Below are 57,671 nucleotides of genomic sequence, written 5' to 3'. Positions count from 1 at the left end.
GGTGTTTAATCCTGTTATTTTCTGCCGTATCCCTCCGTTTTGTTATTCTTGCGCAAGACTGTCTTTTATTCAGGGCATTGCCTTTCTGCCGGTCTGATAACGCTGCTGCCTGCCGGATTCTGAATTATCTTAGAGGGTTGGTACTCGCATTCGGTACCGTATCTGTGCTTTTATGGTTCCGGAAAAAACAGAACAGGGGATACAGGGGACAGGGATATGGCACAGACAGCATTGTTGTCAGGGATTGTGCAGGCCTTAATGAAGCACCAGGGACGGGCACAGCGGGATATACATTATCCCGGCTGGCATACAGCGCCGGTGTGCGGCCTGATGAATGATCCGGCCGGGTTTATTTATCACAAGGGGCTCTGGCACCTGTTCTATCAGTGGGATCCGTTTGGCTGTGAACATAAATATCCGTGCTGGGGGCACTGGTCTTCAGCGGATCTGGTCAGCTGGATACATGAGCCGGTCGCGCTGCTGCCGTCCGGCAATTATGATACCGGCGGTTGTTTTTCCGGCAGTGCGGTGGTGAATGATGACTCGCTGACTCTCTGTTATACCGGTAGTCTGGTGTATCGTGACGGGTCACGGACATTGTGGCAGTGTCTGGCCCGGGAAAAGCCTGATGGCGGCTTTGAAAAATACGGTTCTGCGCTGGGGCTGCCGCAAGGATACAGCACTGATGTGATCAATCCGAAGGTCTGGCAGCACCGCAGTCAGTGGTACATGGTGCTGGGTGCCCGTGATGAGAATGACAGAGGCTGTGTGCTGTTGTATGACGCGGCGGAGTTAGGTGAATGGGTATTGCGTGGCGTACTGGCCGGCAGCCGTCGCGGCGGGTTACGGGATGCCGGGTATTTATGGGAAAACCCCGATTTTTTCCGGCTCGGTAATGAATGGGTGCTGCTGTGCTGCCCCCGTGGTATACCGCGTGAGCCTACCCGTTTTCTGAATAGTTCCCCCGGCGCGTATCTGGTCGGGCAGTTTGATTATGAAAGCAAAACCTTCCGCCATAAACCACAGTTGTATGAAGCCGATGCCGGATTTGAATTTTATGCCCCGCAGACCACTCTCGCCCCTGACGGACGACGCATTATGGTGGCGCTGATGGGGGGACCCGGCGGCGAAGAGATGCAGCAGCCGACCGTTAAAAACGGCTGGCTTCACCAGATGACCTGCCCCCGTGAGCTGACACTGCAGAACGGACAGCTGTACCAGCGGCCGGTGAAAGAGCTGGAGGCGTTGCGCGGTACCGGCGGGCAGTGGTCAGGTGAAGCGGATAATGCACTGGAGCTGAGTGCCGGGCGGCTGGAAGTGATTATCCGGCTCTCCGGCCCGCTTATTCTGAATTTCAGCAAACAGCTGATTTTTTCCTATGACGGGCATGAGATCCGTCTGTCGCGCCGCAGTCTGATCAGCGGTGACTGGCAGCACCGCTACTGGCAGGGAGAAGTAACACAACTGCATATTTTTACCGATCACTCGAGCGCGGAGATTTTTATCAATGACGGTGAGGCGGTGATGAGCAGCCGTTATTTCCCGCAGCAGACAGCGACACTGGTATTTCGTGGTCTTTCTCCGGTACAGCTCAGCTATTGGCAGCTTAATCGTGCGGAAGTGGCCTGACGGCAGATAAAAAAAGACCGGCTCATTTCAGGAACCGGTCTTTTTATGACAGACAATGATTACAGCGTGATTACACCAATCACGGCCATCACACTGAGGATAGTCGCCAGGCCGTAAAAGACCCAGCGTCCCGCAGGTACATGAATTTTCAGGTCATGCATGCAGTGGTGGATACGGTGAAGCGCACACCACAGCGGCAGGATGATCATCAGCAGCAGGAAAACCTTGCCGATAAAGCCCTGGCAGAAGGCCAGAATACGGCTGTAACTGAGCATATCCGGTGCAACAGCAAACGGAACCAGGAAAGCCAGCAGCACAATAACGGCCGGTGAAACAATGGCACTCCACATGCCGCCTGCGCCAAACAATCCCCAGAAAACCGGTTCCTGTGAGCGTTTCGGATTCGGATTAATCATATCAGTTTCCTTCCTTATCACAGTAACGCAACGGCCAGAATGACGGCGTTAACAATGAGGGTTACCACCCAGAGCAGACGGACAATCGGCTCCGGTCCCATTTTTTCGTCTTTGATAACGATATTGACGGCTTTCGGTGCCAGCTGGAACCAGGTCACCGTGTGCAGCAGCGTACCGGCCAGTGTCAGGATATTAACCAGTATCACCAGCGGATTCTGCAGGAAGTGGACATACCCTGCCCAGTCTGCCGGGCCGCCCTTAAGACAGTAAACGCCGTACATCACCAGCAGGCTGAACCAGAGCTGGACCACTGCGGTGCCTTCCCGCAGCATATAAAAACGGTAAAAACCGAGTTTATTCCACCATGTCGGTGTCATTTCACGCACATAAGGCTTACGTTTGGTCGTCATTTCTCTCTTCCTTATTGTGGTTTCAGACGGGCAATAATGTAATCTTCCGCGCTGGCGGCTTTACCCTGCTGAATAGCGGCTGCCGGATCCACATGTTTCGGACAGACTTCCGAGCAGTAACCCACGAAGGTACAGGTCCATACGCCGTTATCGCCGTTAATTTGTTTCATCCGCTCTTTTTTGCCGTGATCGCGGCTGTCGGTGTTATAGCGCTGCGCCAGTGTCAGCACACCCGGGCCGAGGAATTCCGGATTCAGGCCGAACTGCGGACAGGCCGCGTAGCACAGACCGCAGTTAATGCAGCCGGAGAACTGATGGTATTTCGCCATCTGTCCCGGGGTCTGGTTATTCGGGCCTTTGGACGGTTTGCGGTCATTGCCGATGATATAAGGCTTGATCGCTTCCAGGCTCTCGATAAAGTGCGTCATATCCACAACCAGGTCACGTTCGATCGGGAAGTTGCCGAGCGCTTCAACCTCCATACCCTGCGGGTATTCGCGCAGGAAGGTTTTACAGGCGAGTTTCGGCACCTTATTGACCATCATGCCGCAGGAGCCGCAGATAGCCATCCGGCAGGACCAGCGGTAGGAGAGATCCGGTGCCAGGTTGTCTTTGATATAGCCCAGCGCATCCAGCAGTGACGTCTGCTCATCGTAAGGCACCTGATACGTGACAGCGTGCGGCTCATTATCCGTTTCCGGGTTATAGCGCATCACTGACATTTTCAGCATTTTCATCTCAGCCATTGACGTTTTCCTTCTCTTTTGCCGCCTGTTCAGCCGCCGCCGCTTCACCACCGTAGACACGTTTTGCCGGGGCGGATTTGGTTATCTTCACATCACTGTATTCCAGATGCGGCGAACCGTCCGGATTGTGGAAAGCGAGGGTGTGTTTCAGGAAATTGACATCGTCGCGCTCAGTACAGCCTTCATCCAGACGCTGGTGTGCGCCGCGTGATTCTTTACGGTTAAAGGCGGAGTGCGCCATACATTCCGCGACATCCAGACCAAAGCCCAGCTCAATGGTGTAGAGCAGGTCGGTATTGAAGACAGAGGAGCGGTCAGTGATTTCCACCCGTTTGAAACGCTCTTTCAGTTCGGCCAGTTTATCGATGGTTTTCTGCATCAGCTCCGGTGTGCGGTAAATACCGCAGCCTTCTTCCATTGCCTCACCCATCTCATCACGCAGTCTGGACCAGCTTTCGGTGCCTTTCTGATTCATCAGCGCTTTCAGGTTGTTTTCAATGTCAGCGGTGCGGGCATCGATAGCATTACTGCTGGCGGCGTGGGTTTCCTGTGCGTGCTTAACCGCTTCTTCCCCGGCCAGGCGACCGAAGACCACCAGTTCCGCCAGGGAATTGGAGCCGAGGCGGTTAGCGCCGTGCAGACCGACGGAGGAACACTCGCCGACCGCAAACAGCCCTTTGATGCGGGTTTCACAGCGCTGGTCGGTTTCGATACCGCCCATGGTGTAGTGCGCGGTCGGACGGACGGGGATCGGCTCTTTGACCGGATCCACGCCGACATACGCTTTTGCCAGCTCGCAGATAAACGGCAGGCGCTCCAGCAGTTTTTTCTCGCCGAGATGACGCAGATCCAGATAAACCACATCACCGCGGCTGGTTTTGATAGTCCGGCCTTTGCGCCACTCGTGCCAGAACGCCTGGGAGACTTTATCGCGCGGGCCGAGTTCCATGTATTTATTTTCCGGATGGCCGAGCGGGGTTTCCGGCCCCATGCCGTAATCCTGCAGATAGCGGTAGCCGTCTTTATTGACCAGAATACCGCCTTCACCGCGGCAGCCTTCTGTCATCAGAATACCGGAACCCGGCAGACCGGTCGGGTGATACTGAACGAATTCCATATCCCGCAGCGGTACGCCGTGACGGAAGGCCATGCCCATCCCGTCACCGGTGACAATCCCGCCGTTGGTGTTATAGCGGTAGACACGACCGGCGCCGCCGGTGGCCATAATCACCGAATTAGCGCGGATCTGAACTTTTGTCCCTTCCATCATATTGATCGCCACCAGACCGCGCACATGGCCTTCATCCACAATAATATCGAGGACAAAATGCTCATCAAAACGCTGAATCTGCGGGTATTTCAGAGAGGTCTGGAACAGGGTGTGCAGCATATGAAAGCCGGTTTTATCGGCAGCGAACCAGGTCCGCTCGATTTTCATACCACCAAAACGGCGCACGTTGACGGAACCGTCTTCTTTACGGCTCCAGGGGCAGCCCCACAGTTCCAGCTGGGTCATTTCTGTCGGACAGTGTTCGACAAAATACTCCACCACATCCTGCTCACATAACCAGTCGCCCCCGGACACCGTATCACCGAAATGATAGTCATAGGAATCATGGGATTGTGTCACAGCCGCAGAGCCACCTTCTGCGGCCACGGTGTGGCTGCGCATCGGGTAAACTTTTGAGATCAGAGCAATTTTCAGGTTCGGGTTAGCTTCTGCAGCGGCAATCGCCGCCCGCAGCCCTGCACCGCCTGCTCCGATAATTGCGATATCGGCATTAAAGGTTTGCACTGTGCTTCTCCATTGTTCAGGTAAATCGAAAGTTAAAATGTAAAAACGAAATCTGACACAGGTACTTAAAATTGTTATCAGTAACCGAATCCTTTCAGTTGATAAAAACGCTAATCAATTCCGGTTACTGACTGGTTATAAAAATCACATTCTGCTTAAAGTATAGCGAATAGTTGATCGTTTAAATTTGATATAACCAAGGGTTTTAAGCGCTAATTTTTCATTTTTGCGGATGAATAACCGGATATTTCAGGTAATCACCTAAGTAATTACTTTGCTGTATCTGTTTTGTTTGTTTTTCGTTAAATGAAATATGCAAGGTAAACATATAATTAGCGCTAAAAGCATAGCGCATATCAACAGCGGTACAATCATTAAATAGCAGAGGTGTGAATCAGACAGAAAACCGGCGGAAAATCAGGTGGTTTTCTGGTGGTTTTTGCGGAAAACTCCGGATGTTGCGGATGTGTGATATTCATCACGACTATGGATTATTTCGCTCTGATTTTTAGTGTTTTGTTTTCGTTTTTGCTCATTATCAATCATAAAGGAAGAAAAAACGGCTACGCTATCACCATAATAAAGGAACATGACTGAGAGGAACCCCATGTCTGATTCACCTGTCAATGAAGCGGATGTCATTATCATCGGCGGTGGCGCAACCGGTGCCGGGATGGCACGGGACTGCGCCCGGCGGGGGCTGCGCACGCTGTTGCTGGAGCGGTTTGATATCGCGACCGGCGCGACCGGCCGTAACCACGGCCTGCTGCACAGCGGTGCCCGTTATGCGGTGACGGATCCGGAATCCGCCCGTGAGTGTATTTCGGAAAACCGGATTTTGCGGCGCATTGCCCGGCATTGTGTCGAGGAAACCAGCGGCCTGTTTATCACACTGCCCGAAGATGAGATGGCGTATCAGGCCACGTTTATTGAAGCCTGCCGCGCGGCAGGCATTGAAACTCAGGTGATGTCCCCGCAGGAGGCGCTGCGTTTTGAGCCGTCGGTAAACCCGGCGCTGCTGGGTGCGGTGAAAGTGCCGGACGGCACGGTGGATCCGTTCCGCCTGACTGCCGCCAATATGCTGGATGCAAGGGAGCACGGTGCGCAGGTGCTGACTTATCACGAGGTCACGGATGTGCTGCGTCAGGGCGATCAGGTAACCGGCGTGCAGGTTTATGACCATCAGAATCACCGCCGCTATCCGCTGTATGCCCCGGTGGTGGTCAATGCGGCCGGGATCTGGAGTCAGCGTATCGCCGGTTTTGCCGGGGTACAGATCAGTATGCTGCCTGCCAAAGGATCACTGCTGATCCTCGGGCACCGCCTCAACCAGCGTGTTATTAACCGCTGCCGCAAGCCGGGTGATGCGGATATTCTGGTGCCGGGGGATACCATTTCCCTGATTGGCACCACGTCAGTTCATATTCCTTATGATGATATCGACAACATGATTGTCACGGCGGATGAGGTCGATACCCTGATCCGCGAGGGTTCGCGGCTGGCACCGGCAATGGCGCAGGCGCGTATTCTGCGGGCATATGCGGGGGTCCGTCCGCTGGTGGCGGCGGATGACGATCCGACCGGGCGCAGTATCAGCCGGGGGATTGTGCTGCTGGATCATGAGAAACGTGACGGACTGCGCGGCTTCCTTACTATCACCGGCGGCAAGCTGATGACTTACCGGCTGATGGCGGAGTGGGCGACAGACGCGGTGTGCGCGAAGCTCGGTATCACCGCGCACTGTTCCACGGCGGAGGAACCGCTGCCGGGCTCGGCACATTCGGCGGAACAGACATTGCGTAAAGTGATCTCCCTTCCTGCTCCGTTACGCGGATCGGCGGTGTACCGTCACGGCGATCGCGCGGCAGAACTGCCGCACACTACGCGGCTGGATAAAAGTCTGGTCTGTGAGTGTGAAGCGGTCACTGCCGGTGAGGTGCGCTATGCCACGGAAAGCCTGACGGTGAATAACCTGCTGGATCTGCGCCGCCGCACCCGTGTCGGTATGGGGACCTGCCAGGGCGAGCTGTGCGCCTGCCGGGCGGCGGAGCTGCTGACTCAGCTGAAAGTCACCACCGCTGAAAAATCCGAAACCGAACTGATGCATTTTCTGAATGAACGCTGGAAAGGTGTGCGCCCGGTGGCGTGGGGGAATGCGCTGCGGGAGAGTGAGTTCACCTGCTGGGTGTATCAGGGATTATGCGGGCTGGAAAACAGCGGGGCAGAAGAACAGGGAGAGCAGCATGAAATATGATGTGGTTATCGCGGGCGGTGGTCTTGCCGGTCTCTCCTGCGGCGTGAAGCTGGCAGAGAGCGGACTGAGCTGCGCCATTATCAGCGCCGGACAGAGCGCGCTGCATTTCTCATCGGCATCACTGGATCTGCTCTCGGCACTGCCGGACGGGCAGCCGGTCACGGAACCGCTTTCCGCCCTGGCAGCGCTGGCACATCAGGCGCCTGCCCATCCTTACAGTGTGATAGGGGAAAGCGCGGTGCGCCGCGGCGTGTCACAGGCAATGGCGCTGTTACAGCAGGATGCCTTACCGTTGCGGGGATCGGCGGAACGTAATCACTGGCGTCTGACCCCGGCCGGACAATGGCGGATGAGCTGGCTGACACCGGATGTGGTGCCGGTTCTGAGCGAAAAAATGACGGCAGACTGGCAGCAGGCTGCGGTTATCAGTATTACCGGTTTTCTTGATTTTCAGGCGGAAATGGCCGCCGCCGCACTGACCCGTCAGGAATATCCGGCACAGGCGTATACCCTGCATCTGCCGTGCCTGGATAAGTTACGCAATAACCCGAGTGAGTTCCGCTCTGTCAATATTGCCCGTGTGCTGGATTTGCCGCAAAACCGGCAGGAACTGGCTGATGAACTGGCACAGTGCGGGATCACGGAACAAACCCTGATTTTACCGGCCTGTTTCGGGGCGGAAAACAGTGACGGAGTGGCTTTTTTACAGCAGCAGCTGAATAAAACGGTTTATCAGTTGCCGACCCTTCCGCCATCACTGTTGGGAATGCGCCTGCATCAGGCATTATTGCGCCGTTTCCGCCGGGCGGGGGGATTTGTGATGCCGGGGGACAGTGTCATTTCTGTCCGCCGTGACGGTGAGCGGATCACGCAGCTGTTTACCCGTAATCATGGTGATATTCCGGTACAGGCTGAGCAGTTTGTGCTGGCGACCGGCAGTTTCTTCAGTAACGGGCTGGCGAGTGATATTAACCATATTTATGAGCCGCTGCTGAATCTGAATCTGACCGAAACTCTGCCGCGCCGGGAATGGACATCAGCAGATCTGTTTGCCCGTCAGCGCTATCTGGAAGCCGGAGTGGCAACAGATGCACATCTGCATCCGGCGGATGCGAATGGCACTATCACCAACCTGTATGCCGCCGGGGCGGTGCTGGGCGGGTATAACCCTCTGCAGGAGGGCTGCGGTGCGGGTGTTTCTCTTGTCACTGCGATGTACGCAGCAGAACAGATTCTGGCGCAGATTGGCGCGGCGGTAACGGAGGAACAGGTATGAGTACGGGACAAATACAGTTTGAGAACTGCATCAAATGCACCGTCTGTACAACGTACTGCCCGGTGGCGAAAGTGAATCCGGATTATCCAGGCCCGAAACAGGCGGGACCGGACGGTGAGCGGCTGCGCCTGAAAGATGCCATGCTGTATGATGATGCGCTCACCCTCTGCACCAACTGCAAACGCTGCGAAGTGGCGTGCCCGTCAGATGTCCGTATCGGGGATATTATTGCCCGTGCCAAACTGACATATTCCCCGTCACGGCCGAAAATCCGCGACGCGATTCTGAGCCACACTGATCTGATGGGATCACTCTCCTCGCCGTTTGCGCCGGTGGTCAATACCATCACCGGGATGAAACCGGTGCGCAAACTGCTCGATACCGCTCTGAAAATTGATCACCGCCGTGAGCTGCCGAAATATTCGTTCGGTACTTTCCGCCGCTGGTACAAAAAACAGCAGGAAAAGCAGACAAAATTCGGCGAACAGGTCGCGTACTTCCACGGTTGTTATGTGAATTATAACCATCCGCAGCTTGGTAAAGATGTGATTAAGGTGTTTAACAGCATGGGGATCGGCGTGCAGCTGCTGGAGCGGGAAAAATGCTGTGGTGTGGCGCTGATCGCCAACGGGTTTGCAAAGCAGGCGAAAAAACAGGCGGCGGTGAATGTGGAGTCCCTCACCAAAGCCATTGTTGAACAGAAAATGCCGGTGATTGCGACATCTTCCACCTGTGCTTTTACCCTGCGGGATGAATATCCGCATATCCTGGATGCGGATACCGCACCGCTGCGCGATAACATAGAGCTGGTGACCCGTTATCTTTACCGGCTGATGCAGGACGGGCGCAAACCGGCGCTGAAGCATACGCCGCTGAAAGTCGGCTATCATACGCCGTGCCATATGGAAAAAATGGGCTGGACAGCCTATTCCCTTGAGCTTATCCGCTCAATCCCCGGGGTGGAACTGATCGTGCTGGATTCACAGTGCTGTGGTATCGCCGGAACTTACGGGTTTAAAAAGGAAAACTACGAAACATCACAGGCGATTGGTTCCCCGCTGTTCCGCCAGATAGAGGAAAGCGGTATTGACCTGGTGATCAGTGACTGTGAAACCTGCAAATGGCAGATTGAGATGTCGACCAGCAAAAAATGCGAACACCCGATATCCCTGCTGGCGCGGGCGCTGGCATAAATAATGGATGACAGAAACCGCCAAACCGGGTGTGCTGCGTTATGAGGTCTTACCGGTGATGCGGATTGCCGCCGGAACACAGCCGGCAATCGGCAACCGTGATACGGACATATTCATCTGTTTTAAACGGAAAATAACAGATTCAGTATCGAAAAAACCGTATCCTGAAGCGATCCGGTAAAATAAAGATAACAGATTCAGTATCGAAAAAACCGTATCCTGAAGCGATCCGGTAAAATAAAGGTGAGCAGATGAGGAGTAAAGACCAAATACGCCCGGTTATCCCGGGCGTTACGGAACAGTATAATAAGCAGATTAATACAGCCAGTCGCGACCCATGCGGTCAGCAGCCATAATCGCGGCATAGACCTGGTCGGAATCGACTTCAAACGGCATGTTGTAGATGGTTTCGTTGTCCGCGCAGCTCAGTTCGGCAACCGCCATCACTTTTTCTTCCAGCTCGGTACCGATGCTGTCCACACCCAGTTCTTCCAGGGTGATTGGCAGACCGACCTGGGCACAGAACTCCAGCACGGTTTCCAGCTCTTCCGCCGGGGCATTTTCCAGCACTAACTGCACGAGAGTACCGAACGCCACTTTTTCACCGTGGTACATGTGGTGGCACTCTTCCAGCGCGGTAAAGCCGTTGTGGATAGCATGTGCCGCCGCAAGACCTGCGCTTTCAAAGCCCAGTCCGCTGAGCAGGGTATTGGCTTCAATGATGTTTTCCACCGCCTTGGTGCTGACCCCGGCTTCCACTGCCAGTTTGGCTTTGATGCCGTCGCTGAGCAGGGTATCAAAGCAGAGATTTGCCAGTGCCAGAGCCGCCAGTGTGGTGCCGCCGCCGGCCATAGTGGCTTTTCCGGCAGCGCTGCACGCACGTGCCTCAAAGTAAGTGGCCAGAGCATCACCCATACCGGCCACCAGCAGGCGTGCCGGTGCGCGGGCAATGATATTGGTATCCATCACCACCACATTCGGGTTCTGCGGATAGAACAGGTAGCTGTCGAACGCACCGAGTTCATTATAAATAACGGACAGTGCGCTGGTCGGCGCATCCGTTGATGCAATAGTCGGGGCAATGATCACCGGCAGTTTGGCAAAATGCGCCACGGCTTTGGCGGTATCCAGTGTTTTACCGCCGCCCACACCCAGTACCGCCTGGCATTTGTGGTTTTTCGCCAGTTTGGTCAGACGGTCGATCTCCTCGTGCGTACACTCGCCGCCGAAGGTTTCAAAGACACCGCTGACGTCGTATTCGCTCAGGCTGTCATTCACAATATCGCCCACCAGCTCGCGGACAAATTTATCAGCAATCACCAACGTTTTTTCCGCTAATGGTCTGATGTATTTACCCACATGGTAAAGCGCGTCCGGACCCTGAATGTATTTGGCCGGGGATTGGATCACTTTTAACATACTCAAACTCCTGAATGCATTCGCGTTATGGTGTCAGTGAGGGATAGTATTCCGTCTGAATCAGACTAACAGTTACAGTAACGGATATGTGAGAGCTGACGCACTGTACGGGCCGTGAACACGGAGGCAGATCGGGAAAATGTGATACAGACGACAGCACAGAGGCAGGATAGCGCCTCTGCGTGTCAGAAAAATGAACAATCAGTGATGCGCGGGCAGGGAACCGTCAGCGCGTTGCGCAAAAAAAGAGCGCAGGATCAGATTAAGCAGCACGCCGTAAGCAGGCAGGAAGAACAGCATGCAGATGGTGACTTTGAAACTGTAATCCACCAGGGCGATTTCCACCCAGTTTGCCGCCATAAACGGATCGGTACTGCGCCAGAAGGCGATAAAGAAGAAAGCCAGGGTATCGATCAGGTTACCGACAAACATCGCGGCAGCCGGTGCCACATACCAGCGGCGGTTCTGACGCAGGCGGTTAAAGACATTCACATCCAGAATCTGCCCGAGGGCATACGCCATAAAGCTGGCGGCGGCAATCCGCGCCACAAACAGGTTGAAGTGCGACAGTGCCTCAAAACCGGCCCATTCCCCCTGGAAAAACAGGGCGGAGACCACATAGGAAATCGCCAGTGCCGGGATCATCACCGAGGTAATAATCCGCCGTGCCAGCGGTGCGCCGTAGATACGGACGGTCAGGTCGGTCGCCAGGAAAATAAACGGAAACGTGAAAGCCCCCCAGGTGGTATGGAAGCCGAAAATGGTGATCGGCAACTGCACCAGGTAGTTACTGGAGGTAATGATCAGAACATGAAAAAGTGATAACCAGATAAGCGCTGTGCGCCGCTGGCGGGCAGATAAATCAAACATATTGTACCTTTTTGGTGGTTGGGGTGAGGGAACCCAATAATCTCAGCGCGCAATAATACGCCGTTTGCGCAACAAAAGCAAAGGGCTCTCCCTGCCGGGAGCGGCTGAAGGATTAACGACACAGAAGCGGCGCAGGACGTTTATTTCCGGTATAATTCGCGGATTCGTTACTTAACAGGACAATCATGATGTCTGATACTTTTTCCTGTGCCGATAAAACACTCGACACACTCGGGCTGCGCTGCCCGGAGCCGGTGATGCTGGTGCGTAAAACCATTCGCGGGATGAATGCCGGTGACATTTTGCTGGTGGTGGCGGATGATCCGGCGACCACGCGGGACATTCCCGGGTTCTGCCGTTTTATGGAGCATGAGCTGGTGGCTCAGGACGCTGAAACTGCGCCGTACCGCTATCTGATCCGCAAAAAAGAGAGCGCGCTGTAATCCTTCTTTCAGGGACTGAACCATGCTTGACCGCTTTGATACCTTTCTGCTGGCACAGAAACACTCATCTCTGACCGGCTGGCGCCGGTTTATCCTTGAATTCTGGTTTTTCGGTCTGAAAGAGGCGCGGGCATGCCTGTTTGCCGCCTTCTTTTTTCTCGCCCTGTTTCTGGTACCGGCTGCCGGTGTCGCGGGGATCCCCCGTTATGATTTTCTGCTGATCCCGGCAGTTCTGTTTCAGGCCGCGATGGTGTGGAAAAAGCTGGAAACCACGGATGAACTGAAAGCTATCTGTATTTTCCATGTGGTCGGTTTTGTCATGGAGCTGTTTAAAACCTCCTCCGCCATCGGATCGTGGAGCTACCCTGATGCGGCGTATACCAAATTATGGAATGTGCCGTTATTCACCGGGTTTATGTATGCGGCGGTCGGCAGTTATGTGATTCAGGCGTGGCGTTTCCTGAATGTCAGAATTGAAAACTTCCCGCCGTACTGGCTGGCGACCTTGATTGCGCTGGCGATTTATGTGAATTTCTTTGCCCATCACTTTATCGGCGATTACCGCTGGTATCTCACCGCGTTTATTCTCGGGCTGTATGCACGAACCATGGTTTATTACACGCCGTATGATAAAGAGCGCAAAATGCCGCTGTTGCTGAGTTTTGTGCTGATCGGCTTTTTTATCTGGCTGGCGGAAAACTTCGGCACCTTTTTCGGCGTCTGGCAGTACCCGAACCAGATCGGGGCGTGGGCGACGGTGCATGCCGGGAAATGGGCGTCCTGGTCGCTGCTGGTGATTGTCACCTTCACGATTGTGGCCTATCTCAAACATATTAAAGCCACGATCCTGGTGGTGAGATAAAAAAGCCCCCGGTAACCGGTTGTCCGGCTGCCGGGGGCGTTTCAGTTTGCGGTTACGGCGCGCTTATCAGAAATTATATTTCACACCGAGCATAACGGCGGTATCACTGTAACCTTTATCCCCGACCTGCTGTGTCACGTTCCCCCACATATTCAGTTGCGGAGAGGCGTTACCTTCCATACCCAGTTTCACTTCTGCAATATTCGCGGCACCCCCTTGTTTCACCGTATAACTGCCGGTGGTTTCATGGGTCAGTGTTGTACCGAAATCTTTGCTGTTATGAACCCAGGTCAGTTCAGCATACGGTTTGAACAGTTGATCGTTCTCTGCGCCTTCCTGCGGTGATGATGTCATAAAGGCTTTGACACCCAGCCGGGTCTGGATATTACCGTCACCGTTACCGGAGATACGGGTATTCGACGCTTCGGTATGATCATCGGCTTTGACGCCCATCCAGACAGCCTGTGCTTTTGGCTGAACCCAGAACTGGTGATTCTGACTTTCGCCCGCTTTCAGGATATAACCCCCTTCAAGCGAGGCGGTGAAGCCTTTGGAATCATACTTCTCGGTATCCAGTCCTTCACCGTTCACTTCGTTACGGAACCAGCTGTACTGTATCCAGCTATCCGCGTAAGCGCCGGTGCGGGTCTGACTGTCCGCAAACCAGGTGCCGTACAGGCCGATATTATAGCCGTCACTGGTCCCTTTTGAGCGGGCGTTGCTGCCGGAAGTCACCGACGAGTTATGGCTGCGGGCATAACCGGCCATCAGGCCGGTACGCCACAGATCACTGCCATTACCGCTCCACCGGGCCACATCGCCGCCAAACTGTGTCACAAAGCGGTTATCCTGTGTTTTCAGCGTACCGCTGTTATCACGGGAACGATTATGGCTGCCGGCGGTACGTAACCACATGGAGGTTGATTTTTTCTCTCCGGTCATGATGTCGGTATACAGGGTTTCGCCGCTGCGGTCAGCCATACTGCTGACAAACATCGTATTTGCCGCCGCCAGGTTTGCGGTGTAGCTTCCGGCTTCCGGACGATCCGGATTTTCAGTGCGTAAATACCAGTTGCCGTCACCCGGTGCTGAAGTACTACCCTGATACAGATGATATTCATAAGCACCGGCAACCACCCGTCCTTCCAGCTCAAAGTTCGCGCCGGACTGCCCGGCAATATCAATAATCTTAATACCGTCAGCCGTATCACCACCGTGACCGCCGATATTATGAACAGTGACTTTACTGCTGCCGTCCGCATTGCCGGTGATCACCAGGCGGTCTGTCGCGGCATTATCACCGGCCAGCACCGTATCAAAAATCAGCATGCTGCCGTCTTTGCCGCTGTAGTTACCGTTAATGGTGAAATCAGCAAAACTGCTTCCGGTCAGTGCATGTGGCATGATGATGCGCCCGGCGTTACTGACATTACCGTTGACACGTCCGTAACCGCCGATAGTTCCCTGACTGCTGACAGCAACGTTACTGGTCAGACTGACAACATTATTTACCACCGTGACGACCGGATTACGATAACCATCCATATCGCCGACAGTGACTGATGTGACCGGCTTATCACCGCCTAACTGTAATAATCCGTTTTCGACCAGTGTGTTACCCGCAGACACATGGCTGTCAGTCAGTTGCAGCGTGCCTTTACCCTCTTTGATAATGTCGCCGCTGCCGCTGACCTGATTGGTAAAGGCCCAGGTGGTATCCGTATTCAGATGCAATACCCCGTCATTCTGCACGCTGCTGTTTCCGAGCTGATCGGCATGCGAAGCGGTAAGCGATGATCCTTCGGCGGTCGAGAACAGGCCGCTGTACTGACGGTTATCACCACTCAGATAAACAGCACTGTTATTGGTTAAATCCACCCGGCCGGTCTGTCCGCTGAGATTATTGGCGAAATTTCCCTGTGTATTACTGAGAACCAGTTTGCCGTCATTGCGGATATCGCCGGTTCCCAGTCCGTTCACTGAGTTCAGATTAGCCTGTGCGGCAGCGGCAATGTTCACAGCGGCATTGAGACCCGTGTTTGCCTGAGCAAGGGTCAGTTCACCGCCATCCAGATTCAGTTCACCTTTGCCGCTGAGCTGTCCGGCTGCCGTTCCGCCGTTGCGGATCGTCAGGTGGCCGTTATTCAGCAGCAGTGTACTGCCTTCCTCTGTATTTAATGCGTCGATGGTCTGGCGTGTCTGATTCATATCCGCAGATGTTCCGTCTGCCAGTGCCAGTTCTGATGTTTGTCCCAGCGCACCGTCCGCATCGGCACGAAGATGCCCTTTACGGACAATGGTCGCACCGGTGTAGCTGTTTTTGCTGTTCGACAGAGAGGCTACCGCGTTGTCATCAACCGCTGCAAATACCAGGTCTCCGCTGCCGGATACCAGTGCGGAAAGTCCGTTGGACTGTGTGCCGTTTTTGGCTGCGGTGGCTTCCAGCTTCAGTGCATCATCGCCGGTGGCCAGCAGCTCCAGGGCTTTCAGACCGTAGTTGATATAAAGGCCGTCATACTTCGCACCGGTTGTCAGTCCGTAATTAAATGTGCCTTTTGCCGATGTGACTGTTGAGCCGGTATTTGACACATTCGCATAGACATCCTGACTCAGTGGCTGACCATTTTCATCGGTCAGCGTCAGCTCACTGCCCGAACCTTTCGCCTGCCCGGAGGCCAGACTGACAATGACCGATCCTTCATCCAGTTCCAGAAGCGACATACCTTCCAGTCCCGGGGTCACGTTACCCGGTAATTTAGCCCGGATTTCACCGCCGCCGGTAACATCAATAGTACCTGCTTCAATCGTGCCCTCTGAGCGGAATTCACCGCTGTAGTCCGTGATATTATTAAAGGCTAATGCACCGCCGTTCATGGCCAGGCCGCCGATTTTCTGAATACCGTCGGATACAGAGGTGATATTTCCTTCTGAAAGGATCAGGGTTGCATTTGTCAGGGCTGCTGTATTCAGGTTATCCAGAACAAACCCGGTGTTTTTCAGGCTGACATTCCCGGCAAATGCGGTGCCGGTTTTGCTGCCGAAATCAAAGGTGTCCGCCGCATTATCACGGCTGATGTTTAACGTACCGCTGCCGGTCAGGGCATGGTCAAATCCGGCCAGACCGCTGAGGGTCAGGGCACTGTTGTCCGCGATCCCCACAGCCAGATCCGCACCGAGTTTCTGTGTGCTGTCGAGGGTGACGGCGGCACTGTCGGTCAGGCTGAGCAGCCCGCTGCCGCTGACATTGTTGGCAAAAATGCCCTGATAACCGGCCAGTTGCAGGGTATCGCCGGTGGTGGCCAGATTCACACTGCTGTCTTTGCCGAGGTTGTTTCCGGCAGCCACACGCAGCAGGCTGTCACCGCTGACCTGCCAGTCACCGAGGAAGCCGCTGTTATCGGCGGTCATGTCCGCCTTGCTGCCGCCGGTGACAGACACCGTGGTGCCGCTGACGCCGTACAGTGCCTGGTGAATACTGCCGCTCAGGTTACTGAGAACCAGTGCGGCACCGGCGGTATCCAGATGAACCGTGGCGCTGTCTGCGCCGAGGTTTTGCACCTGCGATACGGTCAGTTTGCCGTTGCTGGTCAGGTGATGTTCGCCGGTGAAGCTGCGGTTATCACCGCTGAGGGTGACGGCGGCCTGTGTGCTGACCTGACCATTTCCGCTCAGGGCATTCACCAGGGTGAGGTTATCCGCCAGCAGGTTCAGGGTGCCGGTGACAGCCACCGCCGCCGTGCCGAGGGTGCCGCTGTCACGCAGGGTGACAGCGGCGTTTTTGCCGATCTGCGTGGTGCCTGCCAGACTGCTGTTGGCGGCTGAGACAGACAGATCACCGCCGGTGACACTGAGGGTGCCGTTACCGGTCAGGCCGCCGGTCGCTGATGAGGTGCCTCCGGCAGAGAGATTCAGTGTCCCGCCGGTGAGATCCACGGTGCCGCTGTTGGTCATGGCACCACTGTTGAGCACGCCGCCATTACCGAGGGTTACCAGTCCGGCGTTTTCCAGCGCGCCGGTGGTCTGGGTATGACCCGCCAGATCTGCCGCAGCGCCGGTATTCACCTTCAGTGACGAGGTCTGACCGAGGGCATTGTCTGCCCCGAGTTTCAGTATCCCGGCGGTGACGGTGGTGATGCCCCGGTAACTGTTGTTGCTGTTGGCCAGGGTCAGTGCGCCGCGTGAGGCATCAATCTGCAAACCGCCGCTGCCGGTCAGCAGGGCATTCAGCGTCCGGTTGGCCTCTGCACCGGCTTCTGTCGTCAGACGCAGGGCATCTGTTCCGTCGGTCAGCAGTTCCAGCGCGCTCAGGCTGTATTTCACAAACAGACCGTTGCCGCCCTTATTGTCCGATGTGGCCAGTCCGTAATTGTGTGTGGCATTCGCCACGGTGGTACCGTCCTGTTTCACCGCAGACTGTACCGCCTGGTTGCCGCTGCTGACGGCCACGCCGTTGATCATCAGACCGATATCAGAGGTGGTGCCTGATACCTGCCCGGCGCTGATCAGTGTCTGCATGATATTACCGCGATCCTGCTCCAGCAGAGACAGATCCGGTGCAATGACCGGCGTTTCATTGTTCCACTCCGCTGTTCCGGATACGGAAACTGTTCCTTTGTTCAGCGCCAGCGTATCGGCATTGATGATACCGGTGGCTTTGGACTGTGGTGCACCGCCCTCAAACTCCAGAGTACCGCCGTCGACGGTCAGGTTGTGCAGCGTGCTGTCCTGCTGTCCGGCGCGGACAGTGCTGTCTGTCCCGGCGGTCAGCGTGGCGTTGCTCAGCGCGGCGGTATTACCGGCAGTCAGATCGAAAGTGGTGTTTTTCAGGCTGACATTCCCGGCAAATGCGGTGCCGGTTTTGCTGCCGAAATCAAAGGTGTCCGCCGCATTATCACGGCTGATGTTTAACGTACCGCTGCCGGTCAGGGTATGGTCAAACCCGGCCAGATCGCTGAGGGTCAGGGCACTGTTGTCCGCGATCCCCACAGCCAGATCCGCACCGAGTTTCTGTGTGCTGTCCAGCGTGACGGCGGCACTGCCGGTCAGGCTGAGCAGCCCGCTGCCGCTGACATTATTGGCAAAAATTCCCTGATAACCGGCCAGTTGCAGGGTATCGCCGGTGGTGGCCAGATTCACACTGCTGTCTTTGCCGAGGTTGTTTTCGGCAGCCACACGCAGCAGGCTGTCACCGCTGACCTGCCAGTTACCGAGGAAGCCGCTGTTATCGGCGGTCATCTCCGTCTGGCTGCCGCCGGTGACAGACACCGTGGTGCCGCTGACGCCGTACAGCGCATTGTGAATACTGCCGCTCAGGTTACTGAGAACCAGTGCGGCACCGGCATCATCCAGATGAACCGCGGCACTGTCTGCGCCGAGGTTTTGTGCCTGCGATACGGTCAGTTTGCCGTTGCTGTTCAGGTGATGTTCGCCGGTGAAGCTGCGGTTATCACCGCTGAGGGTGACGGCGGCTTGTGTGCTGACCTGACCGTCGCCGCTCAGGGCATTCACCAGGGTGAGGTTATCCGCCAGCAGGTTCAGGGTGCCGGTGACAGCCACCGCCGCCGTGCCGAGGGTACCGTGGTCACGCAGGGTGACGGAGGCATTTTTGCCGATCTGCGTGGTGCCTGCCAGACTGCTGTTGGCGGCTGAGACAGACAGATCACCGCCGGTGACACTGAGAGTGCCGTTACCGGTCAGGCCGCCGGTGGCTGATGAGGTGCCTCCGGCAGAGAGATTCAGTGTCCCGCCGGTGAGATCCACGGTGCCGCTGTTGGTCATGGCACCGCTGTTGAGCACGCCGCCATTACCGAGGGTTACCAGTCCGGCGTTTTCCAGCGCGCCGGTGGTCTGGGTATGACCCGCCAGATTTGCTGCCGCGTTAGCGTTGACGTTCAGTGATGAGGTCTGACCGAGGGCGTTATCACTGCCCAGCGCCAGGGTACCCGTACGGACAAGGGTATTACCGGTATAATTATTGCCGGAATTATTTATTGTGAGTGTTTCTGCACCTGCGTCAATTGCCAGAGCACCGGCTCCGCTCAGGCGTGCGGTTAAGGTTTTATCGCTGTTAACCGCCCCTTGTGTGGAGAGTGTCAGCATTTTGCCGGCCAGCAGAGTCAGACTGTCCAGTTGTGATGACAGACTCAGCCCCGTTCCGGCGCCGGATAAGGCATAGTTATACAGGCCGTCAGCCACGGTTTCACCATTCTGAATAACGGCCGATGTCACATTGTTCTGCAGCGCATTTCCGGACAGATCCTGTAAGGAAAGCTGTGCCAGCTCTTCTGCCGTCAGGGTATTGTTACTGCTGATAAGCTGATTGTTTGTTCCGGTGTCGGCATCCAGGAGATTACCGGCGGTATTCAGTAACGGATCAACCTGAATAATGCCGTTACTGCTGACGTTTAATGTTCCTGCGGCAATTTTTCCGTCTCCGGTAAATTGCGTTTTGCCGCCGTTCAGATCCAGATTACCGACCGCCTGTTCCCCGTTTCCGATGGTCAGCGTGGTTCCGCTGCTGTTGATAAGAGAAGCATGTGCCAGTGATTGGGTATTCTGGCCGGAAAGCGAAAACAGGGCATTTTTCAGCTGTACATGACCGGTATATGCATTGCCGGTAAGGGCTCCGAATCTGAAGTTGCCGCCGCCGCCGTCAACCGCCAGTTTACCGCTGCCGGTCAGTGTATTATTCAGCTCACTGATTCCGCTCAGATTCAGTGTGCCGTCCACCGTCAGTGAACTTCCGTCAAGCTGATTACTGTTGCCGGCATTCAGCGTCCCGCCCTGAGCAATAAGCCAGTTTCCTGTAAATGTATTGGCTTTGCTTAATGTGACTGCCGCATTATTACCCACTACCGCATTACCGTCACCGGCAGCAAGGTGTCCGAGAGAGGCATTCAGAATACCGTTAAACGTATTACCGAACTGAAGCTGACTGTTTTTATCCAGCAGTACCGTACCGCCGCTGATATTACTGTCGGCGGCCAGCGTGATATCACTGTCACTCAGGTTAATATTGCTGAATCCGCGCAGCGTGGTTTCATTTTTCAGCGTGTCGGAGGAGTGATTAAAGTTAAGCGTGTTATTTCCGCTGCCCGAATCAATATCACCCAGATAGGAACTTCCCTGAGTCAGATTATTCAGTGTGAAAATATCATCACCGCTGCCGGTTGTGACGGAGTGGATATCTGCTCCGTTATCAATGTTTACCTGGTTGTTGCCGTTACCCAGGTTGATAGCGCCGGTACTTTTTGAACCTGCGCCCAGCGTCAGTATATCGTTACCGTTTCCGGTGGTCAGGGAACCGGAAAGTGTGCCGTTATTGGTGATAGTCTGTGCGGCGTTCCCGGCAAATATCACATCTCCGCCGATCGTGCCGTTATTGATCAGTGTACGCCCGGCGGTGCCGGTAAAGCTCAGTGCTGTCGCACCGGCGGCATTCAGCTGAATATTCTGACCGATGGTGGTGATATTACTGCTGCCGTCGGCAATACTCAGCGCCGTTCCCTCCGTGCTGGTCACATTGACGGTCAGTTTGCTGTTGCTCAGATCAACACCACCGCCGGTGGTGACAATTCCTTTACCGGCACCGTTGACGTTGATATCCAGTGCGTCGCTGTTCAGCCCGGATAACCCGGTGTTAGTCAGGGCAATACCGGTACCGGAGCCGTTCACATTGATGGTGTTATTACCATTCTGACCGGCTTTAAATGTCAGTCCGCTGATATCTGATAACCCGGTACCGTTGAGGACATTCAGCGTAACACCGGTCAGGGCAGCCTGCGCCGCTGCCGTTTTTGCAAACATATTACCGGTGCCGTTCAGATTAACGGTGATATCGGTAAGCTGGTGAGCACCATCATTCAGTTTAAACGCAGTGGCGCTGCCACTGGTATTGATGACACCGCCGAGCATATTGATTTGCGCTTTCAGCAACGATTCAACGGCATTCCCCGATGTGGCATTGATCGTACCACCGGTATTATTAATATTGACGGTCTGCTGATTGGCTGATGAAACGCTGATGCCGTTTGCTGTACTGGTAATATCACCGTGGTTTTCCAGCGATGCGGAACCAGTTCCGCTGTGAACTGCTTTTATACCGGTTACCGCTGTTATTTTACCGCCGGTTTTGTTTTCCAGTACGATATTGCCGCTCCCGGCATGTGCGGCGCTGATCCCGGTTCCGGTAATCAGTTCACCACCGGAGGCAAGATAGATATTACTGAGGTTTCCTGCACCTGTTTTCGTTGCCAGAATACCGTTGCTTGTTGTACCGCTGATATTAATCAGTGAACCGCCCGCCAGGTTAAATACCACATCTTTATTTCCTGTCGGGCCGTTATTGTATCCGGTGCTGATACCGCCGCTGTTACTGACACCGTCACCGGTAGTAAAATTAGTACCGTTGAACCGCGTGATACGGAGTGAAACCCCTTTACCAAAACCATTAACCGGATCATAGGAACCCAGGACAAGACCGTTATTATCACTGCCAAAAATATTTTGATCGGATGTTAAGGAGAACGCTGCACCATCGTCCATCAGATACTGATAATGCTTATTACTTGATCCTGCACCATTGGTCAGGTTTGGTGTTTTTATACTGACATCGGCATCGGCGGTAAAACGAATAATACTTTCCGCCGGAGAGGCATTCGACCAGAAGACGGCAGGGTAGGAACCCGTCGTGGCATTGATAGTTAATTTACCGGTGAAATTAATTTTGTTTGCCTGAGCAAGCTGATGGTTGGTGCCGAAGGTCAGATCAATCGGGGTGGTTATATTACCGAAGGTCAGTTCGCTGCCGGTATTCTGGGTAACACCACTGCCCATATTGCCCAGAACGGCGATCATACTGTCAGTAACAGAACCGACATCATCCAGAATAATATTAATTTTTGTTGATGCATTCGTGTCGGTTTTAAAAATGTAATTACCAATAGACGTTGAGCTCACTAAGCCCGATAAATCACTGACTGTGAAAGTGCTTTCATTAGCCCAGTTTGCATTATTAAGGTTGTTGAAGTTAAAAGAATAGGTTCCGGTGTCAAGTTTATATCCGCCACCATCAATCACAATGTTTTGTTTGGTATTTTCTGTCAGTTTAACATCAATGTTACCGGTGAGTTTAATATCGTTCAGAAATAATATTGTTGTTTTATCACCGGTCGTCAGCGCATTTTTTAATTCAGTAAATGACGATACGCTGACACAGGAACTGCTGGCCGCGCACTCAGAAGGGCTGATTGCATAAGCAGGAATTGCGGTAAATGCGGACAGAATAGCGGTCGCCAGAAAATGTAGTTTAAAGTAACGGGTCAGGCGGGAAGCGGAATGCTGTGCAATTGAAAGGGAGCGGCCTGATGCTGTTTTCTGTTTCCCTTTGGCCAGTTCGCTGGCGACAACCCAGGTATTAAGAACCTTGCTCCATACAATACGATAAATAGTATTCATATTCAAACCATTCCTTTTATGATTAATTCTTTTGCTGTCTTTAAAAAAGACAGCGGAAATAGCACTCTTAAAAAGAGTGCGTATTTTTACGTAAGAATTGGTCTTGCATTAAAATAAAGATAATTAATACAGACGCATTGTGGTGTACAGAAATTAACAGTCTGATAAAACAGAAAAATATATTTTTATAAAAATTAAGAGTAATCGGAAATATTCCGGAGTAGTGAAAATACTACCGAAAGAAAATATAAAATGATAAGTAAATATTACCGGAGAGGCTAAAAAATGATAATGCTTTGGCGGGATGAACATTATGTGATGTAACAGGAAAAAACCGTGTTATAAAAAAAAATACAGGATACATCACTATACCGGAAATGGTGTTCAGTCCGGAGGCAGGCAGAGCGTTGCGTATAACCGGAATACGTTATCCTGTTAAAAAAATAATGCCGGTCACGTGTGTGACCGGCATTGATGTATAAACGTCTTTTGGTATGTCGCAGAGGTTATTTTTTCATGACCCGCAGCAGGCGGACAGCGTTGGCGGTCACCAGTGCGGTCGCACCGGAGTCAGCCAGAACTGCAACCCACAGGCCGGTCAGCCCCATCAGGGTGGTGACCAGGAACACCGCTTTCAGACCCAGTGCGATAGTAATGTTCTCGCGGATGATCTTACGGGTGGCCCGTGACAGCGTGATCACTTCGGCAATGCCGGTCAGACGGTTGTGAGTCAGTGCGGCATCGGCGGTTTCCAGTGCCACATCGGTCCCGCTGCCCATGGCAACCCCGATGCCGGCCGCTTTCATTGCCGGGGCATCATTGATACCGTCGCCAACCATCATGGTGTGATGATCGTTATTCAGCGCCATCACCGCTTTGACTTTATCTTCCGGCATCAGTCCGGCACGGAAATCCATGCCGATGCTACCGGCGATAGCGGCCGCTGCACGAGGGTTATCCCCGGTCAGCATCACGGCGCTGACACCCATCGCTTTCAGCTGGCCGATGGCCTCAATGGCGTCACTGCGCAGGGTATCCTGCATGGCGATAAGTCCGGTCAGCTGGTTGCCTGCAACTACGGCAACGACAGTTTTCCCTTCATTTTCCAGCCGGGTGACATCTGCCGCAGCGGCTTCCGTCAGCAGACCGTCAGCCAGTTTACCCGGCGCACTGACCAGGATGGTCACACCGTTAAGATCCCCGTCAACCCCTTTACCGGCATGGGCTTTGCGGTTTTCCGCTTCGGTGATGGTCAGCCCGTGATCCTCAGTACGCTCCAGAATCGCTTTGGCTAACGGGTGATGTGACCCGCTTTCCACGGCGGAGGCAAACATCAGCACATCGGCATCACTGTGATTATTCAGGGCAACAATATCAGTCACCTGCGGTTTACCCTCTGTCAGCGTACCGGTTTTATCCAGCGCGACAGTGGTCACGGTACCCAGCTGCTCCAGTGCGGCACCACCTTTGATCAGCGCACCACGGCGGGTGGCGGCGGCCAGCGCGGAGGTGATTGCCGCCGGGGTGGAGATAACCAGTGCACACGGACAACCAATCAGCAGCAGTGTCAGACCACGGTAGATCCACGGATACCATTCCCGGCCCATAAACAGCGGAGGAATGACAATCACCAGAGCGGAGAACAGCATAATCATCGGCGTATAGTAACGGCTGAAACGGTCGATAAAGCGTTCGATTGGTGCACGGCGCTCTTCCGCTTCCTCAATCAGTGTCAGAATACGGTCGATAGCGTTCTGACCCTGCTCGGAGACCACTTTCATCTGCACTGCGCGATCCACTGATAGCGAACCTGCGGCGACTTTTTCACCCTGTGCCCGTTCAACCGGTACGGATTCCCCGGTCAGGGCGCTTTCGTCAAAGCTCGCAAACTCACTGAGCAGCTCAGCATCTGTCGGCAGGCGTCCGCCCGGTGCGATTTCAATAATGTCGCCGGGACGCAGCTGTGCAACCGGCACAGATACTTTCTGCCCGTCTTTAATCACCACAGCATCTTCCGGCACCAGTGCCATCAGCGCGCTGACACCCCGCCGTGCGCGGCCTGCCGCATAGGATTCCAGCATTTCGCCCAGCAGGAACAGCAGGATAACCATGGCCGCTTCTTCAGTGGCACCGATCACAATGGCACCGACTGCCGCGACCGTCATCAGCGTTTCAATCGCAAACGGCGTACCGGAGCGGATAAGACGCAGCGCGCTTTTGGCGATCGGGAACAGCCCGATCAGCGTTGAGGCGATAAAGGCGTATTTGCCCAGCACCGGATTTACAAATTCCAGTGCATAGCTGAGGGCAATCAGCACCGCCAGAATCAGCATCGGTGTTGCCTGTTTCAGCAGACTCTGCTCTTCTTTTTTCTTTGGTGCGGCACTGCCGCCGTTCAGATCCCAGAGGGCAAATCCGGCCTGCTGCACGGCACTGGTCACATCCGCGCGGACATCCCCGGCGGCATCCACCACCAGTTTTTCCGTGGCAAACATCACTTTCGCCTGGGTGACCGCCGCAATTTTCAGGACGGCAGTTTCAATCTTGCGCGCACAGCTCGGGCAGTCCATCCCTTCCACCTGCCAGTTGTAACGCTGGCTGCCGCTTAATTCAGGCGGCGCAGTATCATCGGTGGCAGCGTGATCGTGTGAACAGCAGCTGCCGTGTGCGTGTTCATGACCGGCGTGGTCATGGCCGTGTTCAGAATGCGCATGATCGTGCGGGGCATGACCATGCGCACGGGACTCATCGTCGTCGTGTTCCGGATGTTCATGCTCACTGTGATCGTGTGCGGTATGGTCGTGTGGCTGATGAGCCTGTGACTCATTTTTTCCGCCGGTGGTGCAGGCAGATTTGCTGCCGCAGCAGCTGCTGCTGTGAGTATGCTCATGATGTTCTTTGTTAGGGTGCATAAACACCTCCCTGTTCAACGGTGAGTTGATGTTAATTTTTCTCATTAACAGGAAGTGTACACATTGGAGTCTACTCCAGAGTCAACAACAGGGGCGCATAATTATTGGCAAATTGTGCGCTCCTGTTGCCAGAAGCAGAATTACATCAGCGTGATGGCGCGGACAATCAGGAAATGCCCGAGGAAATAGAAGGTGGAGTAAATCGCTTTTGCCAGTTTAAAGGTAAACAGGAAGCGGTTGATCAGCCAGAGGATCAGGTTCAGCACCAGACAGAATGCGCCGATCATCAGGGAGAAGTTGTAATCGGTACCCAGCCCGAAGAACTGCTCTCCGGCAAGCCAGCCCATCACCAGCGCACTGAGCAGTGCTGTCAGCACCGGCACTTTATGATCGCCGAGTTTGTACCAGAGCAGCGCGAGTACCGCGATGGCAATCACCGGTACGGCAATCATCAGCGGAATATAGAAGGTAAAATTATTGAGCAGGGCGAAACTCAGGGCATAGAGCAGATAAAACACGGCACTGGTATACAGTGACAGGTCGATTTTATTATCAGCAACCAGGCGGATGGTATCGGAGACAATGGCCACTAACAGCCCGACACACACCAGATACCCTGAGATATCCAGTCCGTAATCCCCGCTCCACGCCCACAGCAGCAACAGCAGCAGGGTGACGGGACGGAAAACCCAGCGCTGCCAGTTTGGTCCCCGGTAGGCGGCGTCGATATAGAGCCAGCCGGAAAAAAGTACAGCAATAAATGGCCAATTCATAGGGTGTCCTTGAGGTATGTTGATGGCGATTAACACCTGAATATTTGATAATATCCCGTATTTACAGAACACGATCAACCAGATTGCAGGAAAACAACCATACTCATGAATAAATTCGGTTTGTTAGGTTTTATTGTTGCCGCTTTGATTATTATCCTGGCGACCCGCCGCTTCTTTGAACAGCGTAAACAAAATGAGATAAATGACCACGCTGCGGTGGCGGTATATCAGGTCACGGTGACAGAGAAAAAGGATTATCCGTACCCGGATATGCGCTCCCGTGAGCGGGATGTGGTTTTCCCGGAAACCTTCCGTTATGAGGTACATTTCACGCCGCTGTCGGGAAAACCCATTGTGGTGTACATCAAAGAGGATGAATATAAGGCGATTACCCTGCATTCACGCGGAACGCTGTCAATGCAGGGGACGCGGTTTATCCGTTATGAGCCGCTGCGCTGATCAGGGTTTATCCTGATCTTTCAGTTCTGCCTGCTGGCGGCGCAGCAGGGCGAGCAGTTCAAACACACCGAATAAAAAGACGCGCACTTTACCGGCGGCGGTCAGTTTTTTATCCTGCGGCTGACCGGCATTAAACAGCGCCATCAGCAGCCCGTGCATCACCACCATAAAAAAGGTGGCGATATGCATAAAGATATTCAGCGGTTTCGGAAACGGATGCACCAGGCTGAAAATCAGAAAACCCCAGACGGCCAGCATCAGTATGCGGCCAATATTAATCAGGAACATACGGACTCCTGTTCAGTCGTCTGCGTCTGACGCAGATAAAGACGATATGCAACCTGGCCGGCCACCTTCTCCCGGTGGCACACCCAGTTACCCGGAACAACCAGTGTGTCTGATTCCGCCTCGGCTTCAATGTAGATCATTGCCTCCGGGCTGAGCCAGTTGTTTGCCTCCAGTAAATCAACGGTTTCCTGAAGCAGTCCTTTACGGAACGGCGGATCGAGAAACACCACATCAAACGGCGTTCCCGGCTGCGCCAGAAACTGCAGGGCACTCTGATTAACGACAGTAGCCTGTTCACAGTTGAGCAGACGGGCATTGGCGCTGATCTGAGCCGCAACGGCGCGGTTGAGTTCCGTAAATGTCACGGCAGAGGCATAGCGGGAAAGCGCCTCAAAACCGAGTGCGCCGCTGCCTGCGAATGCATCAAGACAGCGCGCGCCGTTAATTACCGGCATCAGCCAGTTAAACAGGGTTTCGCGCACGCGATCAGTGGTCGGGCGCAGGCCGTCATGTGTCAGAACCGGCAGTTTCCGTCCGCGCCAGAGACCGGCGATAATGCGGATCTGCCCTTGTGGTGCGGTTTGAGCTTTTTTAACCATAACCTTCGTAACTTATTAATTCTGAAATTATTAATTCAGAAATATGAATAACAGACAGGAAAACAGCGGAATATTATACGCAGGTTTTGTAAGAATTCGTTTAAATTTAATATGAAATTACGGAAAGCCGATGCGCAACCATCCTGTGAAATGATAGACTGCGTCTGATTTGCAACTAATGATGATAAAGACGCCATATCTGCTCAGGATTTTCCGGACATACCGTGCCGGAAGGTGACGGGTGGCAGTATGCAAGGAGTATAGTGGCTGTGGCAAAAGAGAAGAAAAAAGGTTTTTTTTCCTGGCTCGGTTTTGGCCGTAAAGATGACGAACAGGCAGCACAGGAAGAACAGGCGCGTTTAGCGGAAGAGCAGGCGCGTCGTGATGAAGAAGCGGCTGAACAGGCACGTTTAGCAGAAGAACAGGCCCGCCGTGATGAAGAAGCGGCGGAAGAAGCCCGTCAGGCGGAAGAACAGGCCCGTCGTGATGCTGAAGCGGCTGAACAGGCACGTTTAGCGGAAGAGCAGGCCCGCCGTGATGCGGAAGTAGCTGAACAGATTCGTCAGGCAGAAGAGCAGGCCCGTCGTAAAGCAGAGGCGGCTGAACAGATCCGTCTGGCAGAAGAGCAGACCCGCCGTGATGCAGAAGCCGCAGAACAGCAGCGCTTTGCACAGGAGCAGGCTCGCCGCAATGCTGAAATCACCGAACAGCAGCGTCTGGCAGAAGAAAAACGTCTGGCGGAAGCGCAGGCGGCAGAGCAGCAGCGTACGGAAGAAGAACAGCGCCGTCTGAAAGAGCAGGCACTGCGTGATGCGGAAGCAGCCAAACAACAGCGTCTGGCAGAAGAAAAGCGTCAGGCGGAAGCACAGGCAGCGGAACAGCAGCGTGCGGAAGAAGAACAGCGTCAGCTGAAAGCGCAGGCACTGCGCGATGCGGAAACCGCGAAACAGCAGCGCATTGCGGAAGAAAAGCGTCTGGCTGAAGAACAGGCAGCTGAACAGCAGCGCGCGGAAGAAGAACAGCGCCGCCTGAAAGTGCAGGCACTGCGTGACGCGGAAATTGCGAAACAACAGCGTATCGCGGAAGAAAAACGTCAGGCGGAAGAACAGGCTGCGGCACAGCGCCGTGCGGAAGAAGAACAGCGCCGCGCGCAGGAGCAGGCACTGCGTGACGCGGAACTCGCGAAACAGCAGCGTATCGCGGAAGAAAAACGGCTGGCCGAAGAACAGGCCGCAGAGCAGCAGCGCGCGGAAGAAGAACAGCGCCGCGCGCAGGAGCAGGCACTGCGTGATGCGGAAGCGGCGAAACAGCAGCGTATTGCTGAAGATAAACGCCGGGCGGAAGAAGAAGCCGCAGAACAGCAGCGTTTAGCGCAGGAGCAGAAACAGCGTGACGCTGAAGCGGCTGAACAGGCGCGTCTGGCGGAAGAACAGCGCCTTGCGCAAGAGGAAGAAGCCCGCCGTCTCGCGGAAGCTGAAGCGGAAGCACAGGACGCGGTACTGGTTGAAAATGAATCGCCGGCCCCGGCAGAGACACAGGAAAGGCCGGCAAAAGAAGGGTTCTTTGCCCGTCTGAAACGCAGCCTGGTACGCACCCGGGAGAATATCGGCTCCGGTTTCTTCGGGATCTTCCGTGGTAAAAAGATCGATGACGATCTGTTTGAAGAGCTGGAAGAACAGTTGCTGGTGGCGGATGTCGGTGTGGAAACCACCCGCAAGATCATCACCAGTCTCACTCAGCATGCCAGCCGCCGTGATCTGAAAGATGCGGAAGCCTTATTCGTTAAACTGCGCGAAGAAATGGGCGAAATCCTGGCAACCGTCGATAAACCGCTGGAAATTGAAGATAAAAAACCGTATGTGATCCTTATGGTCGGCGTCAACGGTGTCGGTAAAACCACCACCATCGGTAAAATGGCGCGTCAGTATCAGGCTCAGGGTAAATCTGTCATGCTGGCTGCGGGGGATACCTTCCGTGCGGCTGCGGTGGAACAGCTCCAGGTCTGGGGTGAGCGCAACAATATCCCGGTGGTGGCACAGCACACCGGCGCGGACCCGGCTTCGGTGATTTTTGATGCCATCCAGTCGGCCAAAGCCAAAGGGGTGGATGTACTGATCGCGGACACCGCAGGGCGTCTGCAGAACAAAGCGCACCTGATGGAAGAACTCAAGAAAATCGTGCGGGTGATGAAGAAACTTGATGAAGATGCCCCGCATGAAATTATGCTGACATTAGATGCCAGTACCGGACAGAACGCTGTCAGCCAGGCGCGTCTCTTTAATGAAGCGGTCGGCCTGACCGGGCTGACTCTGACCAAACTTGACGGAACGGCGAAAGGTGGTGTGATCTTTGCCATCGCAGACCAGTTCGGTATTCCTATCCGGTATATCGGGGTGGGTGAGGGTATTGAAGATCTGCGTCCTTTCAAAGCCGGTGATTTTATTGAGGCACTTTTTGCCCGGGAGGATTAATCATCCATGATTCGCTTTGAACACGTCAGTAAAGCCTATTTAGGCGGCCGCCAGGCACTCCAGGGGGTGGATTTCCATATCCGCCCGGCGGAGATGGTCTTCCTGACCGGCCATTCCGGCGCAGGGAAGAGTACCCTGCTGAAACTGATTTGTGGGATTGAGCGACCCAGTGACGGCACCATTTTATTTGACGGTCACAATATCAGCCGTCTGAAAAACCGTGAAGTGCCTTTCCTGCGCCGCCAAATCGGCATGATTTTTCAGGATCACCATCTGCTGCTGGATCGCACGGTATATGACAATGTGGCGATGCCGCTGATCATTGCCGGTGCCAGCCAGGAAGATATCCGCCGCCGCGTCAGTGCCGCGCTGGATAAAGTCGGCCTGCTGGATAAGGCCCGTAACTTCCCGGTGCAGCTCTCCGGCGGTGAACAGCAGCGTGTGGGCATTGCCCGTGCCGTGGTAAATAAACCGATGGTACTGCTGGCGGATGAACCGACCGGTAACCTGGACAGTGAACTGTCAGAAGGCATTTTACGGCTGTTTGAAGAGTTTAACCGTGTGGGGGTCACTGTTCTGATGGCAACGCACGATATCATGCTGATTGAACGGCGCAATTACCGCGTGCTGACGCTGAGTCAGGGACGCATGGCGGGAGGTCATCATGGTTAAGCAACCGCGTAAACCGGCAAAAAAAATGCCGTCCAAAGCCAAAGCCCTGAAAGGCGGCTGGCGGGAACAGTGGCGGCATGCGTGGGTAAACACGCTGGGCGATATGCTGCGCCAGCCGCTGTCAACACTGCTGACAGTGATGGTGATTGCGATTTCCCTGACACTGCCGAGTGTCTTTTATATCGTCTGGAAAAACGTCAGTCATGCGGCGCAACAGTGGTATCCGACGCCGCAGCTGACGGTTTATCTGGATAAAGGTCTGGATGAACAGGGCGGACAGAAACTGGCGGACGAGCTGAAAGCGCTCGACGGCGTGGAGAGTGTCAATTATCTCTCCCGTGACCAGGCGATAACCGAATTCCGTGCCTGGTCCGGCTTCAGTACCGCGCTGGATATGCTGGAAGAAAACCCGCTGCCGGCGGTGGCTATTGTCACACCGAAAGTGGATATGCAGAGCAGCGACACGCTCTCTACCCTGCGTGATCGCGTCACGGCACTGTCCGGGATTGATGAGGTACGGATGGATGACAGCTGGTTTGCCCGGCTGGCGGCACTGACCGGCCTGGTGGGACAGATTGCTTCCCTGATCGGGGTGCTGATGGTTGTGGCGCTGTTCCTGGTGATTGGCAACAGTGTACGGCTCAATATTTTCAGCCGCCGCGAAACCATCAATGTGATGAAACTGATCGGCGCGACAGACGGTTTTATTCTGCGTCCGTTCCTCAACGGCGGTATGCTGCTCGGGGCGTTAGGCGCAGTGCTGTCACTGGTGTTGTCTGCATTGCTGGTCTGGAAACTGGGGGATGTGGTGACCGGTGTCTCCAAAATTTTCGGTACCACATTTACACTGACCGGGCTGGACTGGGACGAAGCGCTGCTGATTGTGCTGGTGTCCGGTATGATTGGCTGGGTGGCTGCCTGGCTGGCAACTGTCCGTCATTTACGGAATTTTATGCCACAGTAACGGTCTTATTATCCGGCGGGGCATTACCCCGCCGGATATCCCGCATCACCGGTTTACATTCAATCAAATGACAGCGCCGGCACTAAGTGATAGGCGTAACTCTGTCCTGTGTTGTACACTGTTCACTATTATCGTCTGCCGACGTCATTTTTATTTGTACTGAGGACTGAATGACTAAAGATACGCAATTCCCTGTTTTAGTTCCGCAAGGGAGCATTGAGGCCTATATCCGGGCAGCTAACCAGTATCCGATGCTGACAGCCGAAGAAGAAAAAGAGCTGGCTGAGCGTCTGTATTATGATGGCGACCTTGAGGCTGCGAAAAAACTGATCATGTCGCATCTGCGGTTTGTTATCCATGTCGCCCGCAGTTATTCAGGTTATGGCCTGCCTCAGGCGGATCTTATCCAGGAAGGCAATATCGGGCTGATGAAAGCCGTGCGCCGTTTTAACCCGGAAATGGGGGTGCGCCTGGTATCGTTTGCGGTTCACTGGATCAAAGCTGAAATTCATGAGTATGTGCTGCGTAACTGGCGCATCGTCAAAATTGCCACCACCAAAGCACAGCGCAAACTGTTTTTTAATCTCCGTAAATCCAAAAAACGCCTCGGCTGGTTTAACCAGGATGAAGTGGAAATGGTGGCGAAAGAGCTGGGGGTGACCAGCAAAGATGTGCTGGAAATGGAATCCCGTATGGCGGCGCAGGACATGGCATTTGATATGTCCGATGACGACGACGGCGATCACCCTGTGGTGGCACCGGCACTGTTCCTGGAAGATAAATCCTCTGATTTCGCTGATGAAATTGAGGAAGATAACTGGGACAGCCACGCCACGGACAAACTCACCCTGGCGATTGATTCACTGGACGAGCGCAGCCGTGACATTATCCGTGCCCGCTGGCTGGATGATGACAGCAAAACTACCCTCCAGGAACTGGCGGACAAATACGGCGTTTCCGCCGAGCGCGTCCGTCAGCTGGAAAAAAATGCCATGAAAAAACTGCGCGAGGCGATTGAGGGCTGATAACAATGCGCCCGTTTCTGCGGCGGTCTGTTATGGCAGCCATCGTATTTTCTGATAATCACTGACGGGGATATTATGGCTTTTTCGTCTGAAGACAAGGCAGTTCTGCTGGCGGTAAAGGGCGTGGGTGTGAAAGTTATCGAACGCCTTGAGCAGATGGGATTTTCTGATCTTAATCAGCTTGCCGCCGCGGATGCCCAATCCCTGCTGAGTGCCGGTGCGGCACTTACCGGCTCTACCTGCTGGCGCAACAGTCCGCTGGCCAGAAAAGCCATTGAGTCTGCCATTGCGGCAGCACGCCAGGCACAGAATCCGTCCTGATATGACACCGGTTCAGCTCGATCAGCGCACTGCCCGGCTGATTGTTCAGCGGGCGATGCAAATCCTCAGTTACTCCGTGAATGTGATGAACGCACAGGGGGTGATTATTGCGTCCGGTGATCCGCAGCGGGTAAATCAGCGCCACGAAGGGGCGGTGCTGGCACTGACGGAAAACCGGATTGTGGAAATTGATGAAGCCACCGCCGCCACGCTGAAAGGCGTGAAACCCGGCATTAATCTGCCGGTAATTTTCCGCGATACTATGGTGGGTGTGGTCGGAATTTCAGGCAAACCGGATGAGGTGCGCAACTACGCCGAGCTGGTGCGTATGGCAGCGGAACTGGTGCTGGAACAGGCCGATTTGCTGGAAAAATCCCAGTGGGATCGCCGTTACCGTGATGAGCTGGTCAGCCAGCTGATAAGCCCGGATCAGCAGCCGCAGTCGGTAAAATCGATCGCCGCTTATCTCGGGATCTCCCCCGATAAACCCCGCATAGCTCTGATCCTCGCGCTGCCCGCACCGGATCATGAGCGGTTTCACCGTCTGGTGGACTATATTGATAATCTTAAAATGGATCTGCTGGTCAGTATCCGGGGAATAAATTCCCTCGTGGTGCTGAAACCGGTGGCCTGTGATGCGGATTTTCAGCCGCTCTCTCCGGTGCAGAAGCAGTTACAGGCACTGCGCCGCCAGCTGCCGGATCTGCTGATGTATGTCGGCGGTTTCTTTCACGGACACAATGGTCTGCACCGCTCCTGGCAGAGTGCCTGCGCTGTGCAGCAACTGGGGCAGACCCCGGCTTACAGCCGCCAGAAAACCATTTTTTATGATGAAGTCAAATTACCCGCCTTGTTACAGGGATTTCAGGAGAGCTGGCAGGCCGCTGAACTGGCCTCCGCCTGGCAGAAACTGAAAGCGGCGGACAGCCGCCGTGTGTTGTGTCATACCCTGAAGACCTATTTTGATCAGAATTGTGATCTGTCTCAAACCACAAAAACGCTGCATATTCACACAAATACCCTCCGTTACCGACTTCAGCGTGTTGAATCGATTACTGGCTTAAATATCAATAGATTAGAATCAATTATTCAGCTTTATTTCGGTATGCTGACCGATTTGTGATTTGTGCGTTTATACAAAATACGCGGTTTCAGCCCGTTCATTTTTGTCGGAACCTCTCAAGCTTAACCTGATGGCTGCCGCCATAATGCATCCTGTTCTGTTCAAATAATCATAATTACAGCAGGAGTCTGCACATGGTGACGGTTTCAGCTTTGGGCGCAATGGTTGCGCTGGTCGTGGCGATAGGGTTAATACTGAAAAAAGTACCGCCGGTATACGGGATGATGGCGGGGGCGCTGGCCGGAGGATTGGTCGGCGGGGCAGATCTGGTGCAGACGGTGACACTGATGGTCACCGGAGCTCAGGGGATCACTAACGCGGTGCTGCGTATTCTGGCAGCCGGTGTGCTGGCCGGGGTACTGATTGAGTCCGGTGCGGCAAATACCATTGCGGAAACTATTGTCCGCAAAGTGGGTGAAAAACGGGCGCTGCTGGCGCTGGCGGTGGCCACCCTGTTACTGACAGCCGTCGGTGTGTTTATCGACGTGGCGGTTATCACCGTTTCACCGATTGCACTGGCGATTGCACACCGCGCCGATTTGTCCAAAATGGCGATTCTGCTGGCGATGGTCGGCGGCGGTAAAGCGGGTAACGTGATGTCACCGAACCCGAACACCATTGCGGCGGCGGATAACTTTAACGTGCCGCTGACATCACTGATGGCGGCGGGGATTATCCCGGGCATTTTCGGGCTGATCGTGGCGTATTTTCTGGCGAAGCGTCTGGTTCACCGTGGCTCGAAAGTGACACAGGAAGAACTGATTGCCGCGCATCATGATGGTAAGTTACCGGGATTCTGGGCGGCAATGAGTGCCCCGCTGGTGGCGATTTTTCTGCTGTCACTGCGTCCGGTCGCCGGTATCAGCATTGATCCGCTGATCGCCCTGCCGGTCGGTGGTCTGGCTGGTGCACTGATCATGGGACGCTTCCGCCAGTCCAACCATTTTATTACCTCCGGGCTGAGCCGGATGGCACCGGTGGCAATTATGCTGCTGGGAACCGGAACCCTGGCGGGGATTATCGCCAACTCCGGTCTGAAAGATGTGTTAATTAACGGCCTGACGGCGTCCGGTCTGCCATCCTATCTGCTGGCACCGATTTCCGGGGCTCTGATGTCCATGGCAACCGCATCCACCACAGCGGGTACGGCGGTGGCATCTGCGGTATTCAGCTCAACGCTGCTTGATTTGGGGGTGAGTGCGCTGGCCGGGGCGGCGATGATCCATGCCGGTGCAGTGGTGCTCGACCAGATGCCGCACGGCAGCTTCTTCCATGCGACCGGCGGCAGTGTCAATATGCAGGTTCATGAGCGTCTGAAATTACTGCCTTACGAAACCATGGTGGGTCTGGTGATTGCGATTGTCTCCACACTGATTTTCGGTGTCTTCGGGTTTGGCGGGTAAAAGGAATTAAGTATGAAAATAGTGATTGCTCCGGATTCATTTAAAGAGAGTCTGACCGCCCTTCAGGTCGCTGATGCTGCGGAAGCGGGATTCAGAACCATTTTCCCGGATGCGCAGTACATCAAACTGCCGATGGCGGACGGCGGCGAGGGCACAGTGGTCTCCATTATTGAAGCCACACAGGGAACACTGAAAGAAACAGAGGTTACAGCACCGCTGGGGAATAAAGTGACCGGGTTTTACGGGCTGTCCGGTGACGGTAAAACCGCCATTATTGAAATGGCGGCCGCTTCCGGGTTACATCTGGTGCCGCCTGCACAGCGGGATCCGCGTGTGACCACCACTTTCGGTACCGGGGAACTCATCCTGGCGGCACTGGATGACGGCGCGGAAAAGATAATTCTCGGGATTGGCGGCAGCGCCACCAATGACGGCGGTGCCGGGATGATGCAGGCGCTGGGCGTGGTATTCCGTGATGAACAGGGAAACTCACTGCCGTTCGGCGGCAGTGCGCTGGCAAAACTGGCCTCTGCGGATTTATCCGGGCTGGATCCGCGTCTGGCGGAGACAGAGTTTGTGGTGGCCTGTGATGTGAATAATCCGCTGTGCGGACCGAAAGGCGCATCTGCCACCTTCGGGCCGCAGAAAGGCGCGACACCGGCGATAGTCAGTGAGCTGGATGCGGCGCTGCGTCACTACGGGGAAGTGATTGAATCCCTGACCGGTAAGTCACTGAGTGATATCGCCGGCGCCGGAGCGGCAGGCGGCATGGGCGTTCCGATGATGGCATGGCTTGATGCCCGGATGCAGCCGGGCATTGAGATGGTGATCGAAACACTGGATCTTAACGCGGTGGTGAAAGACGCCGACCTCGTGATCACCGGGGAAGGACGGATGGACAGCCAGACGATTCAGGGAAAAACCCCGGCGGGTGTGGCGAAAGCCGCAAAAGCGCGCGGAATTCCGGTGATCGCGCTGGTTGGCGGGATGAGTGACGACTATGCCGTTGTGCATGAACACGGTATTGATGCCGTGTTCTCTGTGATCCCGCGGGTTTGCTCTCTGGATGAGGCACTGGCACAGGCGGCGGTCAATATTGAAGTCGCTGCCCGCAATATCGCGGCGGTACTGGCGATGAAAATAGGATAAATCAGTAATATTCGTAGCGGGATTCCAGCGTGATCCCGCTGCTCTGAATAGTGGCGGAACCTTCTAACTGGATCGCTTTGATCATGGTCTGCAATTCACAGTTTCCGTACTGATCCCATCGGTAGCAGTTATAGGAATAGGTGCTTTTTCCCCAGAATGTCGGCAGTTTTTGTGTGACGCTGACGACCTGATTCTGTTCGTTATAGGTATATTCCTGCGTCATCACATTCGGTTGTTCAATATCAGTCAGCAGCCCGTCAGCGTCATAATGATAAACCGTCACCCGTGTTTCACCGTTCTCTGTCTCTTTCTCCGAAACCAGGCGGTTATTCTGATAACGGTAGCGGGTTTCTGACTGCCAGGATTGGTTATCCGGTGTTGTTTTATAGGATTCTGTCAGGCTGACGATCCGGTTTTCCGCATTACGGGTATATTGCTGATCAATCTGCGTGCTCAGTGTGGTATCGCCGGGGATCACATTACTGATGGTGATGGTCGCCTGATCCGGATTTTCCGGCATGATCTGCGTGGTTTGTGTAATCGGTACCTGGCCTTCTTCTATCGCCATTTCGCGGTATTCATAATCATATTGTGTCAGGTCAGCGCACGGACCGAAGTGCAGTTTTTCTTTCACCCACAGGATAAGCCCCATCGAGCGGTAAGACGTGATGGTGATTGATTTTACCGGCCCGTAATATTTCGTGCCGGTAATAATAAATGTATTTTGCCGGTTAATATCCTGAGCAGCAGTATCGCACTGACCGGGGGTTACCGCCGCCGCAGTCAGCGGCAGCGCAAAAGTGAGCAGGAGCATGCCTGTTAGTTTATTCATGGCGCGGACCATCCCATCAGTCAAAGTGAACAGAAAACCCGGATCCGGACAAATCAATCAGTAAACTGAATCAGATCCCGGGTTACTACTTCGCCGGATGAATCTAATAACAAAGAGAGATAATTGCTATCGGAATAGTGGGGAAAACTATTTTTCCGGTGATGAATTTCCGCATTAAGTCATCCTTAACGAATCATTAACCAGTTTATAACACTGTTTTTTGCCGAAAAAACACCCGATTGCAACCGGATATTATCCTGTTAATGATGCAATAATCTCCTTTTCTGATTTGCTTTTCAGAATAAAAATCCTGTTTAATGAACTGAAAATAAAGCATTAATTAATGTGATGTGACTCATTGTAAGGGAATTTTTAAAAATACCGCACATGCTGACCGTCCGGTCACTGCAAAGCTAACCGATGGGGATGTTCTGATGAAAAAAACAATGAAAATGGCCGTCATTGCCGGGGCTGTATCCTGTGCATTAAGTGCAGCGGCGTACGCTGAAGATATTAAAATTGCGGTGGTGGGGGCGATGTCCGGGCCGGTCGCACAATACGGTGATATGGAGTTTACCGGCGCCCGTCAGGCGATTGAGGATATCAACGCCAAAGGCGGGATTAACGGCAATAAACTGGTGATCACCGAATACGATGACGCCTGTGACCCGAAACAGGCGGTGGCGGTGGCTAACAAAGTGATTAATGACGGCATGCGTTATGTGATCGGGCACCTCTGTTCCTCCTCCACACAACCCGCGTCAGATATTTATGAGGACGAAGGGATCCTGATGATCACCCCGGCGGCAACTAATGCGGATTTAACCACGCGCGGTTACAGCCTGATCATGCGTACCACCGGTCTGGATTCTGATCAGGGCCCGACTGCCGCAAAATATATTCTCGAAAAAGTGAAATCGCAGCGCATTGCCGTGGTGCATGACAAGCAGCAGTACGGTGAAGGCCTGGCGCGTTCCGTGAAAGACAATCTGAACAAAGCCGGGGTGAAAGAAGTGCTGTTTGAAGGGGTGACGGCGGGAGATAAAGATTTCTCCGCGCTGGTGGCGCGTCTGAAGAAAGAAAATGTCGATTTTGTCTATTTCGGCGGCTACTACCCGGAAATGGGGCAGATTTTACGCCAGGCAAAACAGGCAGGGCTGAATATCCGCTTTATGGGGCCGGAAGGGGTGGGTAACTCCTCACTCTCCAACATTGCCGGTGACGCTTCCGAAGGCATGCTGGTGACGTTGCCGAAACGCTACGACCAGGTTCCTGCCAACAAACCGGTGGTGGATGCCCTGGCGGCGAAGAAACTGGATGCCACAGGGCCGTTTGTCTGGACAACCTATGCCGCATTACAGTCGCTGACCACCGCAATGCAGCGCAGCGGCAGCATGGAACCGGCGGATCTGGCCGCCGATCTGAAAGGTAAGCCGGTTGAAACGGTCATGGGCGAACTGAGCTGGACACCAAACGGGGATCTGAAAGGTTTCGAGTTCGGCGTATTTGAATGGCACAAAGACGGAACCTCATCACCGCTGAACTGATCCGCAGTGGTGACTGATGCGGGCAGTGTGTTTCAGGGGAGTGCGCTATGTCAGAACAATTATTATATTTTACACAGCAATTGCTGAACGGATTAACGCTGGGAAGCACCTATGCCCTGATCGCCATCGGTTACACCATGGTGTACGGTATTATCGGCATGATTAACTTTGCCCACGGCGAAGTGTATATGATCGGCAGTTACGTCTCGTTTATTGTAATTGCCGGGCTGATGATGCTGGGGATTGATGTCGGCTGGCTGTTAATTACCGCTGCATTTATTACAGCGATAATTATTGCCAGTGCCTATGGCTGGAGTATCGAACGGGTCGCCTACCGGCCCGTCCGCCACTCAAAACGGCTGATTGCCCTGATTTCGGCGATCGGGATGTCCATTTTTCTGCAAAACTTTGTCAGTCTTTCCCAGGGCTCCCGCGATCTCGCGCTGCCCGGGCTGATTAACGGCCGCTGGACCTTCGGGGAGAGCGGCGGTTTCTCCGCCACGGTTTCCGCTATGCAGATCACCATCTGGGTGGTGACAGTGCTGGCAATGCTGGCGCTGACCCTTTTTATCCGTTACTCACGGATGGGACGCGCCTGCCGGGCCTGTGCGGAAGATCTGAAAATGGCGGGTTTACTCGGGATTAACACCGATCGCGTAATCGCACTGACCTTTGTGATCGGTGCGGCGATGGCGGCGGTGGCCGGGGTGCTGCTGGGGCAGTTCTACGGCGTGATCAATCCGTATGTCGGCTTTATGGCCGGGATGAAAGCCTTTACCGCTGCGGTTCTCGGCGGGATCGGCAGTATTCCGGGGGCGATGATCGGCGGGGTGATCCTCGGCGTATCAGAAGCCATGACCTCCGCCTATTTCAGTACGGAATATAAGGATGTGGTTTCATTCGGCCTGCTTATCCTTGTGTTACTGGTGATGCCGACCGGGATCCTCGGGCGTCCGGAGGTTGAAAAGGTATGACAAAATCTCACTGGATCAACGCCATTGTTGCCACCGCAACGCTGTTTGTGCTGGCCTCCGTGATGATGGGGCTGCAATTGTCCCTCGACGGCACCCGTCTGATTGTCCGCAACGCCGATGCCGTCCGCTGGGAGTGGATCGGCACCGGTTGTGTGATTGTCTTTATCTTTCAGCTGGTGCGTCCGTCACTGAAAAAACTGACGGCGCGTCTGCCGAAAAGCAGCGGTTCCCTGCCGGGTTTTGACGGCTCCACCAACACGCAGAAAATTATTGCCGGACTGATTATTATCGCTGCCATTATCTGGCCGTTTATGGTGTCGCGCGGCAGTGTGGATATCGCCACCTTAACCCTTATCTATGTGATGCTCGGCCTCGGGCTGAATGTGGTGGTCGGGTTATCCGGCCTGCTGGTGCTGGGCTACGCCGGGTTTTATGCCATCGGGGCGTACACCTACGGGCTGATGAACTACTATTTCGGCTGGGGATTCTGGCAGAGCCTGCCGCTGGCCGGTATTGCCGCAGCGCTGTCCGGTTTACTGCTTGGTTTCCCGGTACTGCGGCTGCGCGGGGATTATCTGGCGATTGTGACACTCGGCTTCGGGGAAATTGTCCGTATTCTGCTGCTGAATAATACGGAATTTACCGGCGGGCCGAACGGTATCAGTCAGATCCCGAAACCGACGTTGTTCGGGCTGGAGTTCAGCCGGACCGCCAAAGAGGGCGGCTGGGATACGTTCCATAATTTCTTCGGCCTGGCGTATGACCCGGGCGATCGCATTATCTTCCTGTATCTGGTCGCATTGCTGCTGGTACTGGCAACACTGTTTATTATCAGCCGGTTACTGAGAATGCCGCTGGGCCGGGCGTGGGAAGCGCTGCGTGAGGATGAAATCGCCTGCCGCTCGCTGGGGCTCAGCCCGACACGCATCAAACTGACGGCGTTTACTATCAGTGCCGCCTTTGCCGGGGTGGCGGGTACGTTATTTGCCGCCCGTCAGGGTTTTATCAGCCCGGAATCCTTTACCTTCACGGAATCCGCGTTTGTGCTGGCAGTGGTGGTGCTGGGCGGTATGGGGTCACAAACCTCGGTGATTCTGGCAGCCGTTATCCTGGTGGTTTCCCGTGAAATGATGCGCGATCTGAATGCCTACAGCATGCTCCTTCTCGGGGCGCTGATGGTGCTGATGATGGTCTGGCGGCCGCAGGGATTACTGCCGGTGTCGCGTCCGCACCTGAAGGTCAGCACAACGGATGCGGAAAAAACCGGAGGTGCGCGATGACTGATACCTTATTGCAGGTCTCCGGCCTGACCATGCGTTTCGGTGGCCTGCTGGCGGTGAACAATGTATCGCTGGAGCTGAACCGGGGAGAGATAGTCTCTCTGATCGGCCCTAACGGTGCGGGAAAAACCACGATCTTCAACTGCCTGACCGGCTTCTACAAACCGGCGGACGGGCAGATCCTGCTGCGCGGAAAACCGGTACAGGGATTATCCGGACAGGCTATCGCCCGTCTCGGTATGATCCGCACCTTCCAGCATGTGCGTTTATTCCGTGAAATGACGGTGATTGAAAACCTGCTGGTGGCGCAGCATCAGCATCATAAAAGCGGATTACTCGCCGGGCTGCTGACGCTGCCCTCATTCCGCCGTGATCAGCGCGAAGCTACGGAGCGCGCAGTAATGTGGCTGGACAGAATCGGGCTGACGGCACTGGCAAACCGGCAGGCAGGTAATCTGGCGTATGGTCAGCAGCGGCGGCTGGAAATCGCACGCTGTATGGTGACCCGGCCGGATATTCTGATGCTGGATGAACCGGCGGCCGGGCTGAACCCGAAAGAAACGGACGACCTGGATGCACTGATCGCGGAACTGCGGGCGGATCACGGCGTCTCTGTTCTGCTGATCGAACATGATATGAAACTGGTGATGGGAATTTCAGACCGGATCTATGTGGTGAACCAGGGAACGCCGCTGGCAAGCGGCAGCCCGGAGGCGATCCGCAACCATCCGGATGTGATCCGCGCGTATTTGGGGGAGGCATACTGATGCTGGAATTTAATAATGTCTCCGCGCAGTATGGCAAAATTCAGGCGCTGCATGACGTCAGCCTGTCGGTGCGCAAAGGGGAAATTGTTACCCTGATCGGCGCGAACGGTGCGGGGAAAACCACACTGCTCAGCACACTGTGCGGGGAGCCGAGAGCGACCACCGGTGAGATCCGCTACCTCGGGGAGAACATCACGGCACTGCCGACGGCGCAGATCATGCGCAAAGACATTGCACTGGTACCGGAAGGACGGCGCGTGTTCGGGCGGATGACGGTGGAAGAGAATCTGGCCATGGGCGGATTTTTTGCATCCAAAACACAATACCAGGCACGGATTGCGCAGGTGTATGAACTCTTTCCGCGTCTTCAGGAGCGCCGCCATCAGCGGGCGGGGACGATGTCCGGTGGTGAGCAGCAGATGCTGGCTATCGGCCGCGCGCTGATGAGCAGCCCCCGGCTGTTACTGCTGGATGAACCGTCCCTCGGGCTGGCACCGATTATTATCATGCAGATTTTTGATACCATCCGTGAACTGCGTGATGCGGGTATGACTATCTTTCTGGTCGAACAGAATGCCAACCAGGCGCTGAAACTGGCAGACAGAGGTTATGTGCTTGAAAACGGGCGGGTCGTACTGGAGGATACCGGTCCGGCACTGCTGGTGAATGAAGCGGTCAGAAGCGCCTATCTGGGCGGCTGATTACGGTTTTCCGGAGAAAATCTGACGGAATGTATCCTCATTTTCTGTCAGATTTTTTACCCACGGGCAGGCTTCAGGCTCGCCGTTGTCACAGGCGGCTTTCATCAGCGCCACACCTTTGCCGTAATCCTGCTGCGTGCCGTGCCCCTGAAGAGACATCATGGCGAGATAAAACTGAGCCGGGCCGTGTGACTGCCGCGCCGCGCGCTCATAAAAATTCCGGGCAATGACGCAATCACTCCGTTCACAGCCTTTTCCGCGATAATACATTACACCCAGCTGATAAAGCGCGTCCGGCTGCTCCTGAGCTGCCGCTTTCTCGAACCAGGTTCTGGCTTTACTGATATCCTGATCCACCCCTTCGGCATATAAATACATCATACCCAGCTGATACCGGGCAACGGCCATATTCTGCCTGGCGGCCTGTTCAAACCAGTAATGGGCCTGCACCATCTCTTTGTTGTCACGATTGTTTAAATCGGCCAGATGAAGGTACACATTGGCCAGATTTACCTGTCCCGGCGCATATTTCTGCACTGCGGCTTTTTCAAACCAGACTTTGGCGTCCTGTAATGACTTCACAGACTGATCATTGAGCAGGAGCAGTTTTCCCAGCTCATTCTGGGCATACGGGTTATTTTGTTCTGCGGCTTTCCGGTACCAGTATTTGGCCTGCACAATATCCTGCTGTGCGCGGAAGTCATCCGCCAGTGTTATCTGTGCGGCAATATTACCGCGCAGTGCCCTGGCTTCGGTATGTTGTACTGCCGCCTGTTTCGCCTGAAGCGGCGCGGCAGTAAACAGTACGGCAAGCAGGAGTCCTGCGGTGGTGACGGTTTTCATTACACATCCTGTTATTGATGATGGCATCAGTTTCCTGCGGACATAACCTGGTGATCATGACCAATGTAAAGAGCGGGCAGGCCCGGATGCCCGCTGATGGCGCACCACAATGGTGCAAAACGCGCTTTTCTGCAACGGGAACCGGCGGAAAAGGCAGACAGAAAAAATGGAATGATTATTGCAGTCATTATTGCAGACAAAAAACCGGATTTTTTACCGTTTATAGCTATATGAGGCATTTATGACTGAGTACGATTTTGTAATAAAAGCGGATGATTTATCCTCACCGCAAACCGGGGCGCTGATTGTCCTGCATTTACAGGGAATGGCACAGAATACGCCGCAGGAGCATGTTTATGCCCTGGATCAAAGTGGTCTGCGGGCAGATAACATCCGTGTCTGGAGTGTGTGGGACGGTGAGCGTATCGCGGCTGTCGGGGCGCTGAAACAGCTTTCTGCCGCACAGGGTGAGATAAAATCGATGCGGGCTCATCCGGATTTTCGCGGTAAAGGGGCGGGCAAATTACTGTTACTGCATATTATTGCGCAGGCAAAACAGGGCAGCATGACCCGCCTGAGTCTGGAGACCGGCTGCCATCCGGATTTTGAACCGGCGCTGGCATTGTATCGCCGCTGTGGTTTTCTGCCGGGGACAGCATTTGGTGATTATCAGGCCGGTGAACATCATCAGTTTTTCCATCTGGATTTGTGATAACAGGGCGGGTTTACGGAAACCCGCATTTTTATACTTTTTTTATACCTTTCCCGCCGAATTTTGCGACATCTTTGCACCCGCTTTTCTAGACTCATGATGAATACCTCACACATGTAAGGACAAGTTATGAGTCTGGCTCTTATTGCAGGCATCGCCGGTACATTACTGCTGCTGGCATACCTCCTTTATGCCCTGATTAAAGCGGAGAAATTCTGATGGCCGCGAATGCTTTTTTACTTATCGCCGGGTTTCTGATTGTTTTGCTGATTGCAGCAAAACTGCTCAGTAACCTGCTGGTCTGCTTTATTGACGGCACATCGCTGCCGGTGCTGCGCCGTGTGGAAGGTGTGCTGTGGCGCTTTGCGGGGATTGGCCGCGATGAGATGCGCTGGCAGGGATATCTGACAGCGCTGCTGCTGTTTAATGCGCTGGGACTGATATTCCTGACGGCGATCCTGATGTTGCAGGCCGATTTACCGCTCAACCCGCGTCACTTCCCGGGGATGTCATGGGATCTGGCGCTGAACACGGCGGTCAGTTTTGTCACTAACACCAACTGGCAGTCTTACAGCGGGGAATCCGCGGTCAGCTATTTCAGTCAGATGGCCGGGCTGACAGTACAGAACTTTCTGTCTGCCGCCACCGGTATCGCCGTGGCGTTTGCCCTGATCCGCGCTCTGTGCCGCCGCTCTGTACAGACACTCGGCAATGCGTGGGCAGATCTGACCCGCATCACGCTGTGGTTACTGTTACCACTCTCTGTGATTATTGCGCTGTTCTTTATTTCGCAGGGCGTTATTCAGAACTTCCATGACTACCAGACTATTATCACCCCGGAAGGCGTGCAGCAGGTATTACCGATGGGGCCGGTCGCTTCCCAGGAAGCGATTAAACTGCTCGGTACCAACGGCGGCGGTTTCTTCGGTGCCAACTCGGCGCATCCGTTTGAAAACCCGACCGCGCTGACCAACTTTGTGCAGATGCTGGCGATTTTCCTGATCCCGGCGGCTCTCTGTTTTGCGTTCGGGCGCTGTGCCGGAAATCCGGGCCAGGGGCGTGCGCTGCTGGCGGCAATGACCATTGTTTTTGTCGCCGCCGCTGTGGCGGTAATGTGGAGCGAAACGCACGGTAATCCGGCCTTTGCGGGCATGGGGATTGACAGCACCTTCAATATGGAAGGGAAAGAGAGCCGTTTCGGTATCCTTGCCACCGGGCTGTTTGTGGCCGTGACCACCGCCGCCTCCTGCGGTGCGGTGAACAGCATGCATGATTCCCTGACTCCGCTGGGCGGCCTGGTGCCGCTGTGGCTGATGCAGATCGGTGAAGTGATTTTCGGCGGCGTGGGTGCCGGTTTCTACGGCATGATGCTGTTTGTCTTTCTCGCTGTTTTTATCGCCGGACTGATGATTGGCCGCACGCCGGAATACCTCAGCAAAAAAATTGAGGTACGGGAGATGAAACTGACCGCGCTGGCGATTCTGGTCACCCCGGCGCTGGTTCTCGGCGGCACGGCACTGGCGATGATGACGGAAGCCGGACGCGGTGCCATGCTCAATCCGGGCGCACACGGCTTCAGTGAAGTGCTGTATGCCCTCTCATCCGCGTCAAACAATAACGGCAGTGCCTTTGCCGGACTGAGCACCAACACCCCGTTCTGGAACCTGCTGCTGGCATTCTGCATGCTTGCGGGTCGTTTTGTGGTGATTGCGCTGGTGATGATGCTGGCAGGTTCGCTGGTCAGCAAAACTATCCGGACCGCCGGTGCAGGCACATTGCCGACAACCGGGCCGCTGTTTACCGGGCTGCTGATCGCCGCAATATTACTGATCGGCGCACTGACCTTTGTTCCTGCACTGGCACTGGGGCCGGTGGCGGAATTTCTTGATTTACTTAAGTGATTGACGGGAGAACACCATGAGTCGTCAGACACAGCGATTATTTGAACCCGCACTGGTGCGCCGCGCACTGCCGGATGCATTCCGCAAGCTTTCGCCGGTGGTGCAGTGGCAGAATCCGGTGATGTTTATTGTCTGGTGCGGCAGCCTGCTGACCACACTGCTGGCCGCCGGGATACTCAGCGGATTTATCAGCGGTAACGGCGGGTTTACCCTCACTGTTGCCCTGTGGTTGTGGTTTACCGTGCTGTTTGCCAACTTTGCCGAAGCGCTGGCGGAGGGGCGCAGCAAAGCGCAGGCCGACAGCCTGAAAGGGATGAAAAAAACCAGCCGCGCACGGCGTCTGCATGCGGCACAGCGCGACAGCGGCTTTGATATGGTCTCTGCCGACACCCTGCGCAAAGGGGATTGGGTGCTGGTGGAAGCGGGCGATCTGATCCCGTGTGACGGTACCGTGCTGGAAGGCGGTGCATCCGTGGATGAGAGCGCTATTACCGGGGAATCCGCCCCGGTGATCCGCGAATCCGGCGGCGATTTTGCCTCTGTTACCGGCGGGACCCGCATTCTGTCCGACTGGCTGATTATTGAGTGCAGTGCCAACCCGGGCGACAGCTTCCTTGACCGCATGATCAGCATGGTCGAAGGTGCGAAACGCAGCAAAACGCCGAACGAGATTGCCCTGACCATCCTGCTGGCTGCCCTGAGTATTGTGTTCCTGCTGGCTGTGGCGACACTCTGGCCGTTTACCGCCTATACCGGTCATCCGGTCACTCTGACGGTCATGATCGCCCTGCTGGTCTGTCTGATCCCGACCACCATCAGCGGCCTGCTCTCCGCCATTGGTGTGGCAGGGATGAGCCGCATGCTGGCTGCCAACGTGATCGCCACCAGCGGCCGGGCGGTGGAAGCTGCCGGGGATGTGGATGTGCTGCTGCTGGACAAAACCGGCACTATCACGCTGGGCAACCGCCAGGCTTCTGCTTTCCTCGCCGCACCCGGTGTGGATGAAAAAACCCTGGCGGATGCGGCACAGCTGTCATCACTGGCGGATGAAACCCCGGAAGGGCGCAGTATCGTCGTGCTGGCAAAACAGCGTTTCAGCCTGCGGGCACGCAATCTGGAAAGCCTGAATGCCACCTTTATTCCGTTTACCGCCCAGACCCGCATGAGCGGCATCAATGTGGACGGACGCACTATCCGCAAAGGTTCAGTTGATGCTATCCGCCGCTATATTGAGGCCAACCACGGCCACTTCCCGGCACAGGTCGACAAACTGGTGGAAGAGGTTGCACGCAGCGGCGGTACCCCGCTGGTGGTGGCGGAAGAGCACCGTGTGCTCGGCGTGATCGCCCTGAAAGACATCGTAAAAGGCGGGATCCGCGAACGCTTTGCACAGCTGCGTCAGATGGGGATCAAAACGGTGATGATCACAGGGGATAACCGGCTGACAGCTGCGGCGATTGCCGCCGAAGCCGGGGTGGATGATTTCCTCGCGGAAGCGACCCCGGAAGCCAAACTGGCGCTGATCCGTCAGTACCAGAAAGAAGGGCGGCTGGTGGCAATGACCGGCGACGGCACCAATGATGCCCCGGCTCTGGCACAGGCGGATGTTGCGGTTGCCATGAACTCGGGTACCCAGGCAGCGAAAGAGGCGGGAAATATGGTCGATCTGGACTCCAACCCGACCAAGCTGATTGAGGTGGTGCATATCGGCAAACAGATGCTGATGACACGCGGTTCGCTGACCACGTTCAGTATCTCCAATGATATCGCCAAGTATTTTGCCATTATCCCGGCGGCGTTTGCGGTGACTTATCCGCAGCTGGATGCGCTTAATATCATGCGCCTGCACTCACCGGATTCCGCCATGTTAAGTGCGGTTATCTTCAATGCCCTGATTATTGTCTTTCTGATCCCGCTGGCGCTGAAAGGGGTGCCGTATCACGCCCTGAGTGCCGCACAGATGTTACGCCGTAATCTGTGGATCTACGGACTGGGCGGCCTGGTTGTGCCGTTTATCGGTATAAAATTGATCGATATGTTACTGACCCTGACAGGGTTAGTATAAGGATAAACAATGAGTCAGATACGTCCCGCAATCATAATATTTCTGGTTCTGGCACTGGTAACAGGGGTATTTTATCCTCTGCTGACCACCTCACTCGGGGAGTGGTGGTTTGCCCGTCAGGCCGGCGGCTCACTGATTGAAGTGAATAATGAAGTCAAAGGCTCGGCGCTGATCGGTCAGCAGTTCACACAGCCCGGCTATTTTCACGGACGCCCGTCAGAAACGGCGGAGTATCCGTATAACGCACTGAGCTCCGGCGGCAGCAATCTGAGCACCGGCAACCCTGAACTGTTACAGCGGGTGGCGCAGCGGGCGGAGACATTAAGGGCGGAAAACCCGGACGCATCCCGTCCGGTGCCGGTTGACCTGGTGACCGCCTCTGCCAGCGGGCTGGACCCGGATATCTCTCCGGAGGCCGCTTACTGGCAGGCACCGCGTGTTGCCAAAGCGCGTAATATGACACAGGCTGAGGTGGAAAAACTGATCCGCGAATATATCACCACTCCGGTGCCTGCGTTTACCGGTGTGCCTGTCGTGAATGTGCTGGCACTGAACCTGGCGCTGGATGCACATGCGGCGGACAAAACCAGCCTGAATTAACGGAAGGACAGCATTATGTATGAAGAGCCACTGCGTCCCGATCCTGACCAGTTACTGGCACAGGTCACAGAGCGCCCGCGCGGAAAACTGAAGATCTTCTTCGGTGCCTGTGCGGGGGTCGGGAAAACCTACGCCATGCTTAAGGAGGCGCAGCGGCTGCGTGAACAGGGCATTGATGTGCTGGCCGGGGTGGTGGAAACCCACGGCCGCAGTGAAACCGCTGCCTTGCTGGAAGGGCTGCGCATTCTGCCGCTGAAAAAGCACAACTACCGGGGACGGCAGGTGGCGGGGTTTGATCTCGATCGCGCACTGGCATTGCATCCGGCGGTGATCCTGATGGATGAACTGGCGCACACCAATATCCCCGGCGCCCGCCACCCGAAACGCTGGCAGGATGTGGAAGAGCTGCTCAATGCCGGGATCGATGTCCTCACCACCATCAATGTGCAGCACCTGGAAAGCCTGAATGACATTGTCGGCGGCGTGACCGGTGTTCGTGTGCGGGAAACGGTGCCGGACCCGGTGTTTGATGCCGCCGATGAAATCGTGCTGGTGGATTTAACCCCGGACGACCTGCTCGGCAGACTGCGCGAGGGTAAAGTGTATCTCCCGGCTCAGGCAGAGCGGGCAATCGAACACTTTTTCCGCAAAGGCAATCTGCTGGCACTGCGTGAACTGGCGCTGCGGCGGACCACTGACCGTGTCGATGAGCAGATGCGCGCCTGGCGGGAACGGAAAGGTCAGGAAAAAGTCTGGCACACCCGCGATGCGATACTGGTCTGTCTGCGTCCGGACGGCGGCAATGAAAAACTGGTGCGTGCCGCCGCCCGGCTGGCGGCACGGCTCGGCAGTGACTGGCATGCAATTTTTGTTGAAACGCCTGCACGGCATAAACTGCCGTCCCCGCAGCGGCGTACCCTCCTCACCACCCTGTCGCTGGCACAGCAGCTGGGCGCGACCACGGCAACGCTGGCAGAGCCGGAAGAGAGCCGTGCGGTGATCCGCTATGCGCGGGAAAATAACCTCGGCAAAATTATGATTGCCCGCCATGAGCGGACATCCTGGTGGCGGCGCGACAAATTACAGGAACAGCTCAGCCGCAGTGCCGCTGATCTGGATGTAGTGATGATAGCCCCGCAGGACCGGCAGCCGGAAAGCCGCGAAAAATTCAGCGATAACCGGCCATTTCTGGATAAACACAAAACCGATTTGCAGGGTTGTGTTGTCGCGGCACTGATTTGTGCTGTCACCACCCTGATGGCGCACCACTGGCTGATGGCCTTTGATAACGCCAACCTGGTGATGCTCTATATCCTGGGTGTGGTGGTGGTGGCGCGGTTCTACGGGCGCTGGCCCTCTGTGTTTGCCACCATTATTAACGTTATCAGCTTTGACATCTTTCTTATCAACCCGAAAGGCACCCTGGCTGTCTCGGATATGCAGTATCTGCTCACCTTCGCCGTGATGATGACGGTCGGGCTGGTGATCGGCAGCCTGACCGCCGGTGTCCGTTATCAGGCGCGGGTGGCGCGTTACCGCGAACAGCGCACCTGGCATCTCTATGAAATGTCGAAAGCCCTGGCGGTGGCGCGGGAGTGTGATGATATCGCCTCGGTCAGCTGCCACTTTATCGGCCACAGCCTGCATGCCCGCTGTGAAATGCTGCTGCCGGATGAACAGGGTAATCTGATCCCTGCCGGCGGCGGCACAGCCGATAACGGCCGTGACGATGCCATCATCCGCTGGAGTTATGACAAAGGCCAGCCCGCCGGGTTCGGTACCGGCACACTGCCCGGTGTGCCGTATCAGATCCTGCCGGTCTGCACGACAGAAAAAGTCTACGGCGTGGTGATTGTGGAGCCGTATAACCGCCGTCAGCTGCTGATCCCCGAACAGCAGCGGCTGCTGGAAACCCTGATCCTGCTGGCAGCGGGGGCACTGGAGCGCCGCACCCTGACAGAACGCGAGGCGCAGTCGCGGCTGGTCAGTGAACGTGAGCAGGTGCGTAACTCACTGCTGGCGGCGCTGTCTCATGATCTGCGCACACCGCTGACCGTACTGTTTGGTCAGGCGGAGATCCTGACGCTGGATCTGACCAGCGAAGGTTCACCGTATGCCGCGCAGGCCAATGAGATCCGCCAGCACATCCTCAGCACCACGCGGCTGGTCAATAACCTGCTGGATATGGCGCGGATCCAGTCCGGCGGCTTTAATCTCAATAAAGAGTGGCTGCCGCTGGAAGAGGTGATCGGCAGTGCCCTGCAAATGCTGAAACCGCGTTTTGACACCGATTCGGTACAGATTGACCTCAATGATCCGATGCAGCTGATTTGTGCTGACGGCCCGCTGTTTGAACGGGTGTTGATCAATCTGCTGGAAAACGCGATAAAATACGCCGGGCCGCAGGCGCAGATCGGCATCCGCTCGCGGTTGTCGGACAATATGATTGATATTGAAGTGTGGGATAACGGACCGGGTATCCCGGCCGGACAGGAAGCACTGATATTTGAGAAATTTTCGCGCGGTCAGAAAGAATCCGCCATTCCGGGGATCGGCCTCGGGCTGGCGATCTGCCGGGCGATTGCCGAAGTGCACGGCGGCACTATTTTAGCCGGAAACCGTGACGGGGGTGGCGCAAGCTTCCATATCCGTCTACCCTGTGAAGATCCGCCCGTGATTGATGAAGATGATAACCTGCTGTGACCACTGTACTGATTGTTGAAGATGAAAAAGGGATCCGCCGCCTTCTGCGCACCGCGCTGGAAGGGGATTCCGTGCGTGTGTTTGAAGCGGAAGACCTGGCGCGCGGGCTGGTGGAAGCCGCGACCCGCAAACCGGACCTGGTGATCCTCGACCTTGGGCTGCCGGACGGTGACGGCATCACCTTTGTACAGGAATTCCGCCAGTGGAGTTCCGTGCCGGTGCTGGTACTGTCCGCCCGTGACAGTGAACACGATAAAATCGCCGCCCTGGATGCCGGCGCGGATGACTACATGACCAAACCCTTTGGTGTCGGGGAGTTACAGGCGCGGCTGCGGGTGCTGATGCGCCGCTATCCCGGCAGTGAAAAGAACGATCCTGTCTATGCGTTCGGGGATATCTGTGTGGATATTGCCGTGCGTCAGGTCAGTAAAGGCGGTGAGGAAGTGCATCTCACGCCGATTGAATTCCGTCTGCTGACCATTCTTATCGGCCACAGCGGCAAAGTGCTGACCCAGCGGCAGCTGCTCAATGAGGTGTGGGGACCGAACGCCGTCGAACACGCTCACTACCTGCGTATTTACATGGGGCATCTGCGCCAGAAGCTGGAAACAGATCCTGCCCGTCCTCAGCATTTCATCACTGAAACCGGTATCGGTTACCGGTTTGTCTCCGTACCCTGAATACCCCTCCGGCTGTTTTTTTACCTCCGTCACTGTTATAGAAAAACTGTTCTGTTTTCCGGCCGTTTTTACTGTTTACATCAAAAAATTGTTATTTTGTGCGCTTTATAGTGAAACCAGGTGATACAGACCCACGGATTTTTAAGTACCTAAAAGGAGTTAGTTATGGATTTTGCTATCCAGCTTGTCGTGGTATTGATTTGTCTGTTTTACGGGGCGCGCAAAGGCGGGATTGCCCTGGGGTTGCTGGGCGGGATAGGCCTGGTGCTGCTGGTTTTTGTCTTCCACTTAAAGCCCGGAAAGCCGCCGGTGGATGTGATGCTGGTGATTATTGCGGTCGTGGCGGCGTCGGCCACTCTGCAGGCTTCCGGGGGACTGGATGTGATGCTGCAGATAGCAGAGCGTCTGCTGCGCCGTAATCCGAAATATGTCTCGATTGTGGCACCGTTTGTGACCTGTCTGCTGACCATTCTGTGCGGCACCGGTCATGTCGTCTACACCATCTTACCTATCATCTATGATGTCGCGATTAAAAATAATATCCGTCCGGAAAGGCCGATGGCAGCCAGTACAATCGGTTCCCAGATGGGGATAATCGCCAGCCCGGTGTCGGTTGCGGTGGTCTCTCTGGTCGCAATGCTGGGGGATGTGACCATCAACGGCAAACATCTGGGTTTTGTTGACCTGCTGGCGATCACCATTCCGTCCACCCTGATCGGGATTCTGTGTATCGGTATCTTCAGCTGGTATCGCGGCAAAGATTTGGATAAGGATCCTGAATTTCAGGCGTTTATCGCAAAACCGGAAAACCGGAAATACGTCTACGGCGATACCGCCACGCTGCTCAATAAAAAATTACCCGCCAGTAACTGGCTGGCAATGTGGATCTTTCTGGCCTCTATCGCGGTAGTGGCATCACTGGGAGCCTTTCCGTGGCTGCGGCCGGTCTTTGACGGCAAACCGCTGTCGATGGTTCTGGTGATTCAGATCTTTATGCTGCTGGCCGGGGCATTAATTATCATCTTTACCGATACCAAACCGGCATCCATTTCGAAAAATGAAGTGTTCCGCTCGGGGATGATCGCGATTGTGGCGGTTTACGGTATCGCGTGGATGGCGGAAACCATGTTCGGTGCTCACCTTGAGCAGATTGAAAGTGTACTGGGATCGCTGGTCAAAGAATATCCGTGGGCGTATGCCGTGGTGCTGCTGCTGGTGTCCAAGTTTGTTAACTCGCAGGCGGCGGCTCTGGCGGCAGTGGTTCCGCTGGCGCTGGCTATCGGGGTGAATCCGGCTTATATCGTGGCATCCGCACCGGCCTGTTACGGTTACTATATTCTGCCGACCTACCCGAGTGACCTGGCTGCTATCCAGTTCGACCGCTCAGGTACCACCAAAATCGGCCGTTTTGTGATTAACCACAGCTTTATTGCGCCGGGACTGATTGGTGTCGGGGTTTCCTGCGTGTGCGGCTGGTTCTTTTCCGCGATGTACGGTTTTCTCTGACAGCCGTCCGGAACAGTGATAACGGGCAGTGATGCCCGTTATCACTGTACATTATTAAGACGGCGTTCCGGTGAGCTGAAAGACCCCAACCATCTCATTGAGTGTACCGGCCTGCTCATTCAGGGAAGAGGCAGCGGCAACAGACTGTTCCACCAGGGTGGCATTCTGCTGGGTGGCGGAATCAATCAGTCCGATAGCGCTGTTGATCTGGGTGATGCCGTCAGTCTGTTCATGGCTGGCGTAGCCGATTTCATGGAGTAAATCATCCATCTGGCTGACATTGCTGATAATACCGCGCAGTGATTCAGCCGCTTCCTCCACCAGCTGCAATCCCTCGCGGGTCTGACTGGCCGAGTTTTCAATCAGTGTGCGGATCTCACCGGCAGAATCGGCGCTGCGCTGCGCCAGCAGACGGACCTCACCGGCGACCACCGCAAAACCGCGCCCGTGCTCACCGGCTCTGGCGGCTTCCACGGCGGCATTCAGCGCCAGAATATTGGTCTGGAACGCTATAGAATCAATCAGATTGATAATGTCTGACATCCGGGTGGCGGTGGTGTTGATCGTGCGGATTTTATCCGTCACCTGCTCCATCATCTCACCGTTGTGTTTCACCACCCCGGCGGTATCTGCCGACAGCGTGGTTGCCTTAAGGGTATTGGCTGCGGTGTTTTTCACCGTTGCGGTGATCTGCTCCATGGAGGCCGCCGTTTCTTCCACAGACGCGGCCTGTTCTTCCGTACGGGCAGCCAGGTTCTGGTTACCGGCAACAATCTGCTCTGCGGTGGCAGACAGGCTGACCGCGCCGTTTTTCACTTCGGTCACGATATCCTGCAAATGCACCTGCATTTCAGCCAGCGCATTGAGCAGCACGCCGGTTTCATCATGATGCGTGACATTGATCTGCTGTGTCAGATCGCCCTGTGCAATGGCGCGGGCAAGCGTGACAGCTTTGTCCAGCGGACGGGTGATACTGCGTACAATAATCTGTGCCAGTACGGCACTGACGATGGCACTGATGATGGTCAGGGTGATCAGCAGGAGACGGTTGGTTTTAAAATTACTCTCCACCTGATTTCCCGCTTCTTTCATATGCGCATCCTGAATGGCGATTAACTGCATCACATTATCACGGTAAGCGCGCTGGATACCGGCGGTGGTATTCACCATCTCATTGATTGCGGCGGCTTCATCTCCGTTTTGCGAGAACTGAACCATGCGGCGCTGAGAAGTAAGGTATTTCTGACGAACCTCGCGGATTTCTTTCAGGATGTTCTGAGATGCCTCATCCTTCAGCGTCTCATTAAATTCATCCAGAATCAGGGTGATTTTTTTACTGGTTTCGGAGGCACCGGCAGCCAGCTGACGTATCTGAGGGTTCTTATCATCCAGCAGTAAAAGCTGTTGGATACCGACAAAATCATGAAAATAATCAATCAGTAAGTTTGCTTTTACTGTGACAGGATAGTCCTCGTCCAGGATATCGCGGATGCCGTCATTGGCGTTGTTCAGACTGATAACTGACAGTGTGGCACTGATAATCATCAGCAGAATGGAAAAGCCAAAAGCCACGAAAAGTTTCGTAGTGATTTTAATGCTGCGCAGAAACATCATTCCTCCGGATACTCAGTAAATGACTGGTTATCGGAAACTATAGGGAAAACTTTATCAATTAATTAAATTAATTCATAAGCATATAAAGATAACAGCTGAAATAACAACGGGTTGTCAGGATTATTTTTCTTCAGAGGTGACCTTTCGCAGCGATAATCTCAGTGCTTAAGACCTTTGTTTTACGCTTTGTTGATGTTTTGTGCTGAGTTTTTATGAGAGAGAGACATAAAAAATGAGGAAAAAAAGTACAGATTTCGTATTTTTGTCTGTCAGAAATCACGGGATACTTTGCTGAAAAATAAGAATTATTTTCTTTTTTATTCCGGTTCGGAGAATAAACGTCCCCTTTTCCCGGAAAATAAGATGGATTTTATGCTGCCGATTTACAGGTTGATTTTATAATCAGATTGTAATGTACTGATAAGTACATTTTTGATATCAACCAGAGAGGCCAGCATGGAAAACAATAAAAAAATCATTCGCGGCGGCACAATCATCACAATGGATGATGCCACCGGCGATATTATCAACGGCGCGATACTGATCGAAGGCAACCGGATCAGTGCAATCAGTACTGATATACAGGCATTTGATCACCACACTGATGCGCAGGTGATTGATGCACAAGGGGCGATTGTCACCCCCGGTATGATCGACGCGCACCGCCACAACTGGATGGCGCTGTTTCGTGGTGTCTCGGCGGAAGAGTCGTTACCGGCATTTCTTATCAATACCTTCCATGCATCCGGCGCAATGATGACGGCAGACAATATGTATGCCGCTGTTCTGAACGGCAATATCAGTGCCCTGAATGCCGGTACAACTACCGTTTATGAAGTGAATGACTGCGTTAACTCACCGGAACATGCAGCAAATGCGATTGCGGCGATGAAAGCCAGCGGCATCCGTGGTATCTACGGCTACGGTATGCAGGTCTATGATTTTAAACCCGCCGGTTTTGCGTCCATGGATGCACGGCGTGACTGTGCCCGCGAGATTTCCGAAACGCTGTTCCGCGGCCAGGATCGGCTGGCGCCCGGTATGCTGATTTCCGATCCCGGTACGGTACCGTTTGCCGAATCGGCAAAACAAATCCGTCTGGCGGATAAACTCGGTCTGAAACACGCTTCCCATACAGGCGCAGCCAAAACCTCAGTTCTGCTGCGCGGCCTGCGTGAACTGGACGATCACGGCTTATTACTGCCGGGACATATCCACGCTCACAGTAACGGACTGACCGGCGAAGACTGGAAGCTGATCGCCAAAAGCGGCGGTCATGTGGCGAGCACACCATCCAGTGAGTTACAGATGGGGATGGGCTTCCTGCCTTATCAGCCGTGTGCGGAACTCGGTATTCCGTTCGCACTGGGAACCGATTTCATCGGTGTGACAACGGATGACCTGTTCACCCAGATGAATATGGCGCTGCAGATTGAACGTGCGCTGGCGAATGAAAAAGTACATCAGCGCGATACCATGCCGTTTGAAATTACCCCGACCATCCGTGAAGCCCTGCGCTGGGCAACCCTCGGCGCGGCACAGGTGCTGGGACTGGAAAACGAGATCGGCTCGCTGGTTGCCGGGAAAAAAGTGGACATCATTATTATCCGCCACAGAGACGGTTTTGTGGCACCGGTCCACGCCGCAGGCAGTGTGGTACAGATGACGCATGCCGGTGATATCGATACCGTGTTAGCCGATGGGGTGATCCGCAAACAAAACGGCGTGCTGACCGGTTTTGATCTGCCTGAGGTCACCCGCTTATCCCGTAACGCACTGGCTGAGCTGGAAACACGCATCCGTGACCGGAAAATCCTCAATGCACAGGAAGTGGAAGCCTTTTTCCGCCTGGCGGAGCGGATGGCATCCTTCCATTTCGCACAGGCGTACAGTGATGAATTTTTTGTTCAGGCCATGAAACAGTCCTGATTTGCAGTGCGCTGCGGCGGGCAGCGGTCTCTCTTAGTGATCCCGCCTTTTCGGGGATTCCGGTTCAATACGGAATCCCTTTTTTTTAT

Annotated in this window: 43 protein-coding genes; 29 read left to right on the top strand and 14 right to left on the bottom strand. The window is 54.7% G+C overall.

Features of this window, described 5'->3' with window-relative positions:
* Window positions 1-216 precede the first annotated feature (216 nt).
* Window positions 217-1,629 carry a sucrose-6-phosphate hydrolase gene (locus U868_RS0102510; protein ID WP_025151914.1) on the top strand — a complete coding sequence of 471 codons (1,413 nt, stop codon included), beginning with the start codon at window positions 217-219 and terminating at the stop codon, window positions 1,627-1,629.
* 59 nt (window positions 1,630-1,688) lie between these two features.
* Here U868_RS0102510 and frdD read toward each other — a convergent pair whose 3' ends face one another.
* The 4 genes from frdD to frdA are packed head-to-tail and all read right to left on the bottom strand — an operon-like array spanning window position 1,689 to window position 4,996.
* Window positions 1,689-2,045 (bottom strand): fumarate reductase subunit FrdD, encoded by a 357-nt coding sequence (gene frdD, locus U868_RS0102505; protein ID WP_004240583.1) that lies wholly within the window; start codon window positions 2,043-2,045, stop codon window positions 1,689-1,691.
* 17 nt (window positions 2,046-2,062) lie between these two features.
* The gene (frdC, locus tag U868_RS0102500) at window positions 2,063-2,455 is read right to left on the bottom strand and encodes a fumarate reductase subunit FrdC (RefSeq protein WP_025151913.1); all 393 of its coding nucleotides are present in this window, start codon (window positions 2,453-2,455) and stop codon (window positions 2,063-2,065) included.
* Window positions 2,456-2,466: 11 nt separating this feature from the next.
* Window positions 2,467-3,201 carry a succinate dehydrogenase/fumarate reductase iron-sulfur subunit gene (locus tag U868_RS0102495; RefSeq protein WP_025151912.1) on the bottom strand — a complete coding sequence of 245 codons (735 nt, stop codon included), beginning with the start codon at window positions 3,199-3,201 and terminating at the stop codon, window positions 2,467-2,469.
* A complete protein-coding gene (frdA, locus tag U868_RS0102490; RefSeq protein WP_025151911.1) occupies window positions 3,194-4,996 on the bottom strand; it encodes a fumarate reductase (quinol) flavoprotein subunit in 1,803 nt (600 codons plus the stop codon). The genes U868_RS0102495 and frdA overlap by 8 nt, the downstream gene beginning before the upstream one ends.
* Before the next feature lie 607 nt (window positions 4,997-5,603).
* Here frdA and glpA point away from each other — a divergent pair.
* Genes glpA through glpC form a run of 3 tightly spaced genes read left to right on the top strand, consistent with a single transcriptional unit; the run spans window position 5,604 to window position 9,719 of the window.
* Window positions 5,604-7,250, top strand: a complete 1,647-nt coding sequence (gene glpA, locus U868_RS0102480) for an anaerobic glycerol-3-phosphate dehydrogenase subunit A (RefSeq protein WP_025151909.1) — start codon at window positions 5,604-5,606, stop codon at window positions 7,248-7,250.
* Window positions 7,240-8,526 carry a glycerol-3-phosphate dehydrogenase subunit GlpB gene (glpB, locus tag U868_RS0102475; RefSeq protein ID WP_025151908.1) on the top strand — a complete coding sequence of 429 codons (1,287 nt, stop codon included), beginning with the start codon at window positions 7,240-7,242 and terminating at the stop codon, window positions 8,524-8,526. The genes glpA and glpB overlap by 11 nt, the downstream gene beginning before the upstream one ends.
* A complete protein-coding gene (glpC, locus tag U868_RS0102470; protein WP_025151907.1) occupies window positions 8,523-9,719 on the top strand; it encodes an anaerobic glycerol-3-phosphate dehydrogenase subunit GlpC in 1,197 nt (398 codons plus the stop codon). The genes glpB and glpC overlap by 4 nt, the downstream gene beginning before the upstream one ends.
* A gap of 315 nt (window positions 9,720-10,034) precedes the next feature.
* Here the strand turns inward: glpC and U868_RS0102460 are convergent, their stop codons facing one another.
* Together U868_RS0102460 and U868_RS0102455 are read right to left on the bottom strand one after the other, a co-directional pair.
* Window positions 10,035-11,138, bottom strand: a complete 1,104-nt coding sequence (locus U868_RS0102460; protein ID WP_025151906.1) for a glycerol dehydrogenase — start codon at window positions 11,136-11,138, stop codon at window positions 10,035-10,037.
* Window positions 11,139-11,339: 201 nt separating this feature from the next.
* Window positions 11,340-12,008 (bottom strand): 7-cyano-7-deazaguanine/7-aminomethyl-7-deazaguanine transporter, encoded by a 669-nt coding sequence (locus tag U868_RS0102455; protein ID WP_004236234.1) that lies wholly within the window; start codon window positions 12,006-12,008, stop codon window positions 11,340-11,342.
* A gap of 188 nt (window positions 12,009-12,196) precedes the next feature.
* On the opposite strand from U868_RS0102455, the gene tusA reads away from it, so the two are divergent.
* Window positions 12,197-12,451 carry a sulfurtransferase TusA gene (gene tusA / locus U868_RS0102450; RefSeq protein WP_025151905.1) on the top strand — a complete coding sequence of 85 codons (255 nt, stop codon included), beginning with the start codon at window positions 12,197-12,199 and terminating at the stop codon, window positions 12,449-12,451.
* A 22-nt stretch (window positions 12,452-12,473) separates the two neighbouring features.
* Complete coding sequence (locus U868_RS0102445) at window positions 12,474-13,313, top strand: DUF817 domain-containing protein (protein ID WP_025151904.1); 840 nt, start codon at window positions 12,474-12,476, stop codon at window positions 13,311-13,313.
* A gap of 66 nt (window positions 13,314-13,379) precedes the next feature.
* Here the strand turns inward: U868_RS0102445 and U868_RS24380 are convergent, their stop codons facing one another.
* From U868_RS24380 to U868_RS0102430, 3 genes are all read right to left on the bottom strand, one after another.
* Window positions 13,380-22,769, bottom strand: a complete 9,390-nt coding sequence (locus U868_RS24380) for an autotransporter outer membrane beta-barrel domain-containing protein (RefSeq protein WP_025151903.1) — start codon at window positions 22,767-22,769, stop codon at window positions 13,380-13,382.
* Between the two features lie 506 nt (window positions 22,770-23,275).
* Entirely contained in the window at window positions 23,276-25,681 is a 2,406-nt protein-coding gene (locus tag U868_RS0102435; protein ID WP_025151902.1) for a zinc/cadmium/mercury/lead-transporting ATPase, read from the bottom strand.
* Between the two features lie 140 nt (window positions 25,682-25,821).
* Complete coding sequence (locus tag U868_RS0102430; protein WP_025151901.1) at window positions 25,822-26,454, bottom strand: lysoplasmalogenase; 633 nt, start codon at window positions 26,452-26,454, stop codon at window positions 25,822-25,824.
* 105 nt (window positions 26,455-26,559) lie between these two features.
* On the opposite strand from U868_RS0102430, the gene U868_RS0102425 reads away from it, so the two are divergent.
* Window positions 26,560-26,913, top strand: coding sequence for a DUF2500 domain-containing protein (locus tag U868_RS0102425; protein ID WP_025151900.1), 354 nt, complete (start codon window positions 26,560-26,562; stop codon window positions 26,911-26,913).
* Here the strand turns inward: U868_RS0102425 and U868_RS0102420 are convergent, their stop codons facing one another.
* Entirely contained in the window at window positions 26,914-27,201 is a 288-nt protein-coding gene (locus U868_RS0102420) for a DUF1145 family protein (protein WP_025151899.1), read from the bottom strand. It abuts the gene before it with no gap.
* Window positions 27,192-27,800, bottom strand: a complete 609-nt coding sequence (gene rsmD, locus U868_RS0102415; protein WP_025151898.1) for a 16S rRNA (guanine(966)-N(2))-methyltransferase — start codon at window positions 27,798-27,800, stop codon at window positions 27,192-27,194. Before rsmD ends, U868_RS0102420 begins: the two co-directional genes overlap by 10 nt.
* Window positions 27,801-28,063: 263 nt before the next feature.
* On the opposite strand from rsmD, the gene ftsY reads away from it, so the two are divergent.
* The 8 genes from ftsY (at window position 28,064) to U868_RS0102370 (ending at window position 36,928) form a co-directional block, all read left to right on the top strand.
* Window positions 28,064-30,271 (top strand): signal recognition particle-docking protein FtsY, encoded by a 2,208-nt coding sequence (gene ftsY / locus U868_RS0102410; protein WP_025151897.1) that lies wholly within the window; start codon window positions 28,064-28,066, stop codon window positions 30,269-30,271.
* Between the two features lie 6 nt (window positions 30,272-30,277).
* Window positions 30,278-30,943, top strand: coding sequence for a cell division ATP-binding protein FtsE (ftsE, locus tag U868_RS0102405; protein WP_025151896.1), 666 nt, complete (start codon window positions 30,278-30,280; stop codon window positions 30,941-30,943).
* On the top strand, window positions 30,936-31,907 hold the full coding sequence (gene ftsX, locus U868_RS0102400; RefSeq protein WP_025151895.1) for a permease-like cell division protein FtsX: 972 nt from the start codon (window positions 30,936-30,938) through the stop codon (window positions 31,905-31,907). The genes ftsE and ftsX overlap by 8 nt, the downstream gene beginning before the upstream one ends.
* 170 nt (window positions 31,908-32,077) lie before the next feature.
* Entirely contained in the window at window positions 32,078-32,932 is an 855-nt protein-coding gene (rpoH, locus tag U868_RS0102390) for an RNA polymerase sigma factor RpoH (protein ID WP_025151894.1), read from the top strand.
* Between the two features lie 75 nt (window positions 32,933-33,007).
* The gene (locus tag U868_RS0102385; protein ID WP_025151893.1) at window positions 33,008-33,253 is read left to right on the top strand and encodes a Pathogenicity locus; all 246 of its coding nucleotides are present in this window, start codon (window positions 33,008-33,010) and stop codon (window positions 33,251-33,253) included.
* 1 nt (window position 33,254) lies between these two features.
* Window positions 33,255-34,376, top strand: a complete 1,122-nt coding sequence (locus U868_RS0102380; RefSeq protein WP_025151892.1) for a sugar diacid recognition domain-containing protein — start codon at window positions 33,255-33,257, stop codon at window positions 34,374-34,376.
* Window positions 34,377-34,510: 134 nt separating this feature from the next.
* A complete protein-coding gene (locus U868_RS0102375; RefSeq protein ID WP_025151891.1) occupies window positions 34,511-35,779 on the top strand; it encodes a GntP family permease in 1,269 nt (422 codons plus the stop codon).
* Between the two features lie 12 nt (window positions 35,780-35,791).
* Window positions 35,792-36,928 (top strand): glycerate kinase, encoded by a 1,137-nt coding sequence (locus U868_RS0102370; protein ID WP_025151890.1) that lies wholly within the window; start codon window positions 35,792-35,794, stop codon window positions 36,926-36,928.
* 1 nt (window position 36,929) lies between these two features.
* Here U868_RS0102370 and U868_RS0102365 read toward each other — a convergent pair whose 3' ends face one another.
* Complete coding sequence (locus tag U868_RS0102365; RefSeq protein ID WP_162817199.1) at window positions 36,930-37,760, bottom strand: hypothetical protein; 831 nt, start codon at window positions 37,758-37,760, stop codon at window positions 36,930-36,932.
* A gap of 434 nt (window positions 37,761-38,194) precedes the next feature.
* Between U868_RS0102365 and U868_RS0102360 the strand changes: the two genes are divergently transcribed.
* From U868_RS0102360 to livF, 5 genes are read left to right on the top strand one after another with little or no spacing between them, the layout of a single operon-like run.
* A complete protein-coding gene (locus U868_RS0102360; protein ID WP_025151888.1) occupies window positions 38,195-39,307 on the top strand; it encodes a branched-chain amino acid ABC transporter substrate-binding protein in 1,113 nt (370 codons plus the stop codon).
* Between the two features lie 47 nt (window positions 39,308-39,354).
* Complete coding sequence (gene livH, locus U868_RS0102355; protein ID WP_025151887.1) at window positions 39,355-40,281, top strand: high-affinity branched-chain amino acid ABC transporter permease LivH; 927 nt, start codon at window positions 39,355-39,357, stop codon at window positions 40,279-40,281.
* Window positions 40,278-41,561: a high-affinity branched-chain amino acid ABC transporter permease LivM gene (locus U868_RS0102350; RefSeq protein WP_025151886.1), complete on the top strand. Its 1,284-nt coding sequence runs from the start codon at window positions 40,278-40,280 to the stop codon at window positions 41,559-41,561. The genes livH and U868_RS0102350 overlap by 4 nt, the downstream gene beginning before the upstream one ends.
* A complete protein-coding gene (gene livG / locus U868_RS0102345; protein ID WP_025151885.1) occupies window positions 41,558-42,328 on the top strand; it encodes a high-affinity branched-chain amino acid ABC transporter ATP-binding protein LivG in 771 nt (256 codons plus the stop codon). Before U868_RS0102350 ends, livG begins: the two co-directional genes overlap by 4 nt.
* Window positions 42,328-43,029: a high-affinity branched-chain amino acid ABC transporter ATP-binding protein LivF gene (livF, locus tag U868_RS0102340; protein WP_029990499.1), complete on the top strand. Its 702-nt coding sequence runs from the start codon at window positions 42,328-42,330 to the stop codon at window positions 43,027-43,029. Before livG ends, livF begins: the two co-directional genes overlap by 1 nt.
* Here the strand turns inward: livF and U868_RS0102335 are convergent, their stop codons facing one another.
* The gene (locus U868_RS0102335; RefSeq protein WP_025151883.1) at window positions 43,030-43,872 is read right to left on the bottom strand and encodes a tetratricopeptide repeat protein; all 843 of its coding nucleotides are present in this window, start codon (window positions 43,870-43,872) and stop codon (window positions 43,030-43,032) included.
* Window positions 43,873-44,113: 241 nt separating this feature from the next.
* Here U868_RS0102335 and U868_RS0102325 point away from each other — a divergent pair, with 241 nt between their 5' ends.
* The 8 genes from U868_RS0102325 (at window position 44,114) to U868_RS0102290 (ending at window position 54,039) form a co-directional block, all read left to right on the top strand.
* On the top strand, window positions 44,114-44,584 hold the full coding sequence (locus U868_RS0102325) for a GNAT family N-acetyltransferase (protein ID WP_025151882.1): 471 nt from the start codon (window positions 44,114-44,116) through the stop codon (window positions 44,582-44,584).
* Window positions 44,585-44,713: 129 nt separating this feature from the next.
* The gene (locus U868_RS24370; protein ID WP_071997682.1) at window positions 44,714-44,803 is read left to right on the top strand and encodes a potassium-transporting ATPase subunit F; all 90 of its coding nucleotides are present in this window, start codon (window positions 44,714-44,716) and stop codon (window positions 44,801-44,803) included.
* On the top strand, window positions 44,803-46,485 hold the full coding sequence (gene kdpA, locus U868_RS0102315) for a potassium-transporting ATPase subunit KdpA (protein ID WP_025151881.1): 1,683 nt from the start codon (window positions 44,803-44,805) through the stop codon (window positions 46,483-46,485). The genes U868_RS24370 and kdpA overlap by 1 nt, the downstream gene beginning before the upstream one ends.
* A gap of 16 nt (window positions 46,486-46,501) precedes the next feature.
* Window positions 46,502-48,550, top strand: coding sequence for a potassium-transporting ATPase subunit KdpB (gene kdpB / locus U868_RS0102310; RefSeq protein ID WP_025151880.1), 2,049 nt, complete (start codon window positions 46,502-46,504; stop codon window positions 48,548-48,550).
* Window positions 48,551-48,559: 9 nt separating this feature from the next.
* Window positions 48,560-49,150, top strand: coding sequence for a potassium-transporting ATPase subunit KdpC (gene kdpC / locus U868_RS0102305; protein WP_025151879.1), 591 nt, complete (start codon window positions 48,560-48,562; stop codon window positions 49,148-49,150).
* Between the two features lie 15 nt (window positions 49,151-49,165).
* Complete coding sequence (gene kdpD / locus U868_RS0102300; RefSeq protein WP_025151878.1) at window positions 49,166-51,853, top strand: two-component system sensor histidine kinase KdpD; 2,688 nt, start codon at window positions 49,166-49,168, stop codon at window positions 51,851-51,853.
* The gene (gene kdpE, locus U868_RS0102295) at window positions 51,850-52,533 is read left to right on the top strand and encodes a two-component system response regulator KdpE (RefSeq protein WP_025151877.1); all 684 of its coding nucleotides are present in this window, start codon (window positions 51,850-51,852) and stop codon (window positions 52,531-52,533) included. The genes kdpD and kdpE overlap by 4 nt, the downstream gene beginning before the upstream one ends.
* 165 nt (window positions 52,534-52,698) lie before the next feature.
* Window positions 52,699-54,039, top strand: coding sequence for an anaerobic C4-dicarboxylate transporter (locus tag U868_RS0102290; RefSeq protein ID WP_025151876.1), 1,341 nt, complete (start codon window positions 52,699-52,701; stop codon window positions 54,037-54,039).
* A gap of 54 nt (window positions 54,040-54,093) precedes the next feature.
* Here the strand turns inward: U868_RS0102290 and U868_RS0102285 are convergent, their stop codons facing one another.
* Window positions 54,094-55,650 (bottom strand): methyl-accepting chemotaxis protein, encoded by a 1,557-nt coding sequence (locus U868_RS0102285; RefSeq protein WP_025151875.1) that lies wholly within the window; start codon window positions 55,648-55,650, stop codon window positions 54,094-54,096.
* A 459-nt stretch (window positions 55,651-56,109) separates the two neighbouring features.
* Here U868_RS0102285 and U868_RS0102280 point away from each other — a divergent pair, with 459 nt between their 5' ends.
* The gene (locus U868_RS0102280) at window positions 56,110-57,582 is read left to right on the top strand and encodes an amidohydrolase family protein (protein WP_025151874.1); all 1,473 of its coding nucleotides are present in this window, start codon (window positions 56,110-56,112) and stop codon (window positions 57,580-57,582) included.
* The last annotated feature ends 89 nt before the right edge of the window (window positions 57,583-57,671 follow it).

Origin of the sequence: Morganella morganii H1r (assembly GCF_000633515.1) — a bacterium.
GTDB classification, from domain to species: domain Bacteria; phylum Pseudomonadota; class Gammaproteobacteria; order Enterobacterales; family Enterobacteriaceae; genus Morganella; species Morganella morganii_B.
The sequence above is the reverse complement of the archived record's forward strand: the minus strand, read 5'-3'. Positions and strand labels throughout refer to the sequence as shown.

Excerpts from the sequence above, each read along its gene's own strand:
- U868_RS0102510 (WP_025151914.1), top strand. The coding sequence starts at position 217 with ATGGCACAGACAGCATTGTTGTCAGGGATTGTGCAGGCCTTAATGAAG.
- frdD (WP_004240583.1), bottom strand. The coding sequence starts at position 2,045 with ATGATTAATCCGAATCCGAAACGCTCACAGGAACCGGTTTTCTGGGGA.
- frdC (WP_025151913.1), bottom strand. The coding sequence starts at position 2,455 with ATGACGACCAAACGTAAGCCTTATGTGCGTGAAATGACACCGACATGG.
- U868_RS0102495 (WP_025151912.1), bottom strand. The coding sequence starts at position 3,201 with ATGGCTGAGATGAAAATGCTGAAAATGTCAGTGATGCGCTATAACCCG.
- glpA (WP_025151909.1), top strand. The coding sequence starts at position 5,604 with ATGTCTGATTCACCTGTCAATGAAGCGGATGTCATTATCATCGGCGGT.
- glpB (WP_025151908.1), top strand. The coding sequence starts at position 7,240 with ATGAAATATGATGTGGTTATCGCGGGCGGTGGTCTTGCCGGTCTCTCC.
- glpC (WP_025151907.1), top strand. The coding sequence starts at position 8,523 with ATGAGTACGGGACAAATACAGTTTGAGAACTGCATCAAATGCACCGTC.
- U868_RS0102460 (WP_025151906.1), bottom strand. The coding sequence starts at position 11,138 with ATGTTAAAAGTGATCCAATCCCCGGCCAAATACATTCAGGGTCCGGAC.
- U868_RS0102455 (WP_004236234.1), bottom strand. The coding sequence starts at position 12,008 with ATGTTTGATTTATCTGCCCGCCAGCGGCGCACAGCGCTTATCTGGTTA.
- tusA (WP_025151905.1), top strand. The coding sequence starts at position 12,197 with ATGTCTGATACTTTTTCCTGTGCCGATAAAACACTCGACACACTCGGG.
- U868_RS0102445 (WP_025151904.1), top strand. The coding sequence starts at position 12,474 with ATGCTTGACCGCTTTGATACCTTTCTGCTGGCACAGAAACACTCATCT.
- U868_RS24380 (WP_025151903.1), bottom strand. The coding sequence starts at position 22,769 with ATGAATACTATTTATCGTATTGTATGGAGCAAGGTTCTTAATACCTGG.
- U868_RS0102435 (WP_025151902.1), bottom strand. The coding sequence starts at position 25,681 with ATGCACCCTAACAAAGAACATCATGAGCATACTCACAGCAGCAGCTGC.
- U868_RS0102430 (WP_025151901.1), bottom strand. The coding sequence starts at position 26,454 with ATGAATTGGCCATTTATTGCTGTACTTTTTTCCGGCTGGCTCTATATC.
- U868_RS0102425 (WP_025151900.1), top strand. The coding sequence starts at position 26,560 with ATGAATAAATTCGGTTTGTTAGGTTTTATTGTTGCCGCTTTGATTATT.
- U868_RS0102420 (WP_025151899.1), bottom strand. The coding sequence starts at position 27,201 with ATGTTCCTGATTAATATTGGCCGCATACTGATGCTGGCCGTCTGGGGT.
- rsmD (WP_025151898.1), bottom strand. The coding sequence starts at position 27,800 with ATGGTTAAAAAAGCTCAAACCGCACCACAAGGGCAGATCCGCATTATC.
- ftsE (WP_025151896.1), top strand. The coding sequence starts at position 30,278 with ATGATTCGCTTTGAACACGTCAGTAAAGCCTATTTAGGCGGCCGCCAG.
- ftsX (WP_025151895.1), top strand. The coding sequence starts at position 30,936 with ATGGTTAAGCAACCGCGTAAACCGGCAAAAAAAATGCCGTCCAAAGCC.
- rpoH (WP_025151894.1), top strand. The coding sequence starts at position 32,078 with ATGACTAAAGATACGCAATTCCCTGTTTTAGTTCCGCAAGGGAGCATT.
- U868_RS0102385 (WP_025151893.1), top strand. The coding sequence starts at position 33,008 with ATGGCTTTTTCGTCTGAAGACAAGGCAGTTCTGCTGGCGGTAAAGGGC.
- U868_RS0102380 (WP_025151892.1), top strand. The coding sequence starts at position 33,255 with ATGACACCGGTTCAGCTCGATCAGCGCACTGCCCGGCTGATTGTTCAG.
- U868_RS0102375 (WP_025151891.1), top strand. The coding sequence starts at position 34,511 with ATGGTGACGGTTTCAGCTTTGGGCGCAATGGTTGCGCTGGTCGTGGCG.
- U868_RS0102370 (WP_025151890.1), top strand. The coding sequence starts at position 35,792 with ATGAAAATAGTGATTGCTCCGGATTCATTTAAAGAGAGTCTGACCGCC.
- U868_RS0102365 (WP_162817199.1), bottom strand. The coding sequence starts at position 37,760 with ATGAATAAACTAACAGGCATGCTCCTGCTCACTTTTGCGCTGCCGCTG.
- U868_RS0102360 (WP_025151888.1), top strand. The coding sequence starts at position 38,195 with ATGAAAAAAACAATGAAAATGGCCGTCATTGCCGGGGCTGTATCCTGT.
- livH (WP_025151887.1), top strand. The coding sequence starts at position 39,355 with ATGTCAGAACAATTATTATATTTTACACAGCAATTGCTGAACGGATTA.
- U868_RS0102350 (WP_025151886.1), top strand. The coding sequence starts at position 40,278 with ATGACAAAATCTCACTGGATCAACGCCATTGTTGCCACCGCAACGCTG.
- livG (WP_025151885.1), top strand. The coding sequence starts at position 41,558 with ATGACTGATACCTTATTGCAGGTCTCCGGCCTGACCATGCGTTTCGGT.
- livF (WP_029990499.1), top strand. The coding sequence starts at position 42,328 with ATGCTGGAATTTAATAATGTCTCCGCGCAGTATGGCAAAATTCAGGCG.
- U868_RS0102335 (WP_025151883.1), bottom strand. The coding sequence starts at position 43,872 with ATGAAAACCGTCACCACCGCAGGACTCCTGCTTGCCGTACTGTTTACT.
- U868_RS0102325 (WP_025151882.1), top strand. The coding sequence starts at position 44,114 with ATGACTGAGTACGATTTTGTAATAAAAGCGGATGATTTATCCTCACCG.
- U868_RS24370 (WP_071997682.1), top strand. The coding sequence starts at position 44,714 with ATGAGTCTGGCTCTTATTGCAGGCATCGCCGGTACATTACTGCTGCTG.
- kdpA (WP_025151881.1), top strand. The coding sequence starts at position 44,803 with ATGGCCGCGAATGCTTTTTTACTTATCGCCGGGTTTCTGATTGTTTTG.
- kdpB (WP_025151880.1), top strand. The coding sequence starts at position 46,502 with ATGAGTCGTCAGACACAGCGATTATTTGAACCCGCACTGGTGCGCCGC.
- kdpC (WP_025151879.1), top strand. The coding sequence starts at position 48,560 with ATGAGTCAGATACGTCCCGCAATCATAATATTTCTGGTTCTGGCACTG.
- kdpD (WP_025151878.1), top strand. The coding sequence starts at position 49,166 with ATGTATGAAGAGCCACTGCGTCCCGATCCTGACCAGTTACTGGCACAG.
- U868_RS0102290 (WP_025151876.1), top strand. The coding sequence starts at position 52,699 with ATGGATTTTGCTATCCAGCTTGTCGTGGTATTGATTTGTCTGTTTTAC.
- U868_RS0102285 (WP_025151875.1), bottom strand. The coding sequence starts at position 55,650 with ATGTTTCTGCGCAGCATTAAAATCACTACGAAACTTTTCGTGGCTTTT.
- U868_RS0102280 (WP_025151874.1), top strand. The coding sequence starts at position 56,110 with ATGGAAAACAATAAAAAAATCATTCGCGGCGGCACAATCATCACAATG.